Origin of the sequence: Pseudoalteromonas sp. Angola-4, assembly GCF_028599265.1 — a bacterium.
Lineage (GTDB): Bacteria > Pseudomonadota > Gammaproteobacteria > Enterobacterales > Alteromonadaceae > Pseudoalteromonas > Pseudoalteromonas atlantica.
Genome location: NZ_JAQREK010000018.1, coordinates 57672 through 98120, shown reverse-complemented (window position 1 = coordinate 98120; position 40449 = coordinate 57672). Strand labels below are relative to the sequence as shown.

Annotated in this window: 36 protein-coding genes; 20 read left to right on the top strand and 16 right to left on the bottom strand. The window is 41.2% G+C overall.

Annotated elements, in window-relative coordinates; all coding sequences use genetic code 11:
- Window positions 1-419: 419 nt before the first annotated feature.
- A complete protein-coding gene (gene gppA / locus PSH48_RS17550) occupies window positions 420-1913 on the bottom strand; it encodes a guanosine-5'-triphosphate,3'-diphosphate diphosphatase (protein WP_096040975.1) in 1494 nt (497 codons plus the stop codon).
- 44 nt (window positions 1914-1957) lie between these two features.
- Complete coding sequence (gene rhlB / locus PSH48_RS17545; RefSeq protein ID WP_054983731.1) at window positions 1958-3235, bottom strand: ATP-dependent RNA helicase RhlB; 1278 nt, start codon at window positions 3233-3235, stop codon at window positions 1958-1960.
- A 91-nt stretch (window positions 3236-3326) separates the two neighbouring features.
- Between rhlB and trxA the strand changes: the two genes are divergently transcribed.
- On the top strand, window positions 3327-3653 hold the full coding sequence (trxA, locus tag PSH48_RS17540) for a thioredoxin TrxA (RefSeq protein ID WP_004588957.1): 327 nt from the start codon (window positions 3327-3329) through the stop codon (window positions 3651-3653).
- 182 nt (window positions 3654-3835) lie between these two features.
- On the top strand, window positions 3836-5095 hold the full coding sequence (gene rho, locus PSH48_RS17535; RefSeq protein WP_004588958.1) for a transcription termination factor Rho: 1260 nt from the start codon (window positions 3836-3838) through the stop codon (window positions 5093-5095).
- 223 nt (window positions 5096-5318) lie between these two features.
- Here rho and PSH48_RS17530 read toward each other — a convergent pair whose 3' ends face one another.
- Complete coding sequence (locus PSH48_RS17530; protein WP_273611973.1) at window positions 5319-8132, bottom strand: tetratricopeptide repeat-containing hybrid sensor histidine kinase/response regulator; 2814 nt, start codon at window positions 8130-8132, stop codon at window positions 5319-5321.
- A 75-nt stretch (window positions 8133-8207) separates the two neighbouring features.
- Here PSH48_RS17530 and PSH48_RS17525 point away from each other — a divergent pair, with 75 nt between their 5' ends.
- Complete coding sequence (locus PSH48_RS17525) at window positions 8208-8771, top strand: DNA-J related domain-containing protein (protein WP_273611972.1); 564 nt, start codon at window positions 8208-8210, stop codon at window positions 8769-8771.
- Here the strand turns inward: PSH48_RS17525 and dbpA are convergent, their stop codons facing one another.
- A complete protein-coding gene (dbpA, locus tag PSH48_RS17520) occupies window positions 8772-10160 on the bottom strand; it encodes an ATP-dependent RNA helicase DbpA (RefSeq protein ID WP_024032054.1) in 1389 nt (462 codons plus the stop codon). It abuts the gene before it with no gap.
- A gap of 206 nt (window positions 10161-10366) precedes the next feature.
- On the opposite strand from dbpA, the gene PSH48_RS17515 reads away from it, so the two are divergent.
- The 3 genes from PSH48_RS17515 (at window position 10367) to PSH48_RS17505 (ending at window position 15032) form a co-directional block, all read left to right on the top strand.
- Window positions 10367-12445 (top strand): TonB-dependent siderophore receptor, encoded by a 2079-nt coding sequence (locus PSH48_RS17515; protein ID WP_273611971.1) that lies wholly within the window; start codon window positions 10367-10369, stop codon window positions 12443-12445.
- Between the two features lie 151 nt (window positions 12446-12596).
- Complete coding sequence (locus PSH48_RS17510) at window positions 12597-13997, top strand: M20/M25/M40 family metallo-hydrolase (RefSeq protein WP_273611970.1); 1401 nt, start codon at window positions 12597-12599, stop codon at window positions 13995-13997.
- A 93-nt stretch (window positions 13998-14090) separates the two neighbouring features.
- Window positions 14091-15032: a tetratricopeptide repeat protein gene (locus PSH48_RS17505; protein WP_273611969.1), complete on the top strand. Its 942-nt coding sequence runs from the start codon at window positions 14091-14093 to the stop codon at window positions 15030-15032.
- A 49-nt stretch (window positions 15033-15081) separates the two neighbouring features.
- On the opposite strand, the gene PSH48_RS17500 is transcribed toward PSH48_RS17505, so the two are convergent.
- Both PSH48_RS17500 and PSH48_RS17495 read right to left on the bottom strand, forming a co-directional pair.
- Entirely contained in the window at window positions 15082-17040 is a 1959-nt protein-coding gene (locus PSH48_RS17500; protein WP_273611968.1) for a S9 family peptidase, read from the bottom strand.
- A 115-nt stretch (window positions 17041-17155) separates the two neighbouring features.
- Window positions 17156-18067: a DUF808 domain-containing protein gene (locus PSH48_RS17495; RefSeq protein ID WP_273606662.1), complete on the bottom strand. Its 912-nt coding sequence runs from the start codon at window positions 18065-18067 to the stop codon at window positions 17156-17158.
- Window positions 18068-18200: 133 nt separating this feature from the next.
- Between PSH48_RS17495 and PSH48_RS17490 the strand changes: the two genes are divergently transcribed.
- The 4 genes from PSH48_RS17490 to PSH48_RS17475 all read left to right on the top strand — a co-directional run bounded on the left by PSH48_RS17490 (window position 18201) and on the right by PSH48_RS17475 (window position 21493).
- Window positions 18201-18494, top strand: a complete 294-nt coding sequence (locus PSH48_RS17490) for an MliC family protein (RefSeq protein ID WP_273611967.1) — start codon at window positions 18201-18203, stop codon at window positions 18492-18494.
- 136 nt (window positions 18495-18630) lie between these two features.
- Window positions 18631-20097: a 4-hydroxy-3-polyprenylbenzoate decarboxylase gene (gene ubiD / locus PSH48_RS17485; protein WP_273611966.1), complete on the top strand. Its 1467-nt coding sequence runs from the start codon at window positions 18631-18633 to the stop codon at window positions 20095-20097.
- Between the two features lie 103 nt (window positions 20098-20200).
- Window positions 20201-20914: an NAD(P)H-flavin reductase gene (gene fre, locus PSH48_RS17480; protein WP_273607460.1), complete on the top strand. Its 714-nt coding sequence runs from the start codon at window positions 20201-20203 to the stop codon at window positions 20912-20914.
- Window positions 20915-21076: 162 nt separating this feature from the next.
- Complete coding sequence (locus PSH48_RS17475) at window positions 21077-21493, top strand: CBS domain-containing protein (protein WP_004588969.1); 417 nt, start codon at window positions 21077-21079, stop codon at window positions 21491-21493.
- 47 nt (window positions 21494-21540) lie between these two features.
- Here PSH48_RS17475 and add read toward each other — a convergent pair whose 3' ends face one another.
- The 8 genes from add to cyaY all read right to left on the bottom strand — a co-directional run bounded on the left by add (window position 21541) and on the right by cyaY (window position 31264).
- Entirely contained in the window at window positions 21541-22542 is a 1002-nt protein-coding gene (gene add / locus PSH48_RS17470) for an adenosine deaminase (RefSeq protein ID WP_273611965.1), read from the bottom strand.
- 138 nt (window positions 22543-22680) lie between these two features.
- Window positions 22681-25371 carry a CHASE domain-containing protein gene (locus tag PSH48_RS17465; RefSeq protein WP_273611964.1) on the bottom strand — a complete coding sequence of 897 codons (2691 nt, stop codon included), beginning with the start codon at window positions 25369-25371 and terminating at the stop codon, window positions 22681-22683.
- Between the two features lie 46 nt (window positions 25372-25417).
- Window positions 25418-26527, bottom strand: coding sequence for a heme biosynthesis HemY N-terminal domain-containing protein (locus tag PSH48_RS17460; protein WP_096738900.1), 1110 nt, complete (start codon window positions 26525-26527; stop codon window positions 25418-25420).
- A complete protein-coding gene (locus tag PSH48_RS17455) occupies window positions 26524-28356 on the bottom strand; it encodes a uroporphyrinogen-III synthase (protein WP_273611963.1) in 1833 nt (610 codons plus the stop codon). Before PSH48_RS17455 ends, PSH48_RS17460 begins: the two co-directional genes overlap by 4 nt.
- On the bottom strand, window positions 28357-29295 hold the full coding sequence (hemC, locus tag PSH48_RS17450) for a hydroxymethylbilane synthase (RefSeq protein ID WP_029773745.1): 939 nt from the start codon (window positions 29293-29295) through the stop codon (window positions 28357-28359).
- A 35-nt stretch (window positions 29296-29330) separates the two neighbouring features.
- Entirely contained in the window at window positions 29331-30266 is a 936-nt protein-coding gene (locus tag PSH48_RS17445; protein ID WP_273611962.1) for a DUF2914 domain-containing protein, read from the bottom strand.
- Between the two features lie 21 nt (window positions 30267-30287).
- Complete coding sequence (locus PSH48_RS17440; protein ID WP_024032069.1) at window positions 30288-30944, bottom strand: alpha/beta hydrolase; 657 nt, start codon at window positions 30942-30944, stop codon at window positions 30288-30290.
- Window positions 30941-31264: an iron donor protein CyaY gene (gene cyaY, locus PSH48_RS17435; RefSeq protein WP_004588977.1), complete on the bottom strand. Its 324-nt coding sequence runs from the start codon at window positions 31262-31264 to the stop codon at window positions 30941-30943. Before cyaY ends, PSH48_RS17440 begins: the two co-directional genes overlap by 4 nt.
- A 148-nt stretch (window positions 31265-31412) precedes the next feature.
- Between cyaY and lptM the strand changes: the two genes are divergently transcribed.
- The 9 genes from lptM to PSH48_RS17390 all read left to right on the top strand — a co-directional run bounded on the left by lptM (window position 31413) and on the right by PSH48_RS17390 (window position 38865).
- Complete coding sequence (gene lptM / locus PSH48_RS17430; RefSeq protein WP_004588978.1) at window positions 31413-31604, top strand: LPS translocon maturation chaperone LptM; 192 nt, start codon at window positions 31413-31415, stop codon at window positions 31602-31604.
- Window positions 31605-32858 (top strand): diaminopimelate decarboxylase, encoded by a 1254-nt coding sequence (gene lysA, locus PSH48_RS17425; protein ID WP_029773748.1) that lies wholly within the window; start codon window positions 31605-31607, stop codon window positions 32856-32858. It abuts the gene before it with no gap.
- Between the two features lie 64 nt (window positions 32859-32922).
- Window positions 32923-33753, top strand: a complete 831-nt coding sequence (gene dapF, locus PSH48_RS17420) for a diaminopimelate epimerase (protein ID WP_004588980.1) — start codon at window positions 32923-32925, stop codon at window positions 33751-33753.
- Complete coding sequence (locus tag PSH48_RS17415; RefSeq protein ID WP_004588981.1) at window positions 33750-34361, top strand: DUF484 family protein; 612 nt, start codon at window positions 33750-33752, stop codon at window positions 34359-34361. The genes dapF and PSH48_RS17415 overlap by 4 nt, the downstream gene beginning before the upstream one ends.
- Window positions 34358-35302, top strand: coding sequence for a tyrosine recombinase XerC (locus PSH48_RS17410; protein WP_004588982.1), 945 nt, complete (start codon window positions 34358-34360; stop codon window positions 35300-35302). The genes PSH48_RS17415 and PSH48_RS17410 overlap by 4 nt, the downstream gene beginning before the upstream one ends.
- Before the next feature lie 10 nt (window positions 35303-35312).
- The gene (locus tag PSH48_RS17405) at window positions 35313-36020 is read left to right on the top strand and encodes an HAD-IA family hydrolase (protein WP_138579751.1); all 708 of its coding nucleotides are present in this window, start codon (window positions 35313-35315) and stop codon (window positions 36018-36020) included.
- 24 nt (window positions 36021-36044) lie between these two features.
- Window positions 36045-37145 (top strand): retroviral-like aspartic protease family protein, encoded by a 1101-nt coding sequence (locus PSH48_RS17400; protein WP_273611961.1) that lies wholly within the window; start codon window positions 36045-36047, stop codon window positions 37143-37145.
- 24 nt (window positions 37146-37169) lie between these two features.
- Window positions 37170-38471, top strand: a complete 1302-nt coding sequence (locus PSH48_RS17395) for a hypothetical protein (RefSeq protein ID WP_273611960.1) — start codon at window positions 37170-37172, stop codon at window positions 38469-38471.
- A gap of 37 nt (window positions 38472-38508) precedes the next feature.
- Window positions 38509-38865, top strand: coding sequence for a HopJ type III effector protein (locus PSH48_RS17390; RefSeq protein ID WP_029773753.1), 357 nt, complete (start codon window positions 38509-38511; stop codon window positions 38863-38865).
- A gap of 15 nt (window positions 38866-38880) precedes the next feature.
- Here PSH48_RS17390 and PSH48_RS17385 read toward each other — a convergent pair whose 3' ends face one another.
- Window positions 38881-39288, bottom strand: a complete 408-nt coding sequence (locus tag PSH48_RS17385; protein WP_121636800.1) for a GNAT family N-acetyltransferase — start codon at window positions 39286-39288, stop codon at window positions 38881-38883.
- 41 nt (window positions 39289-39329) lie between these two features.
- Complete coding sequence (locus PSH48_RS17380) at window positions 39330-39635, bottom strand: DUF6482 family protein (protein WP_004588987.1); 306 nt, start codon at window positions 39633-39635, stop codon at window positions 39330-39332.
- A 90-nt stretch (window positions 39636-39725) separates the two neighbouring features.
- Here PSH48_RS17380 and PSH48_RS17375 point away from each other — a divergent pair, with 90 nt between their 5' ends.
- Window positions 39726-40418 (top strand): pseudouridine synthase, encoded by a 693-nt coding sequence (locus tag PSH48_RS17375; protein WP_248533341.1) that lies wholly within the window; start codon window positions 39726-39728, stop codon window positions 40416-40418.
- Window positions 40419-40449: the final 31 nt, after the last annotated feature.

Below are 40449 nucleotides of genomic sequence, written 5' to 3'. Positions count from 1 at the left end.
AGTTTCAATTGAGACTCTAAATTTGTTTGCCTCACTTAGTAAACTAAGCTTGGCTGTTAGAACTCAATCTGTACGAGTGCCCACACAGATGATTGCTTTATATTGTTAAAGAACGTTGCGATTAAAGTGTTAAACTTTATCTCGCTAGGGCTGCGCATCTTACGCTTTCCTATTTTTTTGTCAACACTTAATTTTGTTAAACTTGAAAGTTTTTTAAAACTAAGTTTTACTCAACTCACTGAGTAGCTCGTGCCTCGCTATGCGTTGCGCTCTGCCGTCTCAGTGGGGTCGCATTATAGGGAGATCCGAAAACAGATCAACCCTTTTTTGAAGAAAACTTGAAATAAATGACTGTTCGCGTGAAATTGAAGCAAAGTGGTTACTTTAAACACTAAAAAGGCCCTTACGGGCCTTTTATATTAGTTTACGATGAGTTTCCAACCGAGTTTACTTTGCAATTTAGACTCTTGTTGTAGCTCACTAGCCATAAGAGGGTGTTCTTTTAACCAGTTATTGGCAAACTTTAAGTCTAAGGTGTCTTTTTCTACAGATAACTCTATTTTAGGAAGTACGTCGTCTTGTCGGCGCATCGATAATATTACGGCAATTCTTAATAACCTAACTAAGTATTGGGTAAGTGTGCTATGTGCACCAAGAACGTCGAAGCTGCCTTTTTGAATATCGGAGCGATGCGCATTGGCAACAGCTGCAATCACTTTATGCTCAGATTGTGAAAAACCTGGCATATCGGTGTTTTCTATAATGTAGGCTGTGTGCTTGTGATATTGCTTGTACTCTATTAATAAACCAATTTCGTGTAGTTGTGCTGCGGCTTTTAAAAGCGGCAACGCATTTTCACTAACAAGCGGCCAGCTTTCACCTACTTGTTCTGCCAGTTGAATAACTAAGCTCGATACACGATTAGCTTGCTTTTGATCAACATGGTAACGGTCCATAAACCCATCAACGGTGCGTTTACGAATGTCGTTGTTATGAAGCTCGGGCACCATACTGTAAAGCACACCTTCGCGAAGTGCACCGCCAGCTAATCCCATTTTTTCAATTTCAAGCGATTCAAATAGCGCAATTAAGATTGCAAGACCAGATACAAAAACTAATCTGCGCTCTTCGCTTAGACCAGGTAAGTCTAGTGCAGCGATAGTGCTAAACGTTATTGATTGCTCTTTTATTTTATTTAGCTTTTCTAGGGTGAGTAGTTCATCTAAGTGTTGCGCAACCATTATTTCTTGAATCGCTTGCACTGTGCCAGAAGCACCCGATGCAATTTGCCAACCTGCTTGTTTATACTCAGGGGCAATTTCATCAATGACTTCGTGGGCAGCTTTGATAGCAGCGTTAAAGTTTGCTTCACTTAATTGGCAATCTTTAAAATAGCGCTCTAAATAAGTAACGCACCCCATATTTAAGCTTTTATAGTGCAGTGCCTCAAAACCCTTACCTATAACGACTTCGGTACTTGCACCACCAATATCAATAACTAGCTGCTTGCCAGTGCATGATGAAGTGTGTGCTACGCCTTTATAAATAGTGCGTGCTTCTAGCTCACCACTTATTACATTAATAGTATGGCCTAAGATTTTTTCGGCTTGTGCTTTGAAAACATCGGCATTCGTCGCAAGACGTAATGTGGCCGTTGCTACTATGGTTATATTTTGTTTTGGAATGTCTTGTAGGCGCTCAGCAAAAAGTGCAAGGCACTCCCAGCCTCGCTGCATTGCCTCAGTGCTTAATACGTTATCTTTATCAAGCCCTGCGGCTAATCTTACTTTGCGTTTAACGCGGCCTATAGTTTGTAGGCCGCCAGCAATTGATTTAGCAATTAGCATATGAAAGCTATTTGAGCCTAAATCAATGACTGCATACACATTTTTTTGCGGTTTAAATTGCCCCACCGTTCAAAAACCTCTAGTTACTACTACGTACAGTAACGGCCGAGTTACGACCGTCCTTTTTGGTAACTATTATTTGGGCGACGTCCGTTATTATTACTACGATTACGTGGGCCTGTAGAATAGTTGCGCTTTCTTTGAATAGTAGGCTTTGTTAAATCATCTAGCAATGCGGTTTTATCATAATGTGATAAAGGAATGCTGTGCTCTATATACTCTTCTATTTCATGCAGGTTATAAGCGTACTGCTCACATGCAAAGCTAATTGCATGACCTGATGCGCCCGCACGACCTGTACGGCCTATACGGTGAACGTAATCTTCACAATCATCTGGCAGGTCAAAGTTAAATACATGACTTACCTCAGGGATATGTAGCCCACGTGCTGCCACATCGGTTGCCACTAAAAAGTCTAATTCGCCTTTGGTGAATTGCGCTAATATAGATTGGCGTTTTTTCTGGTTTACATCGCCAGTGAGCATACCTACTCGGTGGCCATCGGCTTTTAACCAGGCATACACTGTTTCACAGCTGTGCTTCGTATTGGCAAACACAATGGCTTTGTCTGGCCATTCTTCCTCAATTAAAGTTAATAGCAGCTTAATTTTATCTTCTTGAGAAGGATGAAATAGCTCTTCTTTAATTCGCTTACCTGTTTTAACGTCTGGCTCGATTTGAACGTGCTCAGGGTTGGTCATATGTTCAAAGGCAAGTTCTTGCACGCGATAAGAAAGCGTGGCAGAAAATAATAGATTTAATCTATCTGCTGTATCTGGCATACGGCGGAACATGTAACGAATGTCTTTTATAAAGCCTAAATCGAACATACGATCGGCTTCATCAAGCACAACTACCTCAATTTCATTAAGGGTGTAACAGCCTTGCTTGTACAAATCGATTAGGCGACCTGTAGTACCAATTAAAATATCAACGCCTTTTTCTAATTGTGCACGTTGTTTTTCGTAATCTTCGCCACCATATACTAAACCTAAGTTAAGATTACAGTGCGGCGCTAAAATTTTAGCATCTTTGTGTATCTGAATCGCAAGCTCCCGAGTCGGGGCCATGATCAGGGCTCTTGGATGTTTACTAGGTGCTTTGCTAGATTGTAATAACCGATGGCACGTGGCAGTTAAAAACGCCAACGTTTTGCCCGTACCTGTTTGTGCTTGGCCCGCGATATCGCGTCCGTCACAAATAAAAGGTAGGCATTTTGCTTGAATGGGTGTGCAATATTCAAACCCACTTTCGGTTAAACCGGCAACCACTTCCGGTGCGATAGCAAAGTCTGAAAACTTTTTATCGGTCAAATGTGTCTTAGTCATAGCGTTTAAGCATAACGTTTAAACTTGCAATAAGAAACAAGAGTGTTTAAATACGCACTAAATATTTCGCCTAACTAAATCGGAGAGCGCAATGAGCGAGAAAATAATCCAAATTACTGACGATAGCTTTGAAGCTGACGTATTACAATCAGACAAGCCTGTACTAGTAGATTTTTGGGCTGAGTGGTGCGGACCTTGTAAAATGATCGCCCCTATCCTTAATGAAGTAGCTGATGAATACGAAAGCCGTGTAACAGTTGCTAAATTAAACATCGACCAAAACGCGGGTACACCGCCTAAATTTGGTATTCGTGGTATTCCTACTCTGCTTCTTTTTAAAGACGGCCAAGTAGCTGCAACGAAAGTTGGTGCGCTTTCTAAAACTCAACTTATTGAGTTCTTAGAAAACAATATCTAAGTAAAAATTAAAAAAAAGGGCGTTTTTGCCCTTTTTTTGTGTTTATTTTGTATAAAGACTGGACGCTATGCCAGTGAACTGCTAGTTTATAAAGCCAACTAATCCTTAGTTATATTCAACAAACCTCACTCAACTATCAAAGCGATTTTGAGTATGACAATTGTAATAAAGAACCCACCAATATGCATTTACGCGAATTAAAAGACAAGTCTATAAAAGAACTTGTAAACTTAGCTGAGTCCATGGGGCTCGAAAACGTAGCCCGCTTAAGAAAGCAAGATATCATTTTTGCCATTCTTAAAGCACACGCCAAAGGCGGAGAGAACATCTTCGGTGGCGGTGTACTAGAGATTTTACAAGATGGCTTTGGTTTTTTAAGATCATCAGAAGCATCTTACTTAGCTGGCCCAGATGATATTTATGTATCTCCAAGCCAAATTCGCCGTTTCAGCATGCGTACTGGCGATTCTATTTCAGGGCTTATTCGTCCACCTAAAGATGGCGAACGCTACTTTGCTTTATTAAAAGTAAATGAAGTTAACTTCGATAAACCTGAAAACTCTCGCACTAAAATTCTTTTTGAAAACCTTACCCCACTACATGCAAACGAACGTTTTCGTATGGAACGCGGTAACGGCAGTAAAGAAGACATTACCGCTCGTGTACTTGATTTAGCATCTCCAATTGGCCGTGGCCAACGTGGTTTGTTAGTAGCACCGCCTAAAGCGGGTAAAACAATGCTACTGCAAAACATTGCACAATCAATTACTCACAATCACCCAGATGTTACATTAATGGTTTTACTTATTGATGAGCGTCCGGAGGAAGTAACCGAGATGCAACGCCTCGTTAAAGGTGAAGTTATTGCATCAACGTTTGATGAGCCAGCTTCTCGCCACGTACAAGTTGCAGAAATGGTTATTGAAAAAGCAAAACGTTTAGTTGAGCACAAAAAAGATGTGGTTATCTTGCTTGATTCAATCACCCGTTTAGCGCGTGCTTACAACACCGTTATTCCTTCATCAGGTAAAGTACTTACCGGTGGTGTTGATGCTAACGCACTGCACAAGCCTAAGCGCTTCTTTGGTGCTGCACGTAATGTTGAAGAAGGCGGTAGCTTAACAATTATAGCTACAGCACTTATCGACACGGGCTCTAAAATGGATGAAGTTATCTACGAAGAGTTTAAAGGTACCGGTAACATGGAACTACACTTAAATCGTAAGATTGCTGAAAAGCGTGTATTCCCTGCCATCGACTTTAATCGCTCTGGTACGCGTCGTGAAGAACTACTTACTAAGCCAGATGAGCTACAAAAGCTGTGGATTTTACGTAAGATTGTTCATGAAATGTCAGAAATTGATGCAATGGAATTTTTAATTGATAAGCTTTCTATGAGCAAAACGAACGATGAATTCTTCGATTCAATGAAACGCCAATAAGCGCGTTTTCGTTATATAAAAAAAGCGCCTAGGGCGCTTTTTTTATGTTTAAACGACTAATACCAATCGGCTTAGATATTTAGCCTATCTAGCATGCTAAATAAAGCGTTAATGGCGTTATAAATTTCTTATGTAGAACAACTAGGTGTCAAAACTTATGCCTTATGACCACTCTATTTATCTGTCGCTATAAATGTCTAATAACCTAACACGATTGGTATCATTAACTCTCGTTATATTTTTTAAGTACACGCTGTAATTGATCTACAAGCTTTTGAATGTGTTCTTTACTTTGGCTTTGTTTATTGAGTAAAGCCATATCGAGATTTTTAGCAGCTTTGGCAATATCGTCTAACGCAAACATTTGCGCAGCGCCTAAAATACGATGGCTGTCTTTTTGTAGTGCCTCTAGGTCATTACTATTATGGTGCTGACTTATGGTTTCGCTTTCAAACGTGAAGCTTTGCTTAAAACTTGTTACTAAGTCGCTCATGTCTATCTTAGCTGTATAGGCTGCCTCTTGTTTTGCTTCACCTAAATGCTGGGCAAGGGTGTTATAAAACGCGTTTTTATCTAATGGCTTACCTAAATACCCTGTAAACCCTAGCGCAAGATAATCATCAACTTCATGGCTCATTGCATTGGCCGTTAGGGCAAAAATAGGCGCTTGAAAACCGCACTGTTGCAACAACGAAAACGCAGCACGCCCGTCCATAATAGGCATTTGTATATCAAGCAGCACGAGGTCTGGGTATATTTGTAGGCACTTCTCAACCGCTTGCTCGCCATTTTCTACCGCAATAACTTCAAGCCCCATAGAACGTAAATAACGACTTATGAGTCTGCGATTATCAGGATGATCCTCAGCCAGTACTACGCGCCCGGTTAACTGCTTAACCTGTTCAGCGGCGCTTACATGTTCGTACTCATCTGGCTCTTTTTCAACTTCTATACAGGGTAAAAACAGCGAAAACTGACTTCCGCGCTTAAACTCACTTTGTACGCTAATGTAGCCGCCCATCATAGAGGCTAGCTGTTGAGACAAACTAAGCCCTAACCCGGTGCCACCAAAGCGGCGACTAATACTGTTATCGGCTTGGCTAAAACATTCAAATATTTGTTTTAGCTGTGATGAATTCATGCCAATACCGGTGTCTTTCACTATAAAAACAAGCCCTTGCTCGGTTTTGTTTAAAGACACAACTACCTGCCCCGCCTGCGTAAACTTAACAGCATTAGCACATAAATTAATGAGTATTTGCTTCACCCGCATTAAATCGAGCTTGGTATAAAACGCATTGCCTACATGGTTATCAAAACGAATTTGTAAATGCTTCGCCTTAGCCTGCGTAATAAACATGGCATGTACATCGCTAACTAGCTGCACTATGTCAAAGCACGAAATATTAAGCTCTAATCTGTTTGCTTCTATTTTACTTAAATCGAGTACGTCATTAATTAAACTTTTTAAGTGATCGCTATGTCGTTGAATTATTTTTAATTCATCTTGTAGGTTTTCAGGCTCGTACAAACCATTAATTAAATCATCTGTTTGGCCTAAAATAGCGGTGAGCGGGGTTCTAATTTCATGGCTAATATTTGCCAAAAACTGGCTTTTAACATCATTTGCTTCTCGCAACTCTTGGGCAATAGCTTGTAGCTCTGCTGTACGCTGCGCAACTTGTTCTTTTAATAACTGCTTGGCACGCTTTTCAGCGCCCCGACGATAAAGCGCGGTGCCCGTTACAATTACTAAAAATAATAAAACAAAAATAAAAACCGTAAGCTGCGAACGTTGGCTCATTTTTAACTTTTGTACTTTTCGTTCTTGCTTCAGCTTTTGAATTTCTTGATTTAACTGAGTAGCTTTAAATTGATTTTGCAGTACAGCTAAAGCGCTGGTAATTGTTTCGCTATTTATACCGCGCTGCTCTGCTACAAACTTTTCGTGCAGAGTTAATGCCTCAGCGTAGTTGCCTTTGCTTGCCTCTAGGAGCGAACGCGTACCAAAAGCATCGCGCTTTATACGCACACTATTATATTGTGTGGCCAAATCGGTTGCTTTATCTAAGCTTTTTTGCGAATCAGCAAGCTCGCCTCTCACAAATTGTATTTTAGCCAGTGCATGTAAGGCGTTAAGCTCTAAGCTGTGATTAGCAATTTTAAGGGCATTTTGCACCCCCAATTTAGCTTGCTCGTAGGCAACATCCACGTTATTAAGAATTAAATTGATGTTTGCTAAATTAGTATATTGGGTAGATAACTTATTATAATCATTGGTAGAAATATAATAGCGCAGTGCCATTTGGTAATAATGCAGCGCTAAATCAAATTGCGAACTTTCGTAGTAAGCAACCCCTAAATTATTGTTAACTTGCGCTATGCCGCTGGTATCAGCTAATTTTTGATAAACTTTAAGTACTTCTTTATAAAATAAAATGGCGCTTTCGTAACGCGATAACCTTATGTACACCCCTGCTATATTTAGCAAAATATCAGCTTGGTCTTGAGCACTGCCCTTTTTCTCATAAATCTCTTTTGCTTTTAAATAATATTCGAGCGTTAGCTCCATATTATTCATTTCGAAGTACGCTAAACCAATATTACTTAGCAGGTTTGCAAGCTCTACTTGCTTATTGTTTTTTTCAACAATCACCATGGCGCGGCTATATTCAACAATAGCTTGCTGAAAATATCCCTGAAAATAAAACACAACGCCTTGCATTTTAATGGCTCTAAAGTGCATATCTGGTAGATAGTTTAAGGAAGTGTGCTGTTCTAATTTTTTAAAATACAGCAGGGCATTTTCAAAATCATCTGAGGAGAAGGCTAAATCGGCAAGTTCAGAATACACACTGACCTTTTGGGATTCTGTGATATTTTTTGCTTCAAGCAGCGCATTACCGAGCGTGAGTTTTACGTCCCACTGCTGCTCTTTTTTAAATTCATCAAATAAAGATACACTATTTTGAGCAAAGCTTGGCAGTATGAACACACAACATAAAACAAATAAAAGGCACTTCAATTTGCCTTGCATAATATTATTCCTTCAAACTTTAGCTTTAGTCAGTGTAATCTTTATTGAAGATACACAACAAAACGAGTGCAAACAATGCTTAACCCCCTGATTGATGAGATTTTTGAGCTACTTTTAACTCAGCGTGTTTGGAAAGTTCATACCTTAGCTGCAACACTCGCTCAACAAGGGGTGCTACCACCTTTAGATGCAAACCCTGAGCAAAATTTATTTAAAAAGAATTTTTTAATTATGAATGCTTTATTTGAGCTGCAAACACAGCTATTACCCAAGCACTTAATTATATCGTCATTACATATTGAACTTGTAGAGCCAAGTAGCAATGTAGCAACGCAATCCCATTTAAAAAGTTACTATTTAAACTGGGAAAACTACGACACCAGTGCCAAAGACATAGAGGCATTATTAGATAGTTTTTGGCAGCAATTTAATCCACTAATAAAGCAACCAGTTGGGCAAATTGAGCCATTACTTAAGGCTTGGCAACTACCGCCAAACTTTAGCCTGGCTATGCTACAAAAGCGCTGGCGGCAGTTGGCATTAAAACATCATCCCGATAAGCAAACTGGAAGTGCATGTAAATTTAGACAAATAAGAGCCGAGTATGAGCAGCTAAAGCTAGCTGCTCAAAACACGTAATTAACGGGTAAGGCGACGGGCACGAATTTTACGCCCTTTAATATTGCCCTCGGTTAATTTACGTAGCGCAGGTTTTGATGCATTGCGCTCAACGGCTACAAAGGCAACGTTATCGAGTACATTTATTTTACCTACTTGGCGCCCTGCAACACCATCTTTGCCAGTAAGTGCACCTAAAATATCACCAGCGCGCACTTTTTGCTTTTTGCCCGAGTCAATCATTAGGGTAACCATTTCAGGCTTGTAAGGCGGCTTTTCTAATAAACTAAAAGCAGGCATAGGCTCCGGCAAAAAGTCTCGTTCGTAATGGTCGCCTATTTGCGCCACTTTAAACTGCTCAGCCTCACCGTAAATAGAGCATGCAATGCCTTTTTTACCCGCTCGGCCTGTTCGCCCTACACGGTGTACATGGGTTTGTGGGTCGTGTGCTAAATGGTAATTTATTACCATGTCCATGTCGTCAATATCTAAGCCACGCGCGGCAACATCGGTAGCAACTAATATCGAGGCACTTTTATTAGCAAAATGAATTAACGTACGCTCGCGATCACGCTGCTCTAAATCACCGTGCAACGCCACTGCGCTAAAGCCTTCACTTGCTAAATCATCACAAACTTGTTGTGTTTCTACCTTGGTATTACAAAAAACAACACAGCTTTGTGGTGTAAATTTAAGTAGTAATAATTTAAGCGTTGAGTAACGCTGTTTGTTGTTATCCATTTTGTAAAAGTATTGCTTTATTGTGCTTTTTTCTTGCTCTTCTTCTACTTTTATCATCTCTGGATTTTTTAATACGCGCTTTGCAATAGCTTCAATTGCACGCGGAAAGGTTGCACTAAATAACAACGTTTGACGATTTTGCGGTATACACTCAATAATTGCATCAAGGGTATCTTGAAAGCCCATATCAAGCATTTGATCTGCTTCATCAAGTACTAACGTTTCAACATCGTCTAAACGCAGTGTACCTTTGCGAATATGATCGTCCACTCGCCCAGGTGTACCCACAATAATGTGCGCGCCATGCTCAAGCGAGCCTATTTGTGGGCCAATTGATACACCACCACATAGCGTTAATATTTTAATATTGTGAATACCGCGGGCAAGTTTACGCATTTCTACTGCCACTTGCTCGGCCAGTTCGCGCGTTGGACAAAGTACAAGCGATTGAATACGAAAACGTTTTACATTTAATTTAGCTAACACACCTAAACTAAAAGCAGCTGTTTTACCTGAACCGGTTTTTGCTTGCGCAATTATATCTTTACCTGCCAAAACCGGCGGTAAGCTTTGCGCTTGTACAGGCGTCATTTGCGAGTAGCCAAGTGTTGATAAATTATCAACTAAACCAGCAGGTAAAGCCAAAGATGAAAATGCAGTAGAAGTCACAATAAATTCCAAAATAATAAAAACAACACAGGGCTTAGCCCCAAAATATGGCTCTATAATAGCAGAATTCAGGTTAGGCAACCATTAATACCCGATGTGCATTATTTTACGATGCGTTAATCCTTGTTAATAAAAAAGTTGCAAATGATACTAGTTTTCATTAAGATCCTCGAAAAATTTTAACACCCTAACACTGGATGTAATTGATGAAACTAAACTCACTGTACGTAGCACTTGTTGGTGCCATTAGCACAAGCGCCTTTGCCGCCCCTACTGACTTAGAGCGAATTGAAGTTAAAGGTAGTTATTTTAACGACTACAAAGTCGACAACGCCAACGGAGCAATGAGAACATCAGCGTCATTGTTAGAAACAGCGCAATCAGTCACTGTTATTAGCGATACAATCATTAGCGAGCAATTAGCAACGACCCTTGGCGAAGTACTTACTAACGATGCAAGTTTAACTGCCGGCTCTCAACAACGTAACCGTGAAGTATTTAACTTACGCGGCTTTGAGCTTAGCTCTTCAACAGGCTACTTACGTGACGGGCACCAACATTGGTCTCACTACCAGCAACCGATTGAAATTCTACAACAAGTAGAAGTTATTAAAGGCCCATCAAGTATTTTATACGGACAATCAGGTCCAGGTGGCTTGATTAACATGGTGACAAAAAAGCCTACAGCAACCACATTATTTAACGCCAGTGCAGATGTAGACCAACATGGCTCTACCCGCTTTATGCTAGACGCAGCTGGTGCACTTACCGACGCTGAAGATTTACGTGCACGCGGTATTTTAGTAAAACAAGATGTTGATTACTGGCGCGAATACCAAAACGGCGAAAACCGTGAACGCGACCGTTTTTTAGGTGCTGTAATTGTTGGTTACGATTTAAGCGACAACGCATTAGTACGTGTACATTACGACCGCACAGACGACGAAGCAGGCCTTGATACAGGTGCATGGATAGATGACAACGCTAATGTGATTGGCGATGACAAAACCATTCGCGATATGTCTTGGGCGTTTACCGACATAACGGTAGAAAACTTAGGCGTAGATTTTGAAGTGTACTTAAACGATCACTGGCAAGTTAAGCTTGGTTACAACGAGCAAACATTTGAGCGCCAGCGTTTTGAGTCTGCACCTCGTAAGCCAAGCACATTTGTAGAAGGCGATAGCTATGAGTCACGCCCTTACGACCGTTTTGACGATTGGCAGTTTAAAACCGCATTTATTGATTTTGTTGGCGAATTTAAAACCGGTAGTTTACAACATCAGTTTTTAATTGGTGCAAACTCGCTAGATTACTATTACGGGCAACGCCGTACATCAGCAGAGTATTTTGATTTTGCCGCTGGCCAAAACGAGCCAAGCCGCCCAACAGTAAGCTATAAATCAGATGATACTATTAGCGAAACTGAATACGACTACTACGGTATTTACGTTCAAGACTTAATTACTTTCTCGCCACAGTGGCAAGTATCATTAGGTGGCCGTTACGATGAGCAAAATAGAGAAGGCGCAGATAACGAGTCGTTCGTACCAAAAGTAGGTGTGCTTTATCACCCTAACCTTTCTGCGACTATTTATGCTAGCTACTCAGAAGGTTTTGAACCACAAGGTAGCGATACATTAGTAAGCGAAACTGACATAAACAACGGTATGAAGCTTGATGCTGTTACCTCTGAGCAAAAAGAGATTGGTGTTAAATGGCAACTATTTGATGACCGCCTAATGTTAAGCGGTGCTGTATTTGATATTAGCAAAAAAGGCACCTTAGTAACCGAAGCACTTGAAGTGCCAGTGGGCGAATTTACCTCTGAAACAAACCAAGTAGGCGAGCAACGCCATAAAGGGCTTGAGCTAAGCGCGCAAGGTGCAGCTACCGATCGCTTATTTGTTATGGCATCAACTATGTACTTAGATGCAAATTTTGAGCGTGACGAAGACCTACAAGGTAAACGCCCTACTGATGCTCCTAAATGGTCTGCATCACTTTGGACACGCTATGAGTTAAACGACACCATTGCATTTAATGCCGGTGCATTTTATGAAGGTGAGCGCTTTGCCGATAGTGCAAACACAGTAGTAAAAGATGCTTACACACGAGTAGATGTAGGTGCAACTTACAAACTTAAAGTAAGCAAAACCGATGTAAACCTTCGTTTAAACATTGAAAACCTATTAGACGAAAACTACTTAGGCGGCGGTGGCTTAAACAACGTTACCGTGGGCGAAGGCACAAATGTACGCCTAGCAGCTCAATTTAGCTTTTAAGTTATAAAACTTATACTTATAAAGCCCGCCCAATAATAATTGTGCGGGCTTTTTACTGCCTATTAAAAACACCACTGCATTCATCTCATCTATTTTTTAAAGCCTTTAAAAAGTGCTCTAATACACTTAATTATAAAAAGGCTTACTCTATATGAAAAAAATTATTACAGCGCTACTAATGACTAGCAGCCTCAGCGTTAGCGCAAACAATACAGAATTCACCACAACGCAATTACAACAGGTTGATAAGGTGCGCACTGCTGCACTTAAAAGCCATTTGAGCTACGAGCTACTCGAGTCACTCACAACAGAGGTTGGCCCTCGCTTACCCGGCACTGAAAACGATAAAAAAGCAGTAGCATGGGCTAAAGCAAAATTTAACGAACTTGGTTTTGATAAAGTATGGCTTGAAGAAGCAACATTTCCGAAATGGCGCCGTTATAGCGAAAGCGGAAAAATACTCACCCCAAGTGAGCAGCCTCTGCATTTAACTGCGCTGGGTAACAGTGTAAGCACACCTGATGATGGCATTAGTGCACCGGTTGTGTTGTTTGAAACATTGGATGAGCTAATTGCAGCACCAGCAAATAGCTTAGACGGTAAAATTGCCTATATTAATTACCGCATGAACCGCGACATAGACGGCAGCGGTTACGGCCCTGCAGTAAAAGCACGTGCCACAGGCGCAATTGAAGCTGCAAAAAAAGGCGCGGTTGCTTACATGATGCGCTCAGTGAGTACAGCTCACCACCGTTTTGCTCACACTGGCGGTAGTTACTATAAAGAAGGGGTTAAAAAAATACCTAACGTAACTATTGCCAACCCTGATGCGGATCAAATAGCGCGCTTAGTGGCTTTAAACAAAAAGGTAACGGTTAATATAAATGTACAAACACAAAGCCTAGGAGAAGGCACAAGCTATAACGTTATAGGCCAATTTAATGGCACCGAAAACCCAGAACAATATGTGTTGATTGGCGGCCACCTAGACTCGTGGGATTTAGGCACTGGCGCATTAGATGATGGCGCAGGTGTTGCGTTAACAATGGCTGCGGCTAAACACATTAGCGATGTTAAACGCCCTAAGCGCAGTATTCGTGTTGTACTGTTTGCAGCAGAAGAACTTGGGCTTTGGGGTGCAAAAGCTTACTTTGCACAACATAAAAGCGATTTACATAATATAGTTGCAGCTGCTGAGTCGGACTTTGGCGCCGATGTAGTATATGGTTTTGAGTCAAATGTTAATGCGGCTTCTCTGCCAGTAGTACGTGCCATAGCAAAAGAGCTGGCTGCGTTAAACATTGAGTACATTGGTAAAAACCAGGCTAACGGCGGGCCGGATTTAATCCCATTTAAAAAAGCGGTGTCGGCACCTATATTTGAGTTGGCCCAAGATGGCACTGATTACTTTGATTACCATCACACAGCTGATGACACACTCGATAAAGTAACGCCTGCTAAACTGCGCCAAAATACCGCTGCGTATGCTGTATTTGCGTTAATGGCAGCAGATGCCAAAACAACAATTCAACCGAAAGCGCAGGCTAACTAATAACTGACATACTTACTTACAGTTTGTCGCTTTGATAAACGCACTCCTTGTTTTACCTTTATATAAATTAAATAAAACAAGGAGTGTGCGGGCATGTTGCTTTTCAATACGAGTCAGTCGTTTCCTCATTTTGCACAAACACAGTGCTGCCCTAACTGCCATAGCCGCGCCTATCATCTAATAAACCAAAGTCGTTTTTTACGCTTTACGGTTATTCCTGTTTTACCTTTAGCACTAAACTATAGATACGAATGCTATCAATGCGGCCATAATGCGCCTGTAAAATTAAAGCAGTTACCGATGTTTGAAATTTTCACTCTACCTAAATACTTTATAGGAGTATTTTTAGCGTTATGGGTGGGGCTATTTTTTTACCAGCAACACGCTGCTGCGCAAGCGCTAAAGCAAAGCTACTTAACTAACCCTAAAGCCTACGATACGTATTTAGTACACGCTGATAAATTTACTCATGAGCCCTGGACACTCACCAACTTAAAAGTTGCGCAAGTTTTAAGTTTTGACGAGCAGTTTATAACGTTTCAAGTAAGTAACTACAGCTATAAGCGCAACAAAGGCATTACTACTGCAATGCGTACCAGCTTATTAGTACAAAGGGGTTACTTCTCAGATGACAAAATTACTTTGCCTCGTAGCGAAGTAAAAAGACTTTACAACGACGGGGTAATTTACGACGTACTGCGCCCCTCAGCAAATAGTTTATATGGTGGTTTTGTAATGTTTCCGCCAAAACCAAAACCGCTATATAAAGGCTTAAAGCTCGACAAAAATAACCAACAGGGCATTACGTATTTTAAAAATGGACAGTATAGCGATGCACTTGAGAGTTTTACTCTAGCCGCAAATGCCGGCTCGCAATGGGGGCAGCTCAATCTTGCGCAAATGTACCGAGATGGACAAGGCGTAACTCAAAATGTACAAACAGCAAAACATTGGTATGAGCAGGCAATAGCGCAAGGTAATAGCAAAGCGAAAATAGAATTAGAGGAAATGTGCAATAAAGCAAACTGCAAATAAAAAATGGCCAGTTTAACTGGCCACTTTCAATCTTCGTTCATACTTATAATTAGAAAGTCATATGCTCATCTAAAAAGTTAAGTACCTGCTTGTAGTAGCGCGTTCTGTGCTCTGCTTTATAAAAGCCATGCCCTTCATCTTCAAGTAACTCGTATATGTAAGGATGGTTTTCTTTTTTTAGCGCTGCAACTAAAGACTCAGCTTGCTCAATAGGTGCTCTTTCATCCTGCCCACCATGTACAATTAAAACTGGCGCTTTAAGCTTGTCTATGTTGTAGCTAGGTGAAAAACGCTTTAACAGTGCCTCATCAGTACCAAGCGCGCTTTTAAGATAGCGCAGTCCACGGTCACGTTCAGAGATATCGCCTTCTTCGAACATTAGCGGTAAATCGTACACCCCAACTACACCAATAGCACACTGAAACATATCAGGTTCTAAAATTGCACTTTGTAATGCCGAATAACCACCAAAACTTGCGCCCATTATACAAATATTATCTTTATTTACAGTGCCTTGCTCTATTAAATATTTTACACCGTCAATAATGTCGTATTGTATTTCGGCACCCCATTTTTTATGTCCAGCATGTTCAAAGTTACGGCCAAAGCCACCAGAGCCTCTAAAGTTAACTTTTAGTACTGCAATGCCTCTACTGGCTAATAGCTGAGCTTCGCTCTCATAGCCCCACCAATCTCTTGGTCCATGAGGCCCACCGTGAGGCATAACAACTAAAGGTAAGTTTTTCTCATCAGTATTATTAGGGATGGTTAAATATCCGTATATTGTTAAGCCATCACGCGCTTTATAATTTACAGGTTTGGTTATAGCCATTTCACTTGGCTTGATCCAGCTTTTAGTCGCAAACAAAAAGCGTAAGCTATTCTTTTTGGCATCATACAAGTAGTAACTGCCAGGGTTAGTATCGCTTGACGCAAAAATAATACTCTTCTCACCATCTTCAGTACTACTAACAAGCTGAACTTGCTGCCCTTGAAGCGATTGTATTAATGCCTTTAAGCGCTCACTTTTATGTGAATTATTTATAAAGGAATAGGCAGGATAGCCAAGCTCATTTTCAATTGCGAATAATTCTTTAGAAACTTCATCTACCCACACTTTTTTTGGAGAGACCTGTGGTTCTTTATGCAAAAGCTCAAACTTTTTGCTCTCTAAATTTAGTTTATAAAGCCCCTTTGCTTCGCCATTTTCTGACGCTGTAACATAAACAGAAGCCCCCGTACTATCAAACGCATGGAGGCTAATATCAGTGTATTTTAACTCTCCTAAATCAAGCTGTTGCCATTCACCACCTGACTTCTCACGGGTATAAATTTTTTGATTAATATAATCATCATTTGAAACAGCAACACGCACATTACCATCATGGTCTGTTAAAAAGCCTGCCATTCTTGATGGTGAGCGAGCGACTCTTTTTCGCTTTCCGCTGTAAATATCAACTTCATAAACTATTGTATGCGGCTCATTTGAAGCGCTCCATGGGTAGGTCAGGATCAGCATTTTACGCCTATCATGAATAAGCGGGTCTAGTACATAAGAAGTACCTAGTATGGGTGTCGCTTTTTTTATACGGGTTCCTGTTTGCATTTCACCTTGGTAACCCACTAAATATTTGCCTCGGCTACCATCAGCATTTACACCAAAAAGCTCACCATGAAATTCGGGATGATCTTTCCAGCCTTTAATGTACTCTTTAGCCAATACAATTCTTTCATTGTTTACCCAGTAATAATTGCCAACTTGGGCATTATTAGGAAACCTAATTGCATGACTTACTTTAAATGTATCAGTGCTTAGCACCATTAATACATTTTTTCCTTCAGGGCGAGTAATTACAGCTAAGTATTTTCCATCAGGTGAAATTTTCACACCTGCAAACTCTATATCTTTACTAAAGCTTTCTATCGGTACCAAGTCGTTACTTGCCGTAGTATGAGAGCTAAAAATACTGGCCAGCAATAAAGACAGACAAGCCAAAAACTTATTCATTAAAGTTCCTTTTATTTATTTTTGATTGAGCTTTTATGTTACATACTTTTAACAAAAATATACACCATACTTCTTCCCTTTATGTAAACAGGCGTAAATTAATAAGGTTATAAATCTAATGCTTAGGATTAGTAAGCTTACTCCAAACTAAATGCAGAATAACAATGCATAGCCCTGCTACTACTCCTAGTAATCCGTCAAATATAAGGGGAGCTAATGTTTCGCCGGTGCCATTTAATAACGACTTACCTATGGCTATTACTTCTAATTGCCAATGATGCAGTAGCTCAATACCGTGGGATAAAATGCCGCCACCGACTAAAAACATGGCTACTGTGCCGGCAAAGGCTAAAAATTGCATAAGCCTTGGCGCTGCAGCTAATAGCCCCTTACCAAGCATCTCTTTAAATTTATTAGCCGACACCTTTGATTGATTAAGCAAATACAACCCCGCGTCATCAAGCTTTACAATACCGGCTACAAGGCCGTATACACCTATAGTCATTAATACGGCTATAACACACAGTACAAGCGCCTGATTTACAAGTGTGGCACCTGCAACCGTTCCTAAGGTGATCACTATAATTTCGGCTGAGAGAATAAAGTCGGTGCGTATGGCTCCTTTTACTTTTTGCTTTTCATACTCAGCTGGGTCTAATTGTAGCGACTCATCAGCCTCTTTTTCGGGGTGAGGTAAAAACCGAGCAAATACTTTCTCAGCGCCTTCAAAACATAAAAATAAGCCACCGATTATTAGCAGCGGGGTTATTAACCAAGGCAGCCATACACTTATGAGCAATGCACCAGGCACCAAAATGGCTTTATTTAAAAATGAGCCCTTTGCCACAGCCCAAACTACGGGTAATTCGCGGTCGGCTGTAACCCCTGTAACTTGCTGAGCATTAAGTGCTAAGTCGTCACCAAGTACACCGGCTGTTTTTTTAGTGGCGACTTTACTCATTGTGGCAATGTCATCAAGTAAGGTGGTTATATCATCAAGTAATGTTAAAAGGTTAATGCCTGCCATGTTGCTTCCTAGCTAAAAAATAATGCTATCAACATAGCGTAATCCGTAATTTTCACCAACGGTTAATTTTGCTTTGTTATGCTGATTAAACGCACTGATTTTTATCAATGGCAAACTTACTTAGGGGATATAAATGAAAGCATTGGTGGTTATTTTTACAAGCATGCTGGTTTTATCAGCCTGTAGTAATGAGTCTAAAAGTACCCACTACTTATGCAACGAGCGCGTAGTAGAATTAGCCCACCAAGGAGCGGGGGCAACACTTACTTTAAATGAGCAAACATATACGCTTAATAAAGAGCCGAGCGCATCAGGGTTAAAGTATATTAATGAGCGAGTGCTATTTTGGTCTAAAGCCGATGAAGCGATGTTGATTGTTTCAGGTAATAAATACCATTGCCAACTTCAACAAGCCGACGCCTTATAATTTTGTCTTTCGCGATTTAAACTTTTTCTTTTTTCTCATCGTAATAAATAGCCTGTTTTTACGCTAAACAACTGCGCATGCATTTGTTGTTTAGTTGGGTATAATACTTTCACTTTTTGCTTAGTAGCGGCCTACCATGAAATATAAAGATTTACGTGATTTTATCGATTTGCTTGAAAAAAAAGGCGAACTTAAACGTATTACTCAAGAAATCGACCCGTATCTTGAAATGACCGAAATAGCCGACCGTACATTACGTGCTAAAGGCCCCGCATTATTGTTCGAAAACCCAAAAGGTCACAGTATGCCTGTGCTTGCAAACTTATTTGGTACACCTAAGCGCGTTGCTATGGGCATGGGCCAAGAAAATGTAAGCGAGCTGCGTGAAGTTGGCAAGCTACTCGCTTTTCTAAAAGAGCCGGAGCCACCAAAAGGGATTAAAGAAGCACTAGGGCAAATTCCGGTATTTAAACAAGTACTCAATATGCCGGCTAAAGAAGTTAAAAAAGCACCGTGCCAACAGGTTATTCTAGAAGGTGACGAGGTAGATTTAACTAAGCTGCCTATACAACATTGTTGGCCTGGAGATGCCGCCCCCCTTATTACTTGGGGTTTAACTGTTACCAAAGGGCCTTATAAAAAGCGCCAAAATTTGGGTATTTACCGCCAGCAGCTATTAGGTAAAAATAAAATAATTATGCGTTGGTTATCGCATCGCGGTGGCGCACTCGATTTTCAAGAATGGTGTAAAGAAAACCCCGGCGAACCGTACCCAGTTTCGGTTGCATTAGGAGCTGATCCTGCCACTATTTTAGGTGCGGTTACACCTGTGCCAGACACGTTAAGTGAATATGCCTTTGCTGGGTTACTGCGCGGTAGTAAAACCGAAGTGGTTAAGTCAATTTCAAATGACTTACAGGTCCCTGCCAGTGCCGAAATAGTACTTGAAGGCTACATTATGCCTGGCGAAATGGCTCCCGAGGGGCCATATGGCGACCACACTGGTTATTACAATGAAGTTGATGATTTTCCTGTGATGACAGTGACCCATTTAACACACCGTAAAAACCCAATTTACCACAGTACATTTACCGGCCGTCCACCTGATGAGCCAGCTATTTTAGGTGTGGCATTAAACGAAGTGTTTGTGCCTATATTGCAAAAGCAGTTTCCAGAAATCGTCGACTTTTACTTGCCACCCGAAGGCTGCTCTTACCGTATGGCCGTGGTAACCATGAAAAAACAATACCCAGGCCATGCTAAGCGCGTCATGATGGGCGTATGGTCGTTTTTACGTCAGTTTATGTACACTAAGTTTGTTATTGTTTGCGATGATGATGTAAATGCCCGTGACTGGAACGATGTTATTTGGGCCATCACTACCCGTATGGACCCTGCACGCGACACCACATTAATTGAAAACACGCCAATAGATTACCTCGATTTTGCATCGCCGGTATCTGGGCTTGGCTCAAAAATGGGCATGGATGCAACAAATAAGTGGCCAGGTGAAACCGACCGTGAATGGGGCGAGCCAATTGTCATGGATAAAGCAACAAAAGATCGTGTTGACGAAATTTGGCAAAGTCTCGATATACTTTAAGCACGCTAAGTGAATATAAACAGGCTATAAAATAACCCCGCAGATATGTTAATATTGCTCCACTTAACTGCATATCTGCGTAAACGCTGCTAAAAGGTAAAAAATGCAAACATTAAAAGCTGAAGTTGTTGCCATCAGCCCACTTACAGAATTTGTTCATAAAGTAATTTTAAAGCCTCAACAACCTGTTACGTTTGAAGCTGGCCAATACATGCAACTTGTACTTGGCGAAAAAGACAAGCGCGCATTTTCGATTGCAAGTCGTCCATCGCAATGTGATGAAATAGAGCTTCATATTGGCGCATCTAAAGCCGATTCATACGCAATGCAATCGCTTGAGCATTTGCGTAATGCGCATCAAAATAATACACCGGTAGATATAGAAGCTGGCCTTGGTGTATCGCAACTACGTCTACAATGCGAGCGCCCTATTATTTTATTGGCTGGCGGCACTGGTTTTTCTTATGCAAAATCAATGGCTGATCACTTAGCTGAAATTAACTGCGACCGCCCGGTACTATTTTACTGGGGTGTTAAAGAAGAGTCTGCATTGTATGCTCACAGCGAAATGCAAGCATGGGCAGAGAGTAACGAGCACTTTGAATTTATTCCTGTTGTAGAAAACCCATCTGCTAATTGGCAAGGCCACACTGGGTTTGTACACAAAGCAGTAATGCAAGATATTGTGTCGTTAGAACCTTACGATATTTATATGGCTGGTCGCTTTGACATGATTGGCATTGTCCGTGATGACTTTATTGCTCACGGTGCTGTTCGCGAAAACATGTACGCCGATGCATTCGCGTTTATAAAATAAATTTTTATTTATAATACAAAGGCGCCCCATGGCGCCTTTGTTATTTCTATCAAATTTAAGCTATTAATTGGTATAACCTATTGCTTTAATCAGTATAAACAATTTCCTAAATTCCTATCTATAAACCATACTTTGTATAGAACATCAGCGGGAGAGACCCAAATGTTAAATACAAAAGTAAAAGATTTTATGCAACGTAAGTTGCCACACATTACCCCAAATACCGAAATGACCACCGCCATTAGTGAGCTGCAAAAGTTTAACTTATTAGGTGCACCAGTATTTGATGACAATAAATCGCTGGTTGGTTTTATATCTGAGCAAGAGCTGTTAAAACCATTAATGCGAAGCAGCTATTTTTGCGATGGCGTTGTAAAAGTTTCGCAGCTTATGCAAACCGAGGTTGTAACCGTTAATGCCGATACCAACATTATCGAGCTTGCAGAGCAAATGAAAACAGGAAAGCCAAAAAACTACCCCGTTGTTGAGGGTGATACCGTGATAGGGCTGATTGGCCGAAGCGATGTATTAAAAGCACTGTTTGATAATTACGTGAGCTGCCAAACAAAAGTAAGCTAACATAAAAAAATGCCGCTAATAAGCGGCATTTTTTGTATTAAGCGTGTTTAACGTGCTGCAGCAAGCGCAGTTAATGCGCTTTTATCGCTGTCGCTTAAAAATGCAATCTCTAAGGCATTAGCTTGCGCCTTATGCATATCGGCTTGTGTTAAACCCGCCTTTGGCGCAGCCACTAAATATTCATGCTCAATTTCAATGCCCTCTACAGCCGGATCGTCGGTATTAATACACGCTAAAATACCGTGATCTAAAAACTGTTTAAGGGGGTGTTTAGCTAAATCGTTTACGGTACTGGTTTGAATATTACTGGTTAAGCACGACTCAATACCAATGCGGTTATCGCGCAGGTAGTCCATTAGTTTAGGGTCTTCAATTGCTTTTACCCCATGGCCTATACGGCTTGCACCTAATTCATTAATGGCTTGCCAAATACTCGCTGCACCCAGCGCTTCACCGGCATGAATGGTAGCGGCCAGGTAAGCGTCTCTTACTTGCTTAAATTGTTCGACAAAAAGCTCTCCCGGGAAACCAATTTCATCTCCGGCTAAATCAATCGCCACTAAATCATTTTTAAAGGCAAGTAATGCGTCAAGCTCCTGCTGGCAGGTTTTAACACCGTAAGTACGCGACATAATACCAATTAAGTTTGCTTTAATATTTACGCCTTGAGTAGCCGATTTAATACCATCAACCACGGCCTCAACCACCCCTTGCGGGTGTAAGCCTTGGCTTTGTGCCATATAATACGGGCTAAAGCGAAGCTCTACATAATCAAGTCCCTGCGCTTGAGCATCTTCTATGTTTTCAACTGCAATGCGTCTACAGGCGTCGTAGTCGCCCAGTACCGTTACCCCCCAGTCGAGCTTTTGTAAAAAAGCCATTAAATCAGGCTCAGGATCAATAACTTGCACATGAGGGATAAGCGCCTCTACGTTATCAGCAGGTAGCGTAATATTAAACTGTCGACCAAGCTCTAGTATGGTTTGCGCACGTACATTGCCATCTAAATGACGATGAATATCTAGCAGAGGTAATTTTTTATTTATCATAATAGCGACTCGGTTAGGTTAAAATTGCGCGCATGATACGCAGGTACAGTTATTTTTCAAGTGTAGAGCAGTTAAAGTAAATATTAGCGGTCATATGTCTGCTTTTTACTCAAAAAGTGAACAAAATTAGGTTTTTGTTCACTTATTTTGATGAGCTAAGTGATGCCAGAGTGTTTTAAATAAGGTATTTGCTTCAATGGGTTTAGTAATATAATTATCCATACCGCTGGCAACTGCTTTTTTAACATCGTCATCGTGGGCATTAGCAGATAAGCCAATAATAGGTAAGTCAAACAAACCAAGTTCATTACGAATAACTCGCGTGGCTTCAAGGCCATCCATTTTTGGCATTTGTATATCCATAAGCACAATGTCGTAGGTATGCTCTGTCAGCTTTTCAATCGCCTCAAAACCATCATTAGCAATTTCAGCAACGCACCCTTTGGTTTTTAAAATAGCGCTCGCGACGTGCTGATTTAATGGGTTATCTTCAACAAGCAATAATTTATAATCTGCAAAAGAAAGCGTACTAACATCTATCTCATCATATTGTTGCTTTATTTGCTCAGCCTTTGGTAGCGGCGAATAAATTGGCAGGCTAAAAGTAAACGTAGAACCGTGCCCTTCGTGGCTTATTAAATCAATTTCTCCGCCCATCAACTCTACAAGCTTTTTGCATATACTTAAACCTAAGCCCGTGCCGCCATATTGACGCGAGGTAGAGCTATCGGCTTGTGCAAACGGTTTAAAGAGCTGTTTTTGCGCCTCTTTACTAATACCAATACCGGTATCATTAACGCTAAAGTAAGTCATTTTTTTAGATTGCCATACTTTAAGCGTGATGCTGCCTTTGGCTGTAAACTTAATGGCATTATTGATTAGGTTTAGCAAAACTTGTTTTAAGCGTATTGGGTCGGTGTTGATAACCAAGTTACTTGATTTATCGTAATCAAGCATAAATTCTAGCGACTTTGCTTCTATATCAAACTGCAGTAAATTGGCCACTTCTTCACTGAGTGTGCCTACATCAATTGGCTCTTGAATTAAATCAAGTTTGCCTGCTTCCATTTTAGAAAAATCGAGCACATCATTTAATACTCTTAGCAATACGCCCAGAGCCCCATCCGCTTGTTCAATATAGCTGCGAGCTTGCTGCCAATCGTTTTGCTGTAGGGCTAAATAATGCAGCCCTTTAATACCATTAATAGGTGTGCGAACTTCGTGGCTCATATTTGCTAAAAACTGGCTTTTTATTTCATTGGCTTCATCGGCCTTTTGCTTTTCTAAACGTAAAATTTTAGTTTGTTTTGCTACCTGCTCACGTATACGAATGTTGGTACCCGTTACCGATATTAAAAAGGTAATAAGCAGCCAAACAAATAACATGCCGGCTATTTGTGCAAGCCAGTAAACTAACCATGACTCTCGTTGCATTGGCTGATGCAGCTCCACCTGCCACACCCGCTTACCTACCAATAACTTATAGTCTTTTAACGGCAATAGTTGTTGATGATCGGCAATAAAAATAGGCTGTGCATTATTCTCTGTTGTGGTGTCTGTAAAGCTCACTGCAACGCCGTTGTTTTGATCAAATAACACCGCGCTTGATAGTCTTTCTAAACTAACAACGGCTACCACAAAACCTTTAAAATCGTCTTCGGTAATATTGTTGCCAAACACCGGATGAAAAAACAACACGCCGCGCTCAGCTTCGTTTTGTACTAAATTTATTGGCTCACTGATCACCAACTCATTTAACACTTTTGCTTTTATTAATGCAGATCGCCTTACCTCATTTGAGGCAAGATCAAAGCCAATTACGTCTTCATTTCCCGACAAAGGATGTGCGTATTGTACGGGGTAGTAAAAATCTCGTGGGGGTGCGGCCTGCCAACTGCCATCTTTTGCTCTTTCTTTTAAGCTATATTTAGCCAGCTCGGTGTTGTTATTAGCCTCTATATACTGAGCTAAGTTTTCACTTGGTAAGTAGGGCACCCACTCAAATGCTAAAATTTCTTCGCTGTAACTAAGCTGCTTAGAAGTAAACTGCTTAAATTCAGTAAAGCTCACATCGTCACTACTAGAAAAAAAAGTCGCCAGTAAGGCGAGGTGTGCGGTTATTTCGTTAATTTTATTGTTGATAGCATCTTGAGTGGCTAATATTTTCAGCTCTTCTTTTTGAATGTTTTTTTCTTTTTTTACACTGGCCGCGCCATAAAAGCTAATACTTATAACCATATAAATTAACAGTGAGGGCAGTATAACTTGTAGGCGATAATTTACCTGTGAATAGTTAAATGCCGCTAGCATAAGCGGAGTAAAAACAAGCACCCCAATACTGTCGCCTATCCACCACGCTATAAACGTATCCCAACCGGCTTGAGACACAATAACGCCATTAAAAATTAATAAGCTGGTGCCTACCCCTGCAGCTATAACACAGCACAATGGGCCGGCAACAACGAGGCTTTGAATACAGTGTTTTAAAGAAGATAAGTCGAGTGGTGCTTTAATCACTTTAGTGACCAATTGGCTACCTACCCATGCTTGTAAAGTAGCAGCAAAGGTAACAGCCGCAGCATGCATAAATACACTTAATTGAAATATCGCTGAGGCGCTTTCTAAATGAATGAGGTTAGTAAAAAAAGCCCCTAAAACAATACCTAGTAAGCTCTTTCTGCCCCAAATTAAAAAGCCAGCAAGCGCAATTCCCGAAGGCGGCCACACAGCCACTGCGTAGCCATCTATCGCTAATAGTAAATTACTAAAATATCCGGTAAAAAAGTAAGCGCACGCTAAACTTACAGTGACAATGATAAAGTGTTTCAACCCAATGCTCCCGAATATCAAAGCTGCAAAAGTATAAGTGTAGCCTTTATTGATACAAAACGAGTGCTTTATCGGCTTGTGCGGTATTTTTATAGCTAAGCGCTGCTTGCTGAGCAAATTGCTTTTTGTTTTCGATATTCAAGGCTTTATCAAAAACCTTTGCGGCTAACTCATAATCGCCTTGGGCATTAGCTAAACACGCAAGCGAGAGTAATAATGCGTTGTTTGCATCATCTTTTTTCAGGCGCTCTTGAATACTACTTTGAAGCTTTACAGCCTCTGCCGAGGTGGCGTTACTTAATATATTGGCCAGCTGAGCATGTTGCTCGTCGTACTTCACCATTTTAATTAAGTCACTTTCAATCGCACTTAACTGACCCACTTTAGCCATTTGCATTAAGTAAGCTGTATTAGCATGAGCTTGTAGCTTTTTAGGAAGTTGTTTATATTTTTCAGTGATTTTATCGCTAGCTTGTGCATTAAAATAGGCATTAAACAGCTGTGTCCACTGCGCATCGTTAAGGACTTTTTTACGAAGTAAACGCGGTAAAAAGTCTTCAAGTGCACTAAAGTGCTGTTGCTGTACAAGTATTTCGGCGTATAGCTTAAGCTCAAGTGGTGTCGCTTTTTTTGAATCGCTGTTAGCACGCATTTGCGATTCTATTGCGCTGCTATCGCCACTGGCTATCCAAAGTTTAGCAACGTTAAGTTGCTGCTCTGGGCTAATTTCAAATAAACGCTCTAGTGCTTTGTCGGTTTGGTTATTAGCAAGCGCTGCTTTTGCTAATAGCGCTAAGCGTATATCTTCAAACTTACTGGGTACACTATTACCTGATAACGTTTGCTCTACAAGCTCGTAATCATCGTTTATCGCACTCCATAAGGCTTGCTCTATAGCTGCTTGCTTTCGCTCTTCGCTACGCGCAAAAAAACCATGTTTAGTATTATGATAAATCGACAATAAATAGCGCACTAATTTGTAAGTTAAAAACAAAATTGTTGCACTAATTACCGCCATAATACAAAACGATACAATCGTGCCTTCAATCGTGGTGTTGTTAAACGAGATCAGCACATAGCCTTTTTCATCCAGTACAAATGGCGTAATCGCTAAAACTAAAACAATCGCAACAATTAATACTATAAGCCCTATCATTGCGCCCACTCCTTAACCTGCTGTGTACTTTGTAGGTTTACTTCAGGGTTAAAGTTTAATGGCTCTTTTTCTAGGCTAGTTAGTGCGTTTATAACCACTTTTGTCGCCTCGTCATCTTGTTTAAAGTACTCATTAACAAGACGCTTTGCCTCACTTATGGCACTAAAATAAATGCTCGCTTGTTTGCTCATTAATGCATCTTGAGCTTGCGTCACATTTAATTTAATACGTTGATTAATTAAGTGGCGCTCCTGATCGGTTAGCAGTGGCTCTATAGCAACCCCTTCGTGCTGGCGAATAGTAATAAAGCTATCAACTAGCTTATTCCAGCTATTGCTTAGGTTTTGCTGCCAATCGCTTACATCTTCACTCAAGGCATTTTTTTCAATTTCTGTTGCTTCTTGCGGTATGTTAACGGCATTAAATGCAAGCTTATCTATGTTTGATAACACGCTATTAAGTTTTAAGTAAATGGCTTCTGTTGGGATAGGTTTTAAGCTATCTAGTGTTTGAATGTCTTGTGTTATTGCTTGGCGAACTGCAACAGTACCTGGGTGTTCACTCAATAAGTCATCTAAGCGTTTAAGTACAGCGCTGGCACCTTGGTAATCTTTTTCAGCCCACAGTTTAAACTCAGCCATACGTTGTAAGCTGGTTACTTCTTGCGGGTTTAGTGAAGCGCCTTGCTGTTGAGCTTGTTGCAATGCTGCTTTTAATTGTTGCTGGTTGTTCTCTGCACTTTCATTAAGCGCAGCAGCCACTTTTTGCTCACTATTGAACAATGCTTGCTGAAGATTAGATTGCGCAGACTTGAGCGCCTGTAACTCTTGTGACAATAACGCGTTTTCTTCTTTTAGTTCATTAACAGCTACATTTTGGGCTTTACCTGCATTGAGTTTTTGGTAAAACTCATACCCCACACCACAGGCAACAATAAGCGAAATGATCAGCGCTAATACCGCTAATTTACTTATTTTTTGCTTATCGTTATGTGGTTTACTGTGTGCTTTAGCTGCCTCTTTTTTTTGTGCAGAGGCCGCTGCCTTAGTGGTTGGTGTGTTATCTGCCGTTACTGGCTTTGACTGTTCGCTCATCTTGCTACCTTGCTGTTTTATGCAGGAAAACATAGCGGTATCGCTTGCCCCTGCGGCAATGTGTATATTAGCCGAGCTTACCTGTTGCTGTTGTAAATAAGCGGCTATACGCTCGCTAGCAACATAAAATCGGCACTGTTGTAACCACTGTAACTGTTGTTCAGTCAGGTTATTAAATATTGCATCAACTGCTGCATTACTGGTTATGACTATACCTTGTACTTTCAGGTTTTGCCAGTGGTCTGTCCAGTTGGCTTTTTCAGCGCTTATTGGCTCGCGCTTGTATACCACACAGTTATTTAAAAATGCCCCACGCGCCTTTAAGGTTTTGGCAATATCTGGACGCCCCGCTTGGCCTTTTACTAATACAATATTGCTACCATCAACCTCAGCTAACGAGTTTAGCGCCAATAACCCTTCAGAATCATGCAGTTTAGGCACTGCTGCGCGCACGCCAAATAACGCATAAATAGTATCTGCAGTTTGCTGACCTACTGCGTAAAATTGCGCTTTGGTATTTATTGTTGGCTTTAATTGCGCAAGGGCAGTAACGGCATCTTGAGAGATAAAGATAATTTTATCGGCATTAATTAACGGGCTTAGTTCGGTAGTAGAAGGCGTAAGGTAGGATATTTTTAAAACAGGAAATAATGACGCCTGATAACCCGCTTGCTCAAGTTGCTGAGCAAGGGCTGCGCCTTTTCCTTCGGGCCGAGTTATCAGGATATGTGTCATTTATGCGTCTCTATATACTTCTGCTAATATTTTGTCGGCGCCTTGCGCTAATAATTTTTTAGCAAGCTGCACACCGATAGCTTCTGCATCATTTATATGACCGGTTACTTCGTCATGTAAAATTTCACTACCATCTACCGCGCCCACGAGGCCACGTAAATGCACTTGCTCGCCATCAACTAATGCGTAGGCACCAATTGGTACTTGGCAGCCACCTTCTAAATGACGATTCATAGCACGCTCTGCATTTACACGAATACGTGTTTGGGTATGCTCAAGCGGGGCCAGTAAGGCTTTTGTTACTTCATCGTCAATACGACATTCAATGCCGACAGCACCTTGGCCGTTAGCAGGTAGAGATACCTCAGGCTCAATATAATCAGCAATACGCTCGTCCATTTTTAAACGTAGCAGTCCGGCTGCGGCTAAAATAATCGCATCGTACTGGCCATCATCTAGCTTAGCTAAACGGGTATTAACATTACCACGTAAGTCTTTAATGACTAAATCAGGGCGCAAAGCTCTAATTTGGCACTGACGACGAAGGCTAGAAGTACCGACTACAGCGCCTTGTGGTAATTCGCTTAAATTGGCAAAGTTATTTGATACAAACGCGTCGCGCGGGTCTTCACGCTCACAAATGGTGTGCAGTGCTAAGCCTTCTGGAAATTCTACGGGTACATCTTTCATTGAATGCACTGCTATATCCGCGCGGCCATCTAACATTGCTTGCTCAAGCTCTTTAACAAACAAGCCTTTACCACCAATTTTAGCAAGCGGTGTATCTAAAATAATATCCCCTTGAGTAGACATAGGGACTAATTCTACGCGCACATCAGCATGAAAATGCTCAAGCTGTGCTTTTACAAATTCAGCCTGCCAAAGCGCTAAAGCACTTTTACGGGTTGCAATGCGTACTAACTTTGTTTTTTCTGTCATAGGGGTATCCAAATAGTTACAGCTAATAGCCAAGCTTAATTAGCTAAAATTCTAAATTCTTTTTGAGCAATTAAATTACCTTGCTCATCAACAACATCTACACGCCAATGGCCTGTTTGTGTATTCATAATATTTTTGGTTGAGTACGTTCTGTAGCGCGGCGAGGTAACATTAAGTGAAATCTCAGCCATGGTTTCACCCTCATAAGACCATACATGCTTTACTTGTTGGCCTTGTAGGTTTTTAAGCTCACTAAAAAACGAAAGTGCCTCTTCAAACTGATTTAAGCGGATATCTGCAGCAAATACATTAGTGGGCTCGCGCTTACTTACTTTGCGAGTAAGCACTGCACGGCTAATTTTACCTGTATCAATTTGTGCACCTAATGCAACACTGGCAATGTGCGCATTAGATGAAAAACCTTCACTGCTAGTTAGCGAGCCGTCGTCGTTTTCAATATCTGGAAGCTGTTCATTGGGTGGTGCGCTTAACTGCGTACTAGTAAGCGGCTGATTAGCGATAGGCTCAGCGAGTGCAGTATTTGATTGCTCAATAATAGAAACTTGATTGCTTTGAACGTTAGCAATTGGCTCTATATTCGTTTGCTCATTATTGCTTTGCGCTAACGAAGTATTATTAACGCTTGCATCTTCAAGCACCGCTGGCGCAACATCTGCTATATCATTTGTAAGCTCATTTGGGCGCGTTTGCTCGTCATTTACACTCACCGTGGGCTCAACATTATCTGCTGTGTTGTCGCTTAAAGGTGAATACGGCGATTGCTCATTAGGTTGCTCGCCCTGCTCGGCATTTACCGAGCTAGTTAAGCCATACACAACCGCTGCCGAGGTCATTGCTACCAACATAGAAACACTCGCAATACGACGCCAATGCCACTCGTAGCTTACATTAGGTACACTATTTTGTGGTTCGCGTTTTACATTTGCTTTAATAACTATTTTTTGACTCATATTGACCTCAGCGGCTCCAAATTAGCTTAAACGGGCAATTAACCATTGGCGAATAGCTTGCAGTTCTTCTGCGCAAACCTGATGAGCCATAGGGTATTCTTGCCAGCTTACATCCATGTTATGTGCTGTTAATACTTCAAACGCACTTCTACCCGCGCTATGCGGCACTACATTATCTTGGCTGCCATGAGCCATAAATACATTTAAATCAGTATGCTTTGCTTCTTGCGCTAGCTTTTCAGGCACGCACATATAAGTAGACAGCGCCATAACACCTGCAAGTTTGTGCTCAAATCGCGGCGCTAAATGTAAAGACACCACGCCCCCTTGCGAAAAGCCCGCCAAAATAATTTTATCGGCAGGTATACCATTTTCAATTTCTTGATTGATCAGGGCTTGCACTTTTTCGGCTGAATCTCTCACGCCTTGTTCATCGGCACGTTTGTCTAATTCTATAGATTTAATGTCGTACCACGAGCGCATTTCCATGCCACCATTTATGGTGACCGGTTGAATAGGCGCATGCGGAAAAATAAATCGTATACCAAGCTCACTGGGTAAGTTAAGTTGCGGTGCAACCGGTGCAAAGCCATCGCCAGAGTCGCCTAAACCATGTAACCAAATAACAGTGGCTTTGTGCTCACCTTGCGCTGGGTATTGTGCAAACTCTAAACTCATAAGCTTGATTGCCACTTAATTTCTTGGCCAGCTTGGCGAGTAGACGCTTGGTTCATAAACTCCCAAAACTCTGCGCCCGAGCGGTTATCAATCCACTGGCCGTCACGCATTTCAAAATGGTGGCCATTAAATTTAGTCGCAACCCACACTTGATGCAAAGGCGCTTGTTTGTTAATTACAATTTTACTTTTATCAGGGAAAATTATTTCTAAAATACCCTCTGCCGATTCGTAGTCTAAATCTGCTTCGCAATCATCAACTTGCTCTTCAATTGTGAACATAAGAGCTTCGGCTAATTGGTGATATTCGTGTTCAGTCATTGTAATTTTCCTTTGCAGGCGAGCTGCCTAATATTGGGTACGGTTTATATACAGCTAGTGTAACAGGAATAAAATCATCCGCGAATAGCTGCATTTTTTAGATATTCTGTTACTCTGCGATTATAAAGCCAGCAACCGTATTAATCTAATGAAAGCGACACATACCTTACAATTAAAACGACTATATATAAGTACTTTACTGCTAAGTGCATTAGCTGGCTGCGGCCAAAGCGGGCCTTTGTATTTACCAGAGCAACAGGCTGAGCAAAACACACCCCCTAATACGGCACAGCCAACGCCCGTAAAAAAAACCAACACCGAGCAAGTGCAGGAGCAATAAATGGATTATTTTAACTATCAAAACAATCAATTATTTGCCGAAGATGTCAGCATTGCCACAATTGCTCAGCACTATGGTACGCCGTGTTATGTGTACTCGCGTGCTACTTTTGAGCGCCATTATTTAGCCTTTGCAAATGCCACTAAAAATCATAAAAGTTTGGTGTGCTACGCAGTTAAAGCCAATTCTAATATTGCAGTATTAAATATATTAGCGCGTTTAGGCTCAGGGTTTGACATAGTGTCTAAAGGTGAGCTGGCGCGTGTAATAAAAGCTGGCGGTGATGCCAGTAAAGTGGTGTTTTCAGGTGTGGCTAAAACCGCCGACGAAATTGCTTATGCACTAAAGTTAGGTATTAAATGTTTTAACGTTGAGTCGGCCTCAGAGCTTGAGCGTATTTCTGAGGTAGCGTGCGAGTTAAATTTAGAAGCCCCTATTTCTATTCGTGTAAACCCTGATATAGATGCCAAAACTCACCCGTATATTTCTACCGGTTTAAAAGAAAACAAGTTTGGTATCGATATTCAAACGGCTGTGAGCGTTTATCAGCATGCGGCATCTTTACCAGGTCTAAAAGTAACCGGCGTAGATTGCCACATAGGCTCGCAATTAACTGAGGTTAAACCTTTTTTAGAAGCGCTTGATAAGCTAATGGCATTAATAGATGAGCTTAAAGCAAATGGTATTGAGCTTACTCATTTAGATATTGGCGGCGGGTTAGGCGTTCCTTATAATGATGAACAGCCACCCCACCCAAGTGAATATGCTGCGCAAGTTACTGAGCGCTTAGCCAATTACAAACACCTTGAACTTATTTTTGAGCCAGGGCGCGCTATAGCCGCTAATGCTGGAATTTTAGTTACGCAGGTTGAATTTATTAAGCAAAACCAGGATAAATTTTTTGCCATTGTCGATGCGGGTATGAACGACATGCTTCGCCCTTCGCTTTATCAGGCATGGCAAAAAATCATTCCCGTATCGGTGCGCGATGACGACACACCAACACATAACTTTGATATTGTGGGCCCAGTGTGCGAAACCGGCGACTTTTTAGGAAAAGACCGCGAACTAGCGCTTAAGCAAGGCGACTTATTGGCGCAGCGAAGTGCCGGTGCCTATGGTTTTACAATGAGTTCAAACTACAACTCTCGGCCACGCGTGGCCGAAATAATGGTAGATGGTGAGCAACACCACCTTATTCGCCAACGCGAAACCATCGAGAGCCTTTATCAAGGTGAGAAAATTTTACCATAAACGTTTTTGTTAAGGCGCTGCTCTGTGGCATGATTAGCGCAGAGCAAACCCGAATTAGAGCGCTATGTTAGTTAATTTTTCCAAAATGCACGGCTTAGGCAACGACTTTGTTGTAATTGATAACATTACACAAAATGTATTTTTGTCTCGCGATCAAATCAAAAAACTGGCTGATCGCCACTTTGGTATTGGCTTTGACCAATTACTTATGGTTGAAGCCCCTTACTCCCCTGATCTCGACTTCCATTACCGTATATTTAATGCCGATGGCAATGAAGTAGAACAATGCGGAAATGGCGCACGCTGTTTTGCCCGCTTTGTGCGCATGAAAGGCTTAACTAACAAGCACAAAATTAGTGTCTCGACTAAGTCGGGCAACCTCACGCTATACATAGAAAAAGACGGCCAAGTGACGGTAAACATGGGCCATCCTAATTTTGAGCCTGCTAAAATCCCGCTTAAAGCCAGCAAGCGAGAACTTACTTATATAATAAGAGCTCAAGAGCACACAGTATTTAGTGGCGCTGTGTCTATGGGTAATCCGCATTGCGTGTTAGAAGTTGACGATATAGCTACCGCACAAGTTGAGGTGCTTGGTCCGCTGCTTGAAAACCACGAACGTTTTCCAAATCGTGCCAATATTGGCTTTATGCAGGTGGTATCGCAAGATCATATTAAACTTAGGGTGTGGGAGCGCGGCGTTAGTGAAACCCTAGCGTGTGGCACGGGTGCCTGCGCAGCAATGGTAATTGGCCACATTCAAAGCAAACTTAACACCACGGTACAAGTTGATTTACCCGGCGGCACATTACAAGTACGTTGGAGCGGCGAAGGTCACCCTGTCCGCATGACCGGCCCAGCCGAGCATGTATTTGATGGGCAAGTTGCCTTATGAGCGAGCTAACAAAAGAGCAAGTCGCTGAGTATTTGGCGCGCCACCCTGATTTTTTAATAGAGCAGCCAGAGCTACTTGCACAACTTGAGTTACACCACAAAACGCAAGGCGCCACCTCGCTTGTGCACATACAACAGCGCCAATTGCGCGAGCACAATACTCAGTTAAAAAATCAAATACACAGTATGAGCGAACATGCTGCGCAAAATGAGCTAGTGTATCGCTTGTTTAGCCAATGCCATCGCCAACTGTGGACAAACTACGACTTTAATACGCTTGCCGCAAATTTGCGTAATATTATTTGTACCAGCCCACACATTAGCGAGTGTAGGTTGGTAAAATACAATAACACTTTAGATGGGCTTATTGAGCACCGTCTTAGCCAATTTGGGCACTACTTAGGACGCGTTAATCAGCAAGAGCGCGAGCTATTATTTTGTGAAAACACGCAATCATCTGCTATTTATCTTATTGGTTGCGCTGAAAAACCCGTCGCTATATTGGCCTTTGGCAGCCATGATGAAAACCATTTTGAACCCGCACAAGATAACCTATTTGTGCTTGATTTTGTTCATGCATTGCAACTTAGGCTGTTGGAATTGGCATGAGCGACGAGACGCCTAACACTGAGCAATTAAGTGAGCATTGGCGTACACCCATTCATTTATTTAGTGACTATTTAAAGTACGAAAGACAGTACTCAGAGCACACTGTAAATCAGTATGTTAGCCAACTAAACTTTGCCGCCCTGTATTTTAGTAAATTATGTGATGACTGGTTTGGCGTACAAGGCGAGCATATTCGCCGCTACAGCATGGCGCTTCGTTCAAAGCAATTAAGTGGGCGCACCATTAGTTTAAAATTAAGCTGCATTCGTAGTTTGTATAAATTTTTAAAAGCCAAAAACATTGCTCAGCACGCGCATTATCATAACCCAGCACAAGGCATTAAAGGGCCTAAATTTTCTAAGCCTTTACCTAAAAATCTCGATGTAGATCAGATGGCAAGCCTACTAGAGATTAACGATGACGACCCATTAGCCATACGAGACAAAGCTATGATGGAGCTTATGTACTCATCTGGGCTGCGCATTAGCGAGTTAGTTGGCACCAACTTACGCGATATAAACGCCGCAAGCGGCGAAATATTAGTCAAAGGTAAAGGTAACAAAGAGCGCCTCATTCCCGTGGGTCGCAAAGCGCTCACAGCGTTAAAAAACTGGCTCAACATACGGGGGCAATTTGCAAAGCCTGACGAAATGGCGGTGTTTTTAAGCAGTAAAAAAAATCGTATTTCGGTTCGCCAAGTTCGCTTACGCATGCAAGAGTGGGGAATAAAACAAGGCATTAGCTCACAAGTGCACCCGCATAAACTTCGCCACTCGTTTGCCTCTCATATTTTAGAATCATCTGGCGATTTACGCGCTGTGCAAGAATTATTAGGGCACAGTAGTTTATCGGCTACGCAAGTATATACGCATTTAGATTTTCAGCATTTAGCAAAAGTGTACGACAACACTCATCCGCGCGCTAAAAAACAAACCGATTAGGAATGTAATTATGATCCGATTTAATCGTGCTCCTCGCCCTTTTTCAGTTATGAGCTTTGATTTAGACGACACACTGTATAACAACCACCCCATAATAAAAGCCGCGGTTAAAGCCCAGCAAGATTACTTAAACGCGCTACCCAGCTACTTACAAAAAGGCCCAAAATACTGGCAACAATGCCGCAATGAGGCCGTAATACAGTTACCTGAGCTTGCTGATAATGTAACTAAATGGCGCCAACATACGCTACGCTTAGCCCTTTCAAAGCTAGATTTAAATGAGCAAGAGGTAGAGCATCATGCCGATGCTGCCTATAACGCCTTTGCCGATGCGCGCAGTAAAATAGTGGTAACCGACGACGTACTAAAGCTGCTAGATAACTTAGCCCAGCACTTTACGCTGGTTGCAATAACCAATGGCAATGTTGAAATTGAGCGCTTTAACTTACGCGATAAATTTGCGCTAGTATTGCAAGCTGGTATGCACGGTAAAGCCAAGCCCCACGGTACACTGTTTGATAAAGCCGCCGCGCACTTAAACGTGGCTAAAAGTGAAATTTTACACATTGGCGATAGCCTAGATACCGACGTACAAGGCGCTAATAATGCAGGCTGCCAATCGGTTTGGCTAAACGACCAAGGCGCGGCTTATCACTACAAAGGCCTTGCCGATGTTGAAATTGCAAATATTCATGCCTTAGCGCACTTTATCAAATAGCCTAAATAGAGCTAAGAGGTTGCAATGAGCCATTATACCAAGCTAATTACCTTGCTATTAATAGGCTCGCTTAGCCTAAACGCTTACTTATTGTGGCCGCAAGAAAAGCCTGTAGTTGGCACACAAAAAATCCACAGCGGCAAGAGCATCAAAGCGCCAAAAAGTAACCTGCTCAGCCAAGCTCAACAGCAATTTACACAACACAAATTTGATGATGCTCTAAATACGTATCAGCAACTAAATCTAAGCGCTCCAAAAAAAGCACATACTTTATACGCTTCGTGGGTAGCACAACTAAAGCAATGGCTAAACACAAACCTACCGCTTAGCCAGTCATTGTTAAATACACTTTTAAATAAAGACCCTTACAATACCGAGTTACTCACTTTACACGTTGATTACCTAGTAAAAAGCGGGCAACGGCAAAACGCAATTATTGCGCTATTTGAGCTCTACCCATTATTAAACAAGCACCAACAAGGCCCTGTAGATAGGCGCCTTGTGCATTTAACGACAAACGAACTGCATAGTTTGAGTGAGCAGCAAAATTGGCAAACAATTAGTGAACAAACTCAAATTTGGCTCGACTATCAAAACGACAATAGCCATTTTTTATACGCACTCGCGCATGCTTATTATCAACTAGAGGACTTTATTAGCGCCTTAACAACTATTGAGCGCATGCCATCAAATCACCCACTACAAGCCGAAGTAACTGCCTTACACGCAATGATAGAGAAAGCTCAATCCCAAGATGACTTTATTGCACTTACCCCCTACGGCGCACATTACTTAATTAGCACCGAGCTAAATAGCTCAATCCAAACAGAGCTAATGATAGATACCGGCGCAAGTATTACTTCTCTTTCGAGTGACGTGCTTAACCAACTTTCACCCAGACCACTGTATTTAGGCGATGTAACCGTAAACACGGCGAATGGGCAAATTAGAGTAAAACGCTACCAAATTGAGTCGTTTAAAGTAGGGGTGCAAACTATTTACGGTTTTGAAGTGCTCAGTATTGAAAACACCCGCGGCCAAGGTTTGTTAGGAATGAACTTTTTATCTAGATATAAATTTAATATAAATCAACAAACAGATGAGTTAGAGTTGAGTGCTAAATAAACAAAAAATAATAAAAGGAAGTTTATGCGTACTCTACTATTTACACTACTTTGCTTTTGGCAATGTACTGCTCAGGCAACACATTATTTTGTAAAAGACAAAAGTTGTGAGGCTATTTCACCCGAAATAGAAATAAGCCTTAGCGCTACACTGAGAGATTTAGATAACCATCAAAGAAAAAGACAAAACCTTAGACAAAAAGCGCTGAATAAGTATAGCGAACAGTACAATCAACAGCATGAGCAACTATATGTAGAGGAACGCTTTACTACAAATAGCAGCCACTCTGCTGAAACTCCTACAATAAGCAGAGCCCAAAAAAAATTACATTACCTTATTAAGCTCACCCCCTCAAAAAACTGCAATCAACAAGTCGCTATGACTAGCGAGCTATTTATTTCTGGAATGCACAAGCACAGCCTCTCAAATACCATTGAGGGGAATGCAATTGATGTCACTTTAGACATAAACAGTTCCCCTAAGTTTACTCAATTTAACAACCCCCTCATCACCCCCACTAACTTTTTTGGACTCCAATTTGGCAGTAGCTATGAGCAGGTATTAGCGTCTCTCGGACTTGCTAGTTTATCGCTAAGCGATAACAATAACGCAATACTTGTATATGGAAGAAATCATGCTTTTCACTTTAAAAACAATGTATTTATAGGTTATCAGTTCCATGAAACGCTACTACCTATGGTGATAAATAATGAGCTTTCTTTGGCAAATGAAAAATTACAAATAAGCACCGGTACAGATCAGGCTATTTTCTTAGATACAGATTTAACCCAACCAGCAATTAATAAATTAAAAAACAGTTTTGATGAAGTGGAAACCGCATCTTATAAAGTATCCATTAACAAGTCAGAGCAAAGAGTTGTTGGTATATCGCACGGTGAATTAGTTGAACATATAAAGAGCAACACTCAATGCTATAACGGCACAATATTGGCCGATGAATACTTAAAAAAACACAAAAATAGTAAAACGCTTAAAGTGGTTAATGAAGATCATGACAATATAATCATTACTCCTTGTTATGAGTTTATATATGAAGGCAACGGCTACATTTCTAAATTAAAGCTTGTGGAGCCCTTTTCAACCGCTAAAATTAAGCTCGCCGCATTAGCTGGCTATATTAACCAAAGTACACAGTGGAACTTATCAGGCGTAAAATACAACGACCCTGTTGCAAGCCTTGCTAAGTTAGGCGATTACGACGAGTTCTTTGACTCAGCAGAATTTACTTCTCAACACTGGGATGGCTATTTTTATATTTATGACGGAAAGCTTTTAAGCGCAGAGCTTACAAGCAACGACTATTAATTTTTCTCTTTGAATCTTCTGTTAGAAAAGGACAAACATGTTATTAAACGATTTTTTACAGCAACTTGCAGACAACCCTAAAAGCATACAATTTAGCGATACCATGGCGGTAATAGAAGCTAATTACGATTTTACCGCGTGTGGATTTAATAACCACGGCTTACTTAGCTCTGCAAGCGAGAACAACGGCTCATGTAAAATTTTTGCGTTTGCTAAATTAAACGATTTAAGCAAGCAAAATACATTGGATTGCTTTGGTAAGTTTTACCGCGAAGACGTACTACAAAACCCTAAAGGCGATGATCACATGAACATTCGCACGTTTATGTTAGCGCCAGAAGCGACTCCATTTTTAGGCCTGAGCTTTGATGGTGAGCCACTAAAAGAGAAATAACACTAAGCTACTAAATTAAAGCGTTTTTTCCATAAAGTAACGCGTACCAGAGCGCGGATAGTTGTTAAGCTGATACTTAACCACGTATCCGCGCTTTTCATAAAAAGGCTTGGCCTGAAAATCGAGTGTATCGAGCTGTGCGGTCGTTGCACCTAGTTCAGCAGCTGATTGTTCAAGTGCCGTTAGTAACTTATCTGCAAGCCCTTGACCTCGCGCTACACCGCTACACCAAAGCCAACTAATCATCAGCCAATTTCCAAACACACACCCACTAATACCTGCAACAAGCTCACCTTGCTCATCAACAAATTTATAGCCTAATGGCACTCTTTGCGCATCAAAATGCTGCGCGTTAAATTCAACTATTTTAGTGCGAAGCGCTGAGTTTAACGCATCGGTATTATCTGCTTTTAATTGATACATGTACCGCCCTTAAAGAAGCAGATACTAGCAAACAAACTTAATTAAAAAAGGTTATTTTTTCCATAAGGTACTTCTAGCAAATTGCTGCTTGTTTTTTCGGGTTGGCCGCACATTTCATCGTAAGCGCTAGTATGGCGCAGTACCATTTCGGCGTAGGCTATTTTTTCAAAACGTTTTTGAATATGCAGCGGGCTGAGCGCTTTAACAAACTCGCCATTTTCTTCAGTAACGTAATACTCTACGTTATTTATAATGACAGACACTTGATAGAGCGCCATTTCAAGGGAGTGCGCGACCACTTTTTGTAATGGTTCGTGCTTTTTTAACTCAGAAAATTTCATACCCATAACAATCGCCTTTTAATAAAAAGTAACTTTATAGATACGCACCTTTGCTATAATCGCGATCAAATTATTACATCACTGCCTTTTAAGCTTATGAGCAATAAAATTCGACTCGCTAAATACATTGCTCACGCTGGTGTGTGCTCACGAAAACAGGCATCGCGCTTAATAGATGAAGGGGTAGTAACGGTAAATAATCGCCCTGCTAATCATATTGATCACGTTAATGAGCAAGACGACGTAATAGTTAATGGCCAAGCAGTTAAAGGGGCTGCCGATTTAGTTTATTTTGCGTACCACAAGCCTGTAGGTATCGACTGCAAATTAAATGAAAATGACCCTGCCAGCCTTATTCACCATTTACCTACCCTCACTCGGGTTTACCCCATTGGCCGATTAGATAAAGACTCTCGGGGCTTGCTTATTTTGACCAACGACGGAGATTTCTGTAATCAACTTATTCACCCTGACTTCCACCAGCCTAAACGTTATTTAGTCACGGTAGATAAACCTATTAATAATGCGTTTTGCGAAAAAATGGCCGCAGGAATCCCCGTAGATAAACAAGTAACCTTACCGTGTGAAGTAACAAAAATAGCTGACAACCAGTTTAGTATTATTTTAAAGCAAGGGCTTAACAGACAAATACGTAAAATGGCGCAGTACTGCGGCTTTAAAGTAATTGATTTATATCGGGCACAATTTAGCGAACTTGCTCTTTCAAGACTAAACCTACCTGAAAACCACTATATACAAATTAATAAAACAGATATTTCAAAAATCTAATCTTCGTTTAAATAGCGCACAAAAAAGTTAA

Bases quoted from the DNA above. Each gene is read 5' to 3' on its own strand.
- lysA (WP_029773748.1), top strand. From the start codon at position 31,605: ATGGATTATTTTAACTATCAAAACAATCAATTATTTGCCGAAGATGTC.
- PSH48_RS17400 (WP_273611961.1), top strand. From the start codon at position 36,045: ATGAGCCATTATACCAAGCTAATTACCTTGCTATTAATAGGCTCGCTT.
- PSH48_RS17385 (WP_121636800.1), bottom strand. From the start codon at position 39,288: ATGTATCAATTAAAAGCAGATAATACCGATGCGTTAAACTCAGCGCTT.
- PSH48_RS17455 (WP_273611963.1), bottom strand. From the start codon at position 28,356: ATGACACATATCCTGATAACTCGGCCCGAAGGAAAAGGCGCAGCCCTT.
- PSH48_RS17525 (WP_273611972.1), top strand. From the start codon at position 8,208: ATGCTTAACCCCCTGATTGATGAGATTTTTGAGCTACTTTTAACTCAG.
- PSH48_RS17440 (WP_024032069.1), bottom strand. From the start codon at position 30,944: ATGAGTTTAGAGTTTGCACAATACCCAGCGCAAGGTGAGCACAAAGCC.
- cyaY (WP_004588977.1), bottom strand. From the start codon at position 31,264: ATGACTGAACACGAATATCACCAATTAGCCGAAGCTCTTATGTTCACA.
- add (WP_273611965.1), bottom strand. From the start codon at position 22,542: ATGATAAATAAAAAATTACCTCTGCTAGATATTCATCGTCATTTAGAT.
- PSH48_RS17415 (WP_004588981.1), top strand. From the start codon at position 33,750: ATGAGCGAGCTAACAAAAGAGCAAGTCGCTGAGTATTTGGCGCGCCAC.
- PSH48_RS17515 (WP_273611971.1), top strand. From the start codon at position 10,367: ATGAAACTAAACTCACTGTACGTAGCACTTGTTGGTGCCATTAGCACA.
- PSH48_RS17460 (WP_096738900.1), bottom strand. From the start codon at position 26,527: ATGATAGGGCTTATAGTATTAATTGTTGCGATTGTTTTAGTTTTAGCG.
- PSH48_RS17490 (WP_273611967.1), top strand. From the start codon at position 18,201: ATGAAAGCATTGGTGGTTATTTTTACAAGCATGCTGGTTTTATCAGCC.
- PSH48_RS17395 (WP_273611960.1), top strand. From the start codon at position 37,170: ATGCGTACTCTACTATTTACACTACTTTGCTTTTGGCAATGTACTGCT.
- PSH48_RS17530 (WP_273611973.1), bottom strand. From the start codon at position 8,132: ATGCAAGGCAAATTGAAGTGCCTTTTATTTGTTTTATGTTGTGTGTTC.
- PSH48_RS17390 (WP_029773753.1), top strand. From the start codon at position 38,509: ATGTTATTAAACGATTTTTTACAGCAACTTGCAGACAACCCTAAAAGC.
- PSH48_RS17500 (WP_273611968.1), bottom strand. From the start codon at position 17,040: ATGAATAAGTTTTTGGCTTGTCTGTCTTTATTGCTGGCCAGTATTTTT.
- rhlB (WP_054983731.1), bottom strand. From the start codon at position 3,235: ATGACTAAGACACATTTGACCGATAAAAAGTTTTCAGACTTTGCTATC.
- PSH48_RS17405 (WP_138579751.1), top strand. From the start codon at position 35,313: ATGATCCGATTTAATCGTGCTCCTCGCCCTTTTTCAGTTATGAGCTTT.
- dapF (WP_004588980.1), top strand. From the start codon at position 32,923: ATGTTAGTTAATTTTTCCAAAATGCACGGCTTAGGCAACGACTTTGTT.
- PSH48_RS17510 (WP_273611970.1), top strand. From the start codon at position 12,597: ATGAAAAAAATTATTACAGCGCTACTAATGACTAGCAGCCTCAGCGTT.
- PSH48_RS17410 (WP_004588982.1), top strand. From the start codon at position 34,358: ATGAGCGACGAGACGCCTAACACTGAGCAATTAAGTGAGCATTGGCGT.
- rho (WP_004588958.1), top strand. From the start codon at position 3,836: ATGCATTTACGCGAATTAAAAGACAAGTCTATAAAAGAACTTGTAAAC.
- lptM (WP_004588978.1), top strand. From the start codon at position 31,413: ATGAAAGCGACACATACCTTACAATTAAAACGACTATATATAAGTACT.
- PSH48_RS17375 (WP_248533341.1), top strand. From the start codon at position 39,726: ATGAGCAATAAAATTCGACTCGCTAAATACATTGCTCACGCTGGTGTG.
- fre (WP_273607460.1), top strand. From the start codon at position 20,201: ATGCAAACATTAAAAGCTGAAGTTGTTGCCATCAGCCCACTTACAGAA.
- PSH48_RS17505 (WP_273611969.1), top strand. From the start codon at position 14,091: ATGTTGCTTTTCAATACGAGTCAGTCGTTTCCTCATTTTGCACAAACA.
- PSH48_RS17495 (WP_273606662.1), bottom strand. From the start codon at position 18,067: ATGGCAGGCATTAACCTTTTAACATTACTTGATGATATAACCACCTTA.
- ubiD (WP_273611966.1), top strand. From the start codon at position 18,631: ATGAAATATAAAGATTTACGTGATTTTATCGATTTGCTTGAAAAAAAA.
- PSH48_RS17475 (WP_004588969.1), top strand. From the start codon at position 21,077: ATGTTAAATACAAAAGTAAAAGATTTTATGCAACGTAAGTTGCCACAC.
- hemC (WP_029773745.1), bottom strand. From the start codon at position 29,295: ATGACAGAAAAAACAAAGTTAGTACGCATTGCAACCCGTAAAAGTGCT.
- PSH48_RS17380 (WP_004588987.1), bottom strand. From the start codon at position 39,635: ATGGGTATGAAATTTTCTGAGTTAAAAAAGCACGAACCATTACAAAAA.
- PSH48_RS17445 (WP_273611962.1), bottom strand. From the start codon at position 30,266: ATGAGTCAAAAAATAGTTATTAAAGCAAATGTAAAACGCGAACCACAA.
- trxA (WP_004588957.1), top strand. From the start codon at position 3,327: ATGAGCGAGAAAATAATCCAAATTACTGACGATAGCTTTGAAGCTGAC.